Annotated in this window: 48 protein-coding genes and 1 pseudogene (2 of these 49 running past the window's edge); 11 read left to right on the forward strand and 38 right to left on the reverse strand. The window is 65.9% G+C overall.

The features are described from left to right. Positions 1-2003, reverse strand: partial view of a TonB-dependent receptor gene (locus QP457_RS18310; protein ID WP_089236872.1) — the 5' portion only. It extends 862 nt beyond the left edge of the window; only the first 2003 of its 2865 coding nucleotides appear in the window; it begins with the start codon at positions 2001-2003; its stop codon lies off the left edge, out of view. Between the two features lie 258 nt (positions 2004-2261). Then, a complete protein-coding gene (locus tag QP457_RS18315) occupies positions 2262-2669 on the reverse strand; it encodes a biopolymer transporter ExbD (protein WP_205406325.1) in 408 nt (135 codons plus the stop codon). Positions 2670-2820: 151 nt separating this feature from the next. Here QP457_RS18315 and QP457_RS18320 point away from each other — a divergent pair, with 151 nt between their 5' ends. Continuing rightward, entirely contained in the window at positions 2821-4806 is a 1986-nt protein-coding gene (locus QP457_RS18320; protein WP_100553550.1) for a transglycosylase SLT domain-containing protein, read from the forward strand. Between the two features lie 93 nt (positions 4807-4899). Then, the gene (locus QP457_RS18325) at positions 4900-6120 is read left to right on the forward strand and encodes a multifunctional CCA addition/repair protein (protein ID WP_205406326.1); all 1221 of its coding nucleotides are present in this window, start codon (positions 4900-4902) and stop codon (positions 6118-6120) included. Positions 6121-6264: 144 nt separating this feature from the next. Here the strand turns inward: QP457_RS18325 and QP457_RS18330 are convergent, their stop codons facing one another. The 7 genes from QP457_RS18330 to QP457_RS18360 form a co-directional block, all read right to left on the reverse strand. Then, on the reverse strand, positions 6265-6753 hold the full coding sequence (locus QP457_RS18330) for a hypothetical protein (RefSeq protein WP_286040830.1): 489 nt from the start codon (positions 6751-6753) through the stop codon (positions 6265-6267). A 320-nt stretch (positions 6754-7073) separates the two neighbouring features. Beyond that, on the reverse strand, positions 7074-8489 hold the full coding sequence (locus tag QP457_RS18335) for an AAA family ATPase (protein WP_205406328.1): 1416 nt from the start codon (positions 8487-8489) through the stop codon (positions 7074-7076). Positions 8490-8529: 40 nt separating this feature from the next. Beyond that, on the reverse strand, positions 8530-8964 hold the full coding sequence (locus tag QP457_RS18340; RefSeq protein WP_205406329.1) for an SseB family protein: 435 nt from the start codon (positions 8962-8964) through the stop codon (positions 8530-8532). Positions 8965-9051: 87 nt separating this feature from the next. Then, entirely contained in the window at positions 9052-9411 is a 360-nt protein-coding gene (locus QP457_RS18345) for a transcriptional regulator (protein WP_205406330.1), read from the reverse strand. After that, the gene (locus QP457_RS18350) at positions 9408-9710 is read right to left on the reverse strand and encodes a type II toxin-antitoxin system HigB family toxin (RefSeq protein WP_205406331.1); all 303 of its coding nucleotides are present in this window, start codon (positions 9708-9710) and stop codon (positions 9408-9410) included. The genes QP457_RS18345 and QP457_RS18350 overlap by 4 nt, the downstream gene beginning before the upstream one ends. 46 nt (positions 9711-9756) lie before the next feature. Further along, complete coding sequence (locus tag QP457_RS18355; protein ID WP_205406332.1) at positions 9757-10095, reverse strand: hypothetical protein; 339 nt, start codon at positions 10093-10095, stop codon at positions 9757-9759. A 3-nt stretch (positions 10096-10098) separates the two neighbouring features. Then, positions 10099-11139: a S41 family peptidase gene (locus QP457_RS18360; RefSeq protein WP_205406333.1), complete on the reverse strand. Its 1041-nt coding sequence runs from the start codon at positions 11137-11139 to the stop codon at positions 10099-10101. 372 nt (positions 11140-11511) lie between these two features. Between QP457_RS18360 and QP457_RS18365 the strand changes: the two genes are divergently transcribed. Then, on the forward strand, positions 11512-11934 hold the full coding sequence (locus QP457_RS18365) for a hypothetical protein (RefSeq protein ID WP_205406334.1): 423 nt from the start codon (positions 11512-11514) through the stop codon (positions 11932-11934). A gap of 137 nt (positions 11935-12071) precedes the next feature. On the opposite strand, the gene QP457_RS18370 is transcribed toward QP457_RS18365, so the two are convergent. The 6 genes from QP457_RS18370 to QP457_RS18395 form a co-directional block, all read right to left on the reverse strand. Beyond that, positions 12072-15206: an autotransporter outer membrane beta-barrel domain-containing protein gene (locus QP457_RS18370; RefSeq protein ID WP_205406335.1), complete on the reverse strand. Its 3135-nt coding sequence runs from the start codon at positions 15204-15206 to the stop codon at positions 12072-12074. 331 nt (positions 15207-15537) lie between these two features. Then, positions 15538-16605: a DUF5009 domain-containing protein gene (locus QP457_RS18375; protein WP_205406336.1), complete on the reverse strand. Its 1068-nt coding sequence runs from the start codon at positions 16603-16605 to the stop codon at positions 15538-15540. A 2-nt stretch (positions 16606-16607) separates the two neighbouring features. Further along, entirely contained in the window at positions 16608-17756 is a 1149-nt protein-coding gene (gene nagA / locus QP457_RS18380; protein WP_205406337.1) for an N-acetylglucosamine-6-phosphate deacetylase, read from the reverse strand. Continuing rightward, positions 17756-18784 (reverse strand): SIS domain-containing protein, encoded by a 1029-nt coding sequence (locus QP457_RS18385; RefSeq protein WP_180166025.1) that lies wholly within the window; start codon positions 18782-18784, stop codon positions 17756-17758. Before QP457_RS18385 ends, nagA begins: the two co-directional genes overlap by 1 nt. 7 nt (positions 18785-18791) lie before the next feature. Continuing rightward, on the reverse strand, positions 18792-19859 hold the full coding sequence (locus tag QP457_RS18390; protein WP_099821016.1) for a LacI family DNA-binding transcriptional regulator: 1068 nt from the start codon (positions 19857-19859) through the stop codon (positions 18792-18794). Between the two features lie 39 nt (positions 19860-19898). Then, a complete protein-coding gene (locus tag QP457_RS18395; RefSeq protein ID WP_205406338.1) occupies positions 19899-21191 on the reverse strand; it encodes a sugar MFS transporter in 1293 nt (430 codons plus the stop codon). Between the two features lie 385 nt (positions 21192-21576). Here QP457_RS18395 and QP457_RS18400 point away from each other — a divergent pair, with 385 nt between their 5' ends. The 3 genes from QP457_RS18400 to QP457_RS18410 all read left to right on the forward strand — a co-directional run bounded on the left by QP457_RS18400 (position 21577) and on the right by QP457_RS18410 (position 27867). Then, positions 21577-22593 carry a glucokinase family protein gene (locus tag QP457_RS18400; RefSeq protein WP_205406339.1) on the forward strand — a complete coding sequence of 339 codons (1017 nt, stop codon included), beginning with the start codon at positions 21577-21579 and terminating at the stop codon, positions 22591-22593. Positions 22594-22736: 143 nt separating this feature from the next. Then, positions 22737-25400, forward strand: coding sequence for a TonB-dependent receptor (locus QP457_RS18405; RefSeq protein ID WP_205406340.1), 2664 nt, complete (start codon positions 22737-22739; stop codon positions 25398-25400). Between the two features lie 112 nt (positions 25401-25512). Then, positions 25513-27867: a family 20 glycosylhydrolase gene (locus QP457_RS18410; RefSeq protein WP_205406341.1), complete on the forward strand. Its 2355-nt coding sequence runs from the start codon at positions 25513-25515 to the stop codon at positions 27865-27867. Positions 27868-28010: 143 nt separating this feature from the next. Here QP457_RS18410 and QP457_RS18415 read toward each other — a convergent pair whose 3' ends face one another. Together QP457_RS18415 and QP457_RS18420 are read right to left on the reverse strand one after the other, a co-directional pair. Beyond that, a complete protein-coding gene (locus QP457_RS18415) occupies positions 28011-28403 on the reverse strand; it encodes a VanZ family protein (RefSeq protein WP_205406342.1) in 393 nt (130 codons plus the stop codon). Beyond that, positions 28400-29584, reverse strand: a complete 1185-nt coding sequence (locus QP457_RS18420) for an SAM-dependent methyltransferase (RefSeq protein ID WP_205406343.1) — start codon at positions 29582-29584, stop codon at positions 28400-28402. The genes QP457_RS18415 and QP457_RS18420 overlap by 4 nt, the downstream gene beginning before the upstream one ends. A 59-nt stretch (positions 29585-29643) precedes the next feature. Between QP457_RS18420 and QP457_RS18425 the strand changes: the two genes are divergently transcribed. Then, positions 29644-30381 (forward strand): pteridine reductase, encoded by a 738-nt coding sequence (locus tag QP457_RS18425; RefSeq protein WP_099820925.1) that lies wholly within the window; start codon positions 29644-29646, stop codon positions 30379-30381. Positions 30382-30414: 33 nt separating this feature from the next. On the opposite strand, the gene folK is transcribed toward QP457_RS18425, so the two are convergent. Continuing rightward, positions 30415-30915 (reverse strand): 2-amino-4-hydroxy-6-hydroxymethyldihydropteridine diphosphokinase, encoded by a 501-nt coding sequence (gene folK, locus QP457_RS18430; RefSeq protein WP_180166034.1) that lies wholly within the window; start codon positions 30913-30915, stop codon positions 30415-30417. Positions 30916-31008: 93 nt separating this feature from the next. Between folK and QP457_RS18435 the strand changes: the two genes are divergently transcribed. Next, positions 31009-31758: a 20S proteasome subunit A/B gene (locus QP457_RS18435; protein WP_205406344.1), complete on the forward strand. Its 750-nt coding sequence runs from the start codon at positions 31009-31011 to the stop codon at positions 31756-31758. Positions 31759-31862: 104 nt separating this feature from the next. Here the strand turns inward: QP457_RS18435 and QP457_RS18440 are convergent, their stop codons facing one another. The 4 genes from QP457_RS18440 to QP457_RS18455 all read right to left on the reverse strand — a co-directional run bounded on the left by QP457_RS18440 (position 31863) and on the right by QP457_RS18455 (position 36221). Continuing rightward, on the reverse strand, positions 31863-33374 hold the full coding sequence (locus QP457_RS18440; RefSeq protein WP_180166038.1) for a hybrid sensor histidine kinase/response regulator: 1512 nt from the start codon (positions 33372-33374) through the stop codon (positions 31863-31865). 4 nt (positions 33375-33378) lie between these two features. Further along, positions 33379-33819 (reverse strand): response regulator, encoded by a 441-nt coding sequence (locus QP457_RS18445; protein WP_025878695.1) that lies wholly within the window; start codon positions 33817-33819, stop codon positions 33379-33381. After that, positions 33816-35633, reverse strand: a complete 1818-nt coding sequence (locus QP457_RS18450) for an ATP-binding protein (RefSeq protein WP_180166040.1) — start codon at positions 35631-35633, stop codon at positions 33816-33818. The genes QP457_RS18445 and QP457_RS18450 overlap by 4 nt, the downstream gene beginning before the upstream one ends. A 201-nt stretch (positions 35634-35834) precedes the next feature. Next, positions 35835-36221 carry a BON domain-containing protein gene (locus QP457_RS18455; RefSeq protein ID WP_099820920.1) on the reverse strand — a complete coding sequence of 129 codons (387 nt, stop codon included), beginning with the start codon at positions 36219-36221 and terminating at the stop codon, positions 35835-35837. 188 nt (positions 36222-36409) lie between these two features. On the opposite strand from QP457_RS18455, the gene QP457_RS18460 reads away from it, so the two are divergent. Continuing rightward, positions 36410-37453: an oxidoreductase gene (locus QP457_RS18460; RefSeq protein WP_205406345.1), complete on the forward strand. Its 1044-nt coding sequence runs from the start codon at positions 36410-36412 to the stop codon at positions 37451-37453. A 303-nt stretch (positions 37454-37756) separates the two neighbouring features. On the opposite strand, the gene gnd is transcribed toward QP457_RS18460, so the two are convergent. From gnd to QP457_RS18495, 7 genes are all read right to left on the reverse strand, one after another. Beyond that, complete coding sequence (gnd, locus tag QP457_RS18465; RefSeq protein ID WP_205406346.1) at positions 37757-38662, reverse strand: phosphogluconate dehydrogenase (NAD(+)-dependent, decarboxylating); 906 nt, start codon at positions 38660-38662, stop codon at positions 37757-37759. A 10-nt stretch (positions 38663-38672) separates the two neighbouring features. After that, complete coding sequence (locus tag QP457_RS18470; protein ID WP_205406347.1) at positions 38673-39911, reverse strand: hypothetical protein; 1239 nt, start codon at positions 39909-39911, stop codon at positions 38673-38675. 17 nt (positions 39912-39928) lie between these two features. Next, the gene (locus QP457_RS18475) at positions 39929-40546 is read right to left on the reverse strand and encodes a DUF2242 domain-containing protein (RefSeq protein ID WP_205406348.1); all 618 of its coding nucleotides are present in this window, start codon (positions 40544-40546) and stop codon (positions 39929-39931) included. 175 nt (positions 40547-40721) lie between these two features. Continuing rightward, entirely contained in the window at positions 40722-42899 is a 2178-nt protein-coding gene (locus QP457_RS18480; protein WP_099820915.1) for a carboxy terminal-processing peptidase, read from the reverse strand. Positions 42900-43153: 254 nt separating this feature from the next. Then, the gene (gene lipA, locus QP457_RS18485) at positions 43154-44164 is read right to left on the reverse strand and encodes a lipoyl synthase (RefSeq protein ID WP_032975375.1); all 1011 of its coding nucleotides are present in this window, start codon (positions 44162-44164) and stop codon (positions 43154-43156) included. A 17-nt stretch (positions 44165-44181) separates the two neighbouring features. After that, a complete protein-coding gene (gene lipB / locus QP457_RS18490; RefSeq protein ID WP_236511563.1) occupies positions 44182-44826 on the reverse strand; it encodes a lipoyl(octanoyl) transferase LipB in 645 nt (214 codons plus the stop codon). Between the two features lie 56 nt (positions 44827-44882). Beyond that, entirely contained in the window at positions 44883-45161 is a 279-nt protein-coding gene (locus QP457_RS18495) for a YbeD family protein (protein WP_032975372.1), read from the reverse strand. Between the two features lie 281 nt (positions 45162-45442). On the opposite strand from QP457_RS18495, the gene QP457_RS18500 reads away from it, so the two are divergent. Continuing rightward, complete coding sequence (locus QP457_RS18500; RefSeq protein WP_205406349.1) at positions 45443-46516, forward strand: lipid A deacylase LpxR family protein; 1074 nt, start codon at positions 45443-45445, stop codon at positions 46514-46516. Between the two features lie 104 nt (positions 46517-46620). On the opposite strand, the gene QP457_RS18505 is transcribed toward QP457_RS18500, so the two are convergent. The 5 genes from QP457_RS18505 to rodA (QP457_RS18525) form a co-directional block, all read right to left on the reverse strand. After that, positions 46621-47838 (reverse strand): D-alanyl-D-alanine carboxypeptidase family protein, encoded by a 1218-nt coding sequence (locus QP457_RS18505; protein WP_180166051.1) that lies wholly within the window; start codon positions 47836-47838, stop codon positions 46621-46623. A 102-nt stretch (positions 47839-47940) separates the two neighbouring features. Continuing rightward, positions 47941-49176: a septal ring lytic transglycosylase RlpA family protein gene (locus QP457_RS18510; protein WP_180166053.1), complete on the reverse strand. Its 1236-nt coding sequence runs from the start codon at positions 49174-49176 to the stop codon at positions 47941-47943. Then, the gene (gene mltB / locus QP457_RS18515) at positions 49173-50318 is read right to left on the reverse strand and encodes a lytic murein transglycosylase B (protein WP_205406350.1); all 1146 of its coding nucleotides are present in this window, start codon (positions 50316-50318) and stop codon (positions 49173-49175) included. Before mltB ends, QP457_RS18510 begins: the two co-directional genes overlap by 4 nt. Before the next feature lie 272 nt (positions 50319-50590). Then, complete coding sequence (locus tag QP457_RS18520; protein WP_099820909.1) at positions 50591-50842, reverse strand: hypothetical protein; 252 nt, start codon at positions 50840-50842, stop codon at positions 50591-50593. 427 nt (positions 50843-51269) lie between these two features. After that, positions 51270-52346, reverse strand: coding sequence for a rod shape-determining protein RodA (gene rodA, locus QP457_RS18525; RefSeq protein WP_205405577.1), 1077 nt, complete (start codon positions 52344-52346; stop codon positions 51270-51272). 421 nt (positions 52347-52767) lie between these two features. On the opposite strand from rodA (QP457_RS18525), the pseudogene QP457_RS18530 reads away from it, so the two are divergent. Further along, positions 52768-53177 (forward strand): annotated as a pseudogene (locus QP457_RS18530) (hypothetical protein). 272 nt (positions 53178-53449) lie between these two features. Here QP457_RS18530 and rodA (QP457_RS18535) read toward each other — a convergent pair. The 4 genes in view from rodA (QP457_RS18535) to mreC are tightly spaced (at most 3 nt apart) and all read right to left on the reverse strand, a layout consistent with a single transcriptional unit that may run on beyond the window. After that, complete coding sequence (rodA, locus tag QP457_RS18535) at positions 53450-54562, reverse strand: rod shape-determining protein RodA (protein ID WP_205405496.1); 1113 nt, start codon at positions 54560-54562, stop codon at positions 53450-53452. Then, positions 54559-56637, reverse strand: a complete 2079-nt coding sequence (mrdA, locus tag QP457_RS18540) for a penicillin-binding protein 2 (RefSeq protein WP_205405497.1) — start codon at positions 56635-56637, stop codon at positions 54559-54561. The genes rodA (QP457_RS18535) and mrdA overlap by 4 nt, the downstream gene beginning before the upstream one ends. Before the next feature lie 3 nt (positions 56638-56640). Continuing rightward, complete coding sequence (gene mreD, locus QP457_RS18545; RefSeq protein ID WP_099820622.1) at positions 56641-57126, reverse strand: rod shape-determining protein MreD; 486 nt, start codon at positions 57124-57126, stop codon at positions 56641-56643. After that, positions 57123-57671, reverse strand: partial view of a rod shape-determining protein MreC gene (mreC, locus tag QP457_RS18550; protein WP_205405498.1) — the end only. The gene runs 606 nt beyond the window's last position; the window shows 549 of its 1155 coding nt (coding positions 607-1155); the start codon falls outside the window, past its right edge — the gene reads right to left on this strand; the stop codon is at positions 57123-57125. The genes mreD and mreC overlap by 4 nt, the downstream gene beginning before the upstream one ends.

The following is a 57671-nucleotide window of genomic DNA, read 5'->3' on the forward strand; positions in this document are numbered from 1 at the left end:
GCACAGTTGGCCGCACTGCCGCGCGGCGGTGTGCCACCCAGGCCCACCGAGCAGGGATCGAACAACTGCAGGTCAGCACGCGCAGCCGAACCGTACAGCTCACCGATCGACGGTGCGCGGAAGCCTTCGGCGTAGGTGGTGCGCAGCACGAAGTCATCGGTCACCTGCCAGCGCAGGCCGTACTTGGGCGTGAACTCACCGCCGAAGGTCGAGTAATCCGAGTAGCGGCCGGCCAGGCTCAGGTCCAGCTTCTTGCCCAGTGCCGAGTCGGCGAAGATCGGCACGCTCAGCTCCAGGTACGCTTCGTTGACGTCGTAGGAACCGGACGTCGGCTGCGACGGTACGCCGTTGTAGTGGCCGATCACCGTCAGCGGGTCAGGCTGGTACGAGCCTTTGTACTTGCGGTGTTCGAGGCCGGTGGCGAAGGACACCGGACCGGCCGGCAGGGTGAACAGATCGCTGGACAGATTGGCGGTGAACAGGCTCAGCTCGTTCTGGCTGCGGTCGCGCACCACCGGCTGGATCCAGCGCAGCATGTCCGGGGTGATCGAGCCTGCGCCACCGAAGATGTTCAGCGGCACGCAGCCCGGCGTGGCCGCGCACACCGCCGGATCGCCCAGCGCCATGTTGACGTTGTAGATGTTGTAGCTGCCGTAGTTGGTCTGCTCGGCCTTGTTCTTGCTGTACATGCCGTTGACGTCCCAGTACCAGCTGCGGTCAGCCGCCTGGAAGTTGCCGACCAGACCGGTGGCGAAGTACGTGGTATCCACCTGCTGCTCGAACACGCGCGCGCCGCCTTCCACCGGGCGGCGACCGATCAGGCTCATGTTGCCGGACGACACCAGGTCGAAGCCGAACGGGTTGTACGGGTTCAGTGCCGAGACCACGATGTTGTCGGCCAACGGATTGCCGGTGGCGCCATCGGGGCCGAAGAACAGCGGCTCCGGGCCGGCCTGGTTGGTCGACTCGCGGCGGTTGCCCAGTGCCTTGACGTACCACTGCACGTTGTCGGTGATGTCGAAACGGAACTGGCCGAACAGGCCCTTACGCTCCGACGGCGTCAGCACCATGTTGTATTCGGCGAAGTTGAAGCGGTCGGCGCTGGTGAAACAGTGGTAGTCGTCGGTGCGGTTGCAGCCGGCGCTGCCGTCGTAACGCGGGCTGCTCACGCCGGTGTTGGGCACGATGTCCTGTTCGGCACCGGTATTGGGATCGACGAAGGCAAAGCGCCCCTGCGGAATGCCGCCGCTGCCGAAGGCCAGGCCGGTACCGGGAATCGGGAAGCGCGACTGCTCGCGGTCTTTCGCATACACCGGGTCCTGCTTGGTCCAGCTTGCCCCCAGGAACAGGCTGTAACGGTCGCCACTCTTACCCCAGGCCAGGTCCACGCCCTTCTGCGTGCCATCGCCCTTGCCGTACTGGCCATAGTTCAACGTCACCTGGCCGCCATCGAAGTCGCGGCGGGTGATGATGTTGACCACACCGGCGATGGCATCGGAGCCGTACAGCGACGACGCGCCGTCTTCCAGCACTTCGATGCGTTCAACGATGGCCAGCGGAATGGTGTTGAGGTCGGTGGCCGAACCCACGCCCGAGGCCGAGGATTCGTTGACCCAGCGGATGCCATCGACCAGCACCAGTACACGCTTGGCACCCAGATGACGCAGGTCCACCTGCGCCGAACCCGCGCCGACGCCACTGCCGTCGGGCGGGAAACCGAAGTTGCCCGACGAATTGAATTTGGCATTGAGCGCCGAGCCGGAACCGGTGAGCTGTTGCAGCACTTCACCGATCGAGGTCAGGCCGGTGCGTTCGATATCGGCGCGATTGAGGGTCTGGACCGGCACCTGGCCTTCCACTTCAGCGCGCTTGATGCGGGTGCCGGTGACTTCGATCGCATCCAGATTGGTGGTGGTCGATTGGGCGGCAGCACCCATCGGTGCCAGGGCGGTCACGCACAGCGCGACGGCAACCGCCAAGGGGCGGTGGTGCAGGTAATTCATTCGCTCTCTCTCCAAAGGAATGTCGGGACATGGACTGCCGCGCTCCCCCCTGCATGGCGGCAGCGTCTCCTTTGTAAACAAGCGGTAAAGATCGCGACGTGATGCCCGACACTCTTTCACGTAGATTTGACGATTCTGAGAGCAGATAACGTCATTTGGCTACGTATTCACCGAAGGCGGTGATCTACATCGGCTCGCTTCCGAGAGCCTGCTGCCCTAGTGCGGCCCTCCCTAGGGAAGGCCGCACCGGTCAAGCCATCACTGCACGAACGCGATGCGTTGCATGCCGGTGGCCTCGGCGGCGGCCAGGATCTTGGCCATGCCGTCGTACTCGGCCGACGGATCGGTGCTGATGCGCAGCTCCGGCAGGTTGCCGGCATGCTGGCTGGCCTGCGCCTGCAGGCGCGACTGCAGATCGCCGATGGCCATCGGCTGCCCGTCCCAGCTCAACTGGCTGGACGCATCCAGGCGCAGCTCGATCGGCGGCGGTGGCTCGGGGCGATCAACCACGCGATCGGTGGCCTGCGGCAACTGCACGTTGATCGGCCGCGACAACATCGGCGCGGTCACGATGAAGATGATCAACAACACCAGCATCACATCCACCAGTGGCGTGACGTTGATGTCCGCCAGCGGGCCGCTTCTTCCTGCGCTACTGAATGCCATGTGCCGCTCCCTGCAGCAGGGCCGGTCGCCCCAGCCCAAACCTACGCCGGGCAGCTGCCCTCGCGGCAGTGCGGATCACCTCATCATTCAGCTGTCGTTGCCCTCTGCTGCCGTGTACGCAATGAGAAACTGAATTCAGCCACTGCCCGCTATGCTGGTCGCCATGACCCGACGATCTTCGACCGCCCTGTCCCTGCTCCCGCTGGCCACCACGCTGCTGATCGGCTGCGCGAGTGCCCAGTCCCTCGATGCCCAGAACGCCCAGTTGAAGGCCGCCATCGCGGCCGCCGAACGTGGCCAGTTCGATCCCGGCCAGGCCGCTGCGCTCAGCCGCCATCCAGCGTATGGCTGGCTGGAATTCGCCAATCTGCGGCGCAACATCGACACCGTGGATACGGCGCAGGCACAGGCCTTCCTCAAGCGCTACCAGGGCCAGGCCGTGGCCAACAGCTTCCGCAGCGCCTGGCTGCCCTCTGTGGCGCGCCGGCAGGACTGGCCGACGCTGCTGGCCAACTGGGTGCCGACCGACAACCTCGGCCTGCGTTGTGCGCAGCTGACGGCGCGCCAAGCCACCGGCAAGGTGGACCCGCAGTGGATCGGTGAAGCCCAGGATCTGTGGCGCAAGAACGGCAAGTCGCTGCCCGATGCCTGCGACGCCGTGTTTGCCGTGCTGCAGGCGCAGGGTGGCATGAGCGATGCGCTGCGCTGGGAGCGTATCGATGCCGCTGCCGATGCCCAGCAGCCGGCGGTAATGCGTTCGGCCGCCCGCGGCCTGCAGGCGGGCGATCTGGCGCTGGCCAACACCTACGCCGCCTTCGTCGACAAGCCCAATGCCAGTGCCCTGAACTGGCCGCGCAACGAGCGCAGCCGACGCATCGCCACCGATGGCCTGGCCAAGCTGGCCAAGGCCGACCCGGACGCCACCGAACAGCAGCTGCCGCAGTACGCGCAGGCGTTGGGCCTGAGCGCCGAACAGCAGGGTCAGGTGCGTTACCAGATCGCCCTGTGGACGGTGGCGTCCTACCTGCCCGACTCTGCCCGCCGCTTGAATGCCGTACCCGATGCGGCCTACGACGAACGCCTGCACGAATGGCGCGCACGCGAAGCGATGTCGCGCGGCGATTGGCCGGCGACGTTGGCAGCGATCCGCAAGATGGGCCCGACCCAGCGCAACGATTCGCGCTGGCGCTATTTCGAAGGCCGCATGCTGGAAAAGACCGGCCAGGCACAGCAGGCGCAGCCGCTGTTCCGCGAAGCCGCACGCGCGCCTACCTTCCATGGCTTCCTGGCGGCGGACAAGCTGCAGCAGCCCTACACCCTGTGCCCGTGGAAGCCCAACGACAGCGCGCAGGCGCAGGCCGTGGTGGCCCGCGATCCGGCCATCCAGCGCGCGATGGCGCTTTACCAGATCGACCGCGCCGGCTGGGCGGTGGCCGAATGGAACAACGCACTGTCGCGCTTCGATGACACCCAGCGTCGCCTCGCGGTGCGCGTGGCGCAGGACAACGGCTGGTTCGACCGCGCGGTGTTCTCGCTCGGCAAGCAGAAGCAGGAGCAGCGCCTGTACGACCTGCGCTTCCCGCTGCACCACGACGCCACGATCCGTCGCGAGTCGGCGCGCAATGCGCTGGACCCGGCCTGGGTGGCCGCTGAGATCCGTGCGGAAAGCGTGTTCAGCCCGCGCGCGCGTTCGCCTGCCAACGCCATGGGCCTGATGCAGGTGCTGCCGGCGACCGGTGCTGGTGTTGCCAGGTCCATCGGCCTGACCGGCTACGGCGGCGCTGACAGCCTGTACGACCCGGACACCAACATCGCCATCGGTACCGCGTACCTGCGGCAGTTGATGAACAAGTACGAGGGCCTGCCCTACGTGACCATCGCCGCGTACAACGCGGGCCCGACGCCGACCGCGCGATGGCAGACCCAGCGCCCGGGCTTCGATCCGGACCTGTGGATCGAGACCATCAGCTACAAGGAAACGCGCGAGTACGTTGCCCGCGTGCTGGCCTTCAGCGTGATCTACGACTGGCGACTCAATGGCGACGCACTGCCGCTGAGCGACCGCCTGATGGGCCGCCTGGTGGACAAGCGCAAGAGCTTCACCTGCGCCGCCGACGCCGACCAGGGCGGCGATTGATCGCCCGATGACGGTAGCGCCGGGCCATGCCCGGCGGACGCCGCGATGTATCCCGCCGGGCATGGCCCGGCGCTACCGTGCCATCATCCCCCCATGAAGATCTATCTTGTCGGCGGCGCCGTGCGCGACCGCCTGTTGCAGCGCCCTGCCGGCGACCGTGACTGGGTCGTCGTCGGCGCCACGCCCGCGCAGATGGAAGCGCAGGGCTTTACGGCCGTGGGCCGCGATTTCCCCGTCTTCCTGCACCCGAAGACCGGTGAGGAATACGCGCTGGCGCGCACCGAACGCAAATCCGGCCGTGGCTACCGCGGCTTCGTGGTCGATGCCGATCCGGCGGTGACGCTGGAAGAAGACCTGCAGCGCCGCGACTTCACCATCAACGCCATCGCCTGCGATGAAGACAGCGGCGCGCTGGTCGACCCCTATGGCGGCGCGCGTGACATCGAGCAGCGCGTGCTGCGCCATGTCGGTCCCGCCTTCGTAGAAGACCCGCTGCGCGTGCTGCGCGCGGCGCGCTTCATGGCCCGCTTCGCCTCGCTCGGCTTCACCGTCGCGCCGGAAACCATGGAACTGATGCGCGAGATTGCCGCCAGCGGCGAGCTCGACGCACTGGTGCCGGAACGTGTGTGGCAGGAGCTGCGCAAGGCACTGGTGTGCGAACGCCCGTCCGCGTTCCTGCGCACCCTGCACGACGCGCACGCGCTGGGCCCGATATTGCCGGAGCTGGAAGCGTTGTACGGCGTGCCGCAGCGCGCGGAATTCCATCCCGAAGTCGATACCGGCATCCACCAGGAAATGGTCAGCGACATGGCCGCGAAGCTGGCCCCCGGCGATGACCTGGTCGGCTTCGCCGCACTGACCCACGACCTCGGCAAGGGCCTGACCCCGCCCGAGGAATGGCCGCGCCACATCATGCACGAACAGCGCGGCATCAACCCGCTGAAAGCACTGTGCGCGCGCCTGAAGATTCCGACCGAGCACCAGCAGTTGGCCGAGGCCGTCTGTCGCGAGCATCTGAACGTGCATCGCATCGACGAGCTGCGCGATGCCACCGTGCTGGAACTGCTGGGCCGCTGCGATGCACTGCGTCGACCGGAACGGGTGGCCCGCATCGCGTTGTGCTGCGAGGCCGACAAGCGCGGCCGGCTGGGTTACGAGGACAGCGACTACCCGCAGGGCGAAACGCTGAAGCGCCTGCACCGGGCGGCGTTGTCCGTGCAGGCGCGTGACCTGGACACCACGCACCTGAAGGGGCCGGCCATTGGCGAGGCGCTGGCCAAGGCGCGTGTACGAGCGATCGCTGCGGCGCGTTGAGCCCGGTCAGTGCGCCATGCCGCGTGTGATCGCCGCGGCGCGCTCACAGACGGGGCCACCAATAAATGGGGAAGAAAAGACATTATCATCCCATTATTAACCAAGCCCAATTGGTAACCGAGCAAATCAAAAATTGAGCATAACTCAGGCACGCCCGTCAACGACCGCGCACGCCACAGCGAGCTTCTCAAGCGCGGACGCGCTTGTCACTGCCGAAATTGACAACTGAAACAGCTCGGCCGCCTTCTTGACGCTCAATCCATAATTACTTGAAATAACAGATATCGCGTGCTTTTTTCCAAACGCCTTAGTTTGATAACCAGTGCGCAACACATCAATCGCCATCCTTAGAGAATCCGCGTGCGAAGCTCTGACCTTAGCGCGGCCGAGGAATTTTATCTCCAGCACCTCCACCCTATCAAGCCTACAAACTCGGATCACAGTAGCGCCTGACGGCGTCAGTCCGGAAAATATGAAATCATCAGACACTTGAATGTGACTTTCGTATTTTGCCAACTGGGGGTGATACCACAGCAGATCTGCAATCTTTGGATAAGATTTTGGCTTTGGCACACTGCGAACCAAGAGTGGATCAAAAGTGCCTTTAAACGTATTGCACTGCTTGCATGCCACCGCTAGATTACGGTAGCTGTACCTAAATTTAGAGTAACCCTTTGTTATCCATCGATCCTCATAAATTCCACTTTTTGAGCGATCATTATCCTTAGACTTGCTTGGACTCTTCGGAAGAATGTGATCTAGCTCCCTGTATCCATTCTCATCCACCTCCAAGGGCATCTGACAATAAGAACACCTATTCTTCTGCTTGGAAAGAAGCACTTTCCTGAACTTCTTTATGGTGTCCGAGTTGGTCGACCATCGACCAGTGCATGAGTCCACATCGCGCAACAGAGCCCGATCAGCCTGACCCCATTTAACAGTAGAGAAGAAGCTCATTTTTTACGCCCCAACTCTTCAACCCGCTTAATGGAACCAATCAAAATATTCTTCATGGGATCAAAATCGGGAAGACTATTAGAGAGAGAACGCAATTTCTTCCGAAGATCACCCATTGCAACCTTGGATATCGGATCATGAGCTGCAATCACCGCGAGAACAGCATTAATCTCCTTCAAAAAGTCTGGCGAACGGCTGGAATCAAGGCCGAAAATTTCGTCATAAACATCCGACGAATTCCAGCCAAAAACATTCAACAAAGGCTGACTCTTGACGACCGAATTCGATCTATCACCACGGGACAAAGTCCTCACCTGCCCCCAATCCGGCGATATCCCCGATGCAATCAATGGCGAATGCGTCGCCGCAACTACCTGCCCCCCGGCATATCCTGAAACTATCTCCCTTAACTCCGGGATGAAACTTCTTTGCCATTTTGGGTGAAGACTATTCTCCGGTTCGTCAACCAAGATGAGGGTCTCCTCTCGAATCTCGAGAGCAAGCCCGCCAAATGTACCGAGCCAGCTCCATTGACCAGAACTAAGATGGTCACCCGATATCCTTACCCCATCGGATTTGCGATTAAACTCGGTGCGGGAAATCTCCAACGCGCCCGACCTCATCAAGAGCTCGAGTAACGCAATAGAAAGACCTCGATCAACCGAAAGAGAACCATCAGAGAAAATAATCTGAGCCGCGCCGCGCTCGATCGACGCCCTCAATTTCGATGCAACTATGGAGAGAGCCCCCGCAGACCCGAATCGACTAAGCGCGCGCCTCAACTCGACCACTTCGGAATTCCGACCCAATCCAGCAGCGCTAAGCTCTTCAATATACTGATGGAGTCCATCCACGAACGACTCTGAATCGATCCTCTGCGCAATTTCAAGATAAATTGCCACCGACGGAACGAGGCCTACAAATGAAAACGCCCGATTCAGATTCTCCGATCGGCCCATCAAATCTGCGCGATTCGCAATCAGCGAGCCAACAAAGCTTCTTTCACTTTGCCCAATCCCGGCCATGCCGTTGCTAGCCCGAGGCCCGATGTAAACAAAAGAATTTGCCGCAGAGATCCGTTTCCGCCGGGACTTGAGATCGGTTGTTCCGACACGAGGGAATCTATCCAGTGGAGTTCCAGAAAGAGCAATCACTCTATGAGGGCGCCGGACAGCGGGCTCAATCCTCCCGACCAGGCCCGATTCGCGAGTTCGCCGTCCCATCGCATGCTCAGCGAGGCACCGAAGCAAAAGACTCTTCTTGCATCCATTCTCCGCAATAAATACGGTAATCCAACCATCCCGGTAGTCACGACGAGAGACAACTTGAAGTCTCCGCTGGAAACCAAAACCTTCCGTGGTTAAAGCAATTATCATTAAAATAAATTCCGACGTTGGGATTCTGATCTCCACCTGTAGAGATCAATGCATTTCTACTTTTTCATCGGTTCAATCAGTGCGCCTTCCCGCGGGTAATGGCCGCAGCACGTTCCTTCAGCTGCGCCACCGCGTCGGGGATCATCTCCATGCCCACGTCCAGGCCTGGGTTCAGCACCAGGCCGACGCCCTCGCCGATGCCCGACAGCAGTGCATGCACCGCGATGGGCATGGCATGGGCGAACTGCGGCAGCTGCTCGTGCCAGATTTCCGCGCGCTCGGGCGCAGTGAACACCGCGAACATCGGCTCGCCGCCTTCGCTGGTCAGCACCAGCGGCGAAATGCTCTCGTCCCAGGCGCCATCTTCACCGATGGCCTTGTCCAGCAGCACGAACACCGGCGCGGTCAGCAGGCCGTCGAGGAACTGCGAGGCCGTGAGGGTTCCGTCCTGAGCCTGCAACAAGCGCACTTCCAGGTCGTTGGCGGGTTCGAACGGCGTTTCGTGGTCCATGGCGGGTTCCGGTACGTGATTGCTGGCTGCAACTTTAGCAGGCCCTGCACAAGGCTACGTACACCCCATCCCGCACCAGGATGAACCTCAGCGGCCGATCAGGCTTTCCGCTGGAATGCCCAGGTTGCGGTGCAGGTTGCGGATCATCTCCAGGGTCAATCCACGCTTGCGATTCAACACCTCATACACGCGGTTGAGCTGGCCAATGGAGGGCACCAGGTCCTTGACGGTCAGACCGCCCTGCTCCATGCGGAAGCGGATTGCCTCGATGGGATCCGGCAGCTCGATTGGGTAATGCTTCGCTTCGTAAGCCTCCACCAAGGTGGCGAGAATCTCGAAGCGGTCGCCTTCTTCACTGTCCAGGGCGGGTTCGTTCTCGAAATAGGCCTCCAGCTCGCGCAACGCGTTCTGGTAGTCATCTTCTGTGCGAATGGGACGAATGTTCATTTTTCCTCCACGGTCGCTACGTCAATCCGGTCGTATTCGGCATGGGTACCGATGAACTTGATGTAGATCATCTGACGCTGATAGGTAACGTCGACAATCAACCTGTGGCTGTTGCCTTTGATGTTGAAAACCACGCGACTGCTACCGATGAAACTCGCACTCGCATAGCAACTGCGGATGTCATGCGGACTCGCCCAGGCGGCGCGCCTCGCTTCGTCGTGCCAAGCCTTCAGCGGCTGCTCGCACTCTGGAAACCTCTCCCAGTAGCGCCTGAGCGTAGACAGCGCGAAGACTCTCACGGCCGCATCCTAGTCCCAATATGGGACATATGCAAATCATGACCCATCAGATGCCTCCGTGTCCCATCCGCCACATCCACCCCGCCACTGCCACTCCGGCCACCACCACCAGCATCACCGGCAGGCCGAAGCGATGCCGCCACGGGATCGGCACCCCGCCCAGCTGCTGGTCCATGCTTTCGGTATCCAGCACCCAGCCGTGCTCGCAGCCGGTGCAGGCCAGCTCGTAGCGGCGCTGGTAGACGAAGCCGAACAGCAGGTCGATGCGCGTCATCTTGTAGCGCAGCTGCGGGGCGAATTCGGTTTCAGTCTGGCAGCGCAGGCAGTGGTGTACTTCGGTGGGGCCGACAATCAGCACCCGTTCCTGTTGGCCGATCAGGATCATGGATCAGCGGCCCTGGCAGGCAGGCTGGGCCAGCAGCCAGGCTTCGGCCGCAGCCACCGTGGCGGCATCGCCGACGGTGGCCTGGTCCGGCGCGATCTTCCGCCCGTCGCCATGTCCATTGCGATCGCGCATGACGCTGGTGGTCAGCACCAGCGCGCTGCCGTCCACCAGCCGGCGCACCACGTTGGCAGTCGATACGCCCGCCGTGGGCTGGCCGAAACTGCGGGTCTGCGCGCGGCCGCGGAACGCCAGAACGGTCGCCTCACCGGAACTTGCGGTGCGCGGGCCGGTCAAGACTGCCACCGGTGCGCCAACAAGGCTGGGTAGATAGCCGGGCTGGCCGAAATCCAGACCCGTCGCCTGCCCCGTGCGCACGCCACTGGCGGTGGTCTGCCACCGTACCGGACCGTCGGCGGTCTCGAATGAGCCCACGTCCTCGACGCCCATTGCCGAGGTGCGCAACAGTGGCGCAACGCCCAGCAGCATGGGCCACATGTTGCCGCCGGTATTGTCGCGCAGGTCGACAATCCAGCCACAGCGCGGCGTGCTGTCCTTTTCACGGATGATGTTCTGCCACCGCACCGCACGCTGGATGTTCTGCTGCTGCAGCTGCGGCGGCGGCGCACTGGGGTCGGCCGCATAGCCCTCGATCAGCACCTGGCCGATACGCGGGTCACGCGCGTGCGTGGCGTCGCTTTCGCTGCGGGCAACGGCGCTGGCATTTTCCCGGGCGAAGCGCTGCACACGCTGCTGCTGTCGTTGCGGGGTCATCCAAGTGCCGTGACCGCCTGAACTGCGGCCGATGGCTTCGGCCAGCACGGTCCGAACCCTGGCGGAATCGCCCTGCGCGTCCTTCAGCCGCGTGCGCGTGGCTGGCCAGTCGACTCTGCTTCGGTACAGCGCCTCGCGCTCAAGCATGTCCAGCAGCTGTGCCTGTGCGGCGGGTGATGGGATCTCGATGGTGTCGGCCGCAGTGGCAGCGGTTGCAGCCAGCAGCGTGGCGATCAAGGCGGCTCGTGCCGGCAGTCCCTTGCTGTTTCGCATCGACATCTCCCTGTCGTTGAATGAAGGCGAAGCATAACGCCTCGGCCGTCGCGCGGCGTGTCGCATCAGGCACATCAGGATCGGACTGCGATTTACAACTTTGCCCATGTCGGCGCGGCGGCAAACGCGCGAAGGTCGCTGTGCCAGCGCCACCTGCGCTGGCCGGGATTGGCGTCCCGAATCAATGAGCAAAGATGACCGATTGCCTCGCTGCAGGCACTCGCGACAATGCAGCACCTGCCGGTCCATGGCGGGCGGTGCGTGGGGACCCTTGGGTCCGTCGGCTTCTTCTTTGCTCTTGACCGGCACGCCAACCCGCACCGCCCGCCACCTTGCATCCCGCAGGTGGCCCAGCCCTGTGAGGTTGTTGCCATGACCGAGCTCTACCCCACCTATCCGCGCCTGCACACACTGCTGGGTGATGCCCTGCCCGACCTGGAGCTGCCCAACGCCACTGCCGAGGCACTGGAAGACGCGCTGACCGAAGCCGATGAAGCCGCTCCCACACCCGCCTTCTTCAAGCGGCTACGCGACGTCACGCGCTGCCACGCCGCCGACGGCGAGCCGTGGACGGAACTGCGCATCACGCCGGCGCGGGCGCGCGATCTGGCCTGCACCTCGCGCTGTCTGCTGGCGTTGTCGGCGCTGGGTGGTGTGTTGCTGGCCACGCAGGCCGCGCGTGAACTGGACGACGCGGAAGCGCAATGCCCGCCGCTGACGGAGGAAGGGTTGCTGCATGCGGTGCAGCTGCTGGCCGATCACGCAGGTACGTTGCTGGGTCGATCGCCGTTGTGATGCAGGTGTGTGGGAATTGATTGAATGCTGCCAAGGCGTGTCGACCAAGGTCGACACCTACCAGAGCGGTGCATGGCGCCCGTTGGATTCGTGCCGACCTGGGTCGGCACCCACCAAAGCCGCCAACGCGGCGGGCGTCACCAATCCGCACGCAGGCCGATGTTGCCTTCGATGATGCGGCGCTTGCCGTTGTCGCTGCCACCGACCTCGCGGGTGTAGTCGGCAACGGCATATGCGCTGATTGTGCGGTTGAAGCGCCCGACCACGCCGACACCCGCTTCCATTGCCCGCGAGCGCTGCGAATTGATGATCGCATCGCTGTCGAACAGGATGCGGTCCTCGCCCGAGCGGCCATGCCAGTAATTCAACTTGAAGTACGGCTGCCAGCCGTTGTCAGCCAGTTGGTAATCACCCGCCAAGCGCAGGCCGACGCGGCCGGTCCAGGCGTTGTCGTTGTCGAAGGAAATGGTGGACACCAGATCGCGCTGGTCATCCAGCGAGGTGCGCTGCCAGATCACCTGCAGTTGCGGCTCCAGCCACCACGATGACTGCCCGAACTGCAGCAGTGGCTTGCCCGCTTCCAGCGACAGCGTGGTGCCGTCGCCCTTGAGGTCGATGCCCAGCCCGCGCGACGAACGCGTGCGGCCGTCGTAACGGCTCTGCATCGCCACTGCGTCGATGTAGCCGCCACTGTTGTCAGTCAACGTCCAGTACAGGCCCACGTGCTTGTCGTCCAACCGGCTCTGGCCGACCAGCACGTTGTCCCAGCCCACGGCCAGGCCGGTGATCCTGCCATCGGCGCGGGTGCGGCCGACGAACACGCCGATCTGGTTGCGATGGTTATCGGCGGCAGCGGCCCAGACGTCCAGGCCCGCCTGCACGCCCATCACGTCGCCATCGAAGCCGGGCCGTGCATCGCCCTTCCAGTGGATCTCGCTGCTCTGCCCCACCAGCCGCCCCCATGCGGTGCGGAACGCGCCCTGGCTGTACAGCAGGCGCTGTTCGCCCTGGCGCTCGTGGAAGGTACCCAGGCTGGCCAGCGAGGTCTCGCGCAGCAGCGGGGGCACAACGGCGTAGGCCGCGGTCTCCAGGCGGTACAGCGGCACCAGGCCGTTCTCGTCCGGCGCGGCGGGTGTTGCTCCCGCGCTGGGCGGCGGCGCACCGATGCCGGGCAGGCTGCCCCCGGCCACCGGCACGTCCGGCACCGGTGGGTCGCTGGGCGGTGCCACGGGCGGCGGTTCCGGCGGCGGCGGCGGTGGCGCGGTCTCACCCGCGGTCAGGTTCGGATCGATGGCACCTTCCGGTGGCGGTGGTGGTGCCGGGGGAATCGGCGGCGGCGGTGCGACCGGCGGTGTCGGCGGCGGCGGTGGAACCACTTCGCCGCCACCGTTCGGCGCGGGGGCCGGCCCGACCGCAAGCGTCGAACGCAGGTACCAGTTCTCGCCGGTGCCGGCGCTGACGCCGCCCTTGAACAGGAAATACTCGTAGGCGCCGGCCGAGACCGGTGCGAACAACGAGAACGCACCGGGCGCCGTGGTGGCACCGTTCAGCGCCTGCACCACCAGGATGCCGTCGACCAGCGTGGCCGCCCCGCTGCCGCCCGCGTTGAGGATGCCGATGCCGGTGCTGCCGGTGGCCGTGCCGCCATCGATCACCAGCCGGTCGCTGGTGGCGTTGTCCGCCGCCAGCACGGTACGCAGGTACAGCCCGCCGCCATCGCCACGGTAGTTGCCGCGCACGGTGAACACATCGCCCGGCGCGGAGCCGGTCAGATCGATGCGCCCGGCGTTGACCACATTGACCAACGCGCTGCCGCTGAATGGACGCACTGCATGCGTCCCGCTGCCTGCATAGATCGTGCTGGTGTCATCCAGGGTAAGTGAACCGGTGCCGCTGACACTGTCACCGAGCACCAGATCACCATCGAAGGTGAGCTCGGTGCTGCTGGCCAGGCTGATCGCTTCCCAGTTCTGGAAACGCGCGACGCCGCTGCCTTTGACGTTGCTGAAGCTGAGACGATCATTGCCGCTGCCGCCGTCGAACAGCGGTACCGCGCCGATGTTGCCCTGGTTGAGGTTGCTCAGCGTGGCCACGTCGTCATCGGGGCCTGCGTCGATGGCGCCGTACACGATGCCGCCGCCGTTCCAGTTGAACGTGTCGTTGCCGGTGCTCAACAGAACTTGGCCACGCACGGTGCCATCGGTGATGGTCACGCTGTCATTGCCGCCGCTGACGCTGATGTTGCCGCCGATATAGGCGGTGCCGGAGATGATGATGGTGTCGGTGTCGAAGCCGGTAACCACGTTGCCGTCGACGGTGCCGCCGGACATGTCCCACAGGTTCTTGTCCAGCTTCATGTTGACCCGGCCGATGCGGCCACCGGTCATCCACGCCTGATCGCCATCTTCGAACGCGCCGACGATGCGGCCACCGCTCATGCGGAAGGTATCGATGTTGTCCCCCTGCTGGAGGGCACCGATGGTGCCGCCGGTCATGACGAAATCATCGCGGCCACTGCCCTGCGTCACCAGTCCGGTGATGGTGCCGCCGTTGACGGTCAGCTGGTCATCGCCATTGCCCTGGTCGAGGCTGTCGAGGGTGCCGCCGTTGAGCAGCAGCACGTCGTTGCCATCGCCCTGCTGCACGGCGCCGCTGATGCTGCCGGCCAGCATCTGCAGGCGATCGTTGCCGGCGCCGAACTGCACGCCGCCGGTGCCGCCGCTGATGCTGCCGCGGTTGACCACGCTGCTGTCGCCTGCACCTTTGAAGGCGATGCCCCAGCCAGCGGCCGCACCGATCTGGCCGTCGTTGACCACGCCGCTGCCCCCCTGCAGATACAGCGCGTACCCCTGTGCCGAGGAAATGCTGCCACTGGCGGCATTGTTGACCGTCACCACGGCATCGGCATTGATGCCTCCGGCGGTGCCGCTGCCGACGGTACCGCTGGCCGCGATGCTGCCCTGGTTGTTGATGGTGCCGCCGGCCGTAGGGGCGACGTAGAGGGCGTTGGCGTTGCTGGTACTCAACTGCGCACCGCTCTGCACGTTCACGGTAACGCCGCTGGCTCCGGCACCCAGGGTGACCGGCGTTGCATCGGGGTTGGGCGCGGCCGCACTGCAGGTGACGGTCTGCCCGGCGACGGGGGCGGATGCATCACACCCCGCCCAAGCTGCCGGGGCGGACAACGCGAGCAACGACGGCGCCGCCAGGATCTGGACCAGGGAAACGGTCAAACGACGCCGGCGGAACCCGGGCGGGACGACAGGGGACATACGGCACTCCTGGGTCGAGGATCAGGAACTGCGGATGCTATGTACGGCGCTGCTGACGCAGTCTGCCACTGCCATGAATGATTTCGATAGGTGAAATTGCAGGCAACCGGTCACGTTTTCGATGTGAAGCCGCGAAGTGCTCACGCGGCCCGCATGTCGATGAATAAGTTCACCATCATTGGCCCGCCAAGAGCATCCACGCATGGCGTGGATAACCCACAAGCCCCAGCCCAGTAGATCCACGCCATGCGTGGATGAGCCCGCAACCCCACCAGCACAGTAGATCCACGCCATGCGTGGATGAGCCGTTCGCTACTACGTTTGCCCGTGCTCAGATCTTCAGATAAATGCGACGTCGGTCCAGCCACCACGCCACACCCCACCACAGCGCGACGAACGCCAACGCCTGCAGCATCGATGCCAGCTCCAGCGCCTGCGGCATCGCCACGGCCAGTTGCTGCCAGACCCATCCCCAGGCGCCGGTCGCCAGCAGGATCACCGACATCACCGAAGCCCCCAGATAGGCAGTGATTGCATTGACGCCGAAGCGCCGGCCCAGCGCCGGCCATCCCTTGCGGTCGATCAGCACGTGACCCAGCCACAACGCCAGCGCGGCCAGGCCCCCGGTCCACAGCACGTAGCTGGGCGTCCACAGCTGCTTGTTGAGCGGCAACACCGTCGTCAGCAGCATGCCGAGCACGGTGGTGATCGCACCCAGCGCCGCCAATGCACCGGCGCGGCCACTGCGCAGCAGGCCGCCGGCCAGCAGGCCCAGCACCGTGCTGGCCAACGCGCCGAGGCTGCTCAGCAATCCTTCCGGGTCATGGCCCAGACCGGTATCGGCCTGCCATTGGTAGATCCATGGCGCGAACAAGGTGGTGTCGAGACGGCTGGCCGGGTTGGTCCAGGGCGCAAGGTCACCCACGCCCAGCAGCAGCGCTGCATACCCCACCAGCAACGCCACTAGCACGGCCGCCTGCACGCGCGGACGCGCATACACCGCCAGCACGCCCACCACTGCCGCGCACAGCGCGATGCGCTGCAGCACACCCCATATGCGGAAGTGGTGCGTATGCAGTGCCCACCACACCAGCAGGTGCAGCAGCACACCGGCTACGGCGATGCGCAGTGCGCGTTCCAGCACGCCACGTGCAAGTGCCAGCCGTGCAGCGGGATCCAGCGCGCGCGGTGCGACGCTGAAGGCCATCGACACGCCCACCAGGAACAGGAAGAACGGGAACACCAGGTCGGTCGGTGTGCAGCCGTGCCATTCGGAATGGCGCAGCGGTGCAAACACCGCACTCCAGTCACCGGGGTTGTTGACCAGCAGCATCGCCGCCACGGTCATGCCGCGCAGGGCGTCGATCGAGCCCAACCGGCGTGGCGGCGTGCTGCTCATCGTCAAGCCGCCTCGTACTGGCCGGCGATCCACGTACCACGCACCTGCAGCGCGTCGTCCAGCAGCACCAGGTCGGCCTGGTAGCCCTCGGCGATGTGACCCAGGCGGTCATCAACATTGAGGAACTGCGCCGGATAGGTCGAGGCCATGCGCGCGGCCTCGGCCAGCGGCTGCCGCAGCAGCTGCACGGTGTTGCGCACGGCGGTGGCCATGTCCAGCGCCGAACCGGCCAGCGAGCCGGCGGCGTTGCGCACTACGCCATCGATGGCAGTGATGGTTTCGCCATACAGCACGTAGCTGGGATCGTCGGCACCGACCGGCGGCATCGCATCGGTCACCAGCAGCAGGCGGCCGCGCGGCTTGGCCGCCAGCGCCACGCGCAGGCTGGCCGGATGCACGTGCACGCCATCGACGATGATGCCGATCCAGCTGTCGCGATCTTCCAGCGCCGCGCCGACTGCGCCGGGCTCGCGCCCCTGCAACGGCGACATCGCGTTGTAAAGATGGGTGAAGCCACGCACGCCAGCATCGAGGCCGGCACGGATCTCTTCATAGGTGCCGGCGGTGTGACCGGCGGCGACGATCACCCCGCGTTCCACCAGCGCGCGGATGGTCTCCAGCGGCACGCGCTCGGGCGCCAGGGTCAGCAGGGTCACGCCGTTGTCCAGCGACGACGCCAGTTCGATCTCTTCCGCGTCCGGCACGCGGAACTTGCTGGCATCGTGCGTGCCTTTACGCGCCGGTGCGATGTACGGTCCTTCCAGGTGGATGCCGATCACGCCCGGCACGCCCTGTGCAATGGCCTCGCGCATCGCACCGATCGCCTCGCGCATCACACCGAGGTCATCGCTGATCAGGGTCGGCAGCATCGCAGTGGTGCCGAAGCGGCGATGCGCACGCGCAATCGTACGCAACGCCTCTACGTCGGGCGTGTTGTTGAACAGCGCGCCGCCACCGCCATTGACCTGCACATCGATGAAGCCGGGCAGCAGCCAGCCGCCCCCCAGGTCCACCTGCTCGTCGGCCGTGCCCAGCTGCGGCGCAGCGTCGGGCAGCAGCGCGCTGATGTGGCCGTCTTCGATGACCACCGCAAGATCATCGCGGAACTCATCGCCGGCAAGCATGCGGGCATTGCGCAGCACGGTTGCCATCACACCGTCTCCGTAACCTTGTTCAGATGCGGCGGCAGGTCCGGGTTGAAGCCGCGGCGCAGCGCCAGTGCATTGATCGCGCGGTAGAAGCTCTGCACGGTCAGCAGCGGCGCGCACAACGGATGCGGCGCAGCGGCGACGGGCAGGTTGCCGCCGGCACCAGCCAGCCACACCTGGGCGCCACGCGCGGTGAATTCTTCAGCCACGGCGCGGGTGCCGGCACCGGTTTCATCAGGCTGGGCGAAGGCCAGCACCGGGAAGCCGCGATCGACCAGCGCCATCGGCCCATGCTTGACCTCGGCCGAGCTGTAGGCCTCGGCGTGCAGGCTGCAGGTTTCCTTGAACTTCAGCGCGGCCTCCTGCGCTGCGCCGAGGCCCAGGCCACGGCCGAGCACGAACAGGTTGTTGGCCTCCACCAGGCCCTCGGTCACTGCGCTCCAGTCGCACTGCCAGGCCTCGCGCATCGCATCGGGCAGCAGGTCCAGGGCATTGCGCAATGCGCTGTCCTGCTTCCAGTACGCCGCCAGCTGCAGCAGCGCGGACAACGAGGCGAGGTAACTCTTGGTCGCCGCCACGCTTTTTTCCACGCCGGCATGCAGCGGGATGACCGTGTCGGCAAGCTGTGCCAGCGGCGAATCCTCGACGTTGACCAGCGCCACCACGCGCGCGCCAGCGGCCTTGGCCGCCTCGGCATTGCGCAGCAGGTCCGGGCTCTTGCCGGACTGCGAGATGACGATGAACAACGCACCGCGCAGCTGCAACGGTGCGGCGTAGACCGAACCCACCGACGGCGAGGCCGAGGCAACGACCAGGCCCAGCTGGGTTTCCAGCAGGTACTTGCCGTAGGTCGCGGCATGGTCGGAGCTGCCACGTGCGCAGGTCACCACGAACGGCGGCGGCGCAGCGCGCAGGCTGGCTGCCAGCGTTTCCATCACGGCATGGTTGCGGGCGAACTGACGGGCAACGACGTCAGCCGCTTCGGCGGCCTCGGCGAACATCAGGGTGGCGGTGGGGTCGGACAGCGACATGGCAGGCTCAGGAAGGATCGGAAGGAAGGGGACGGGCGGCGGCAGGCCGCATCGGTGCGGTCGAGCCGCGCACCACCAGCTGCGGCACGAAGCCCTGGTTGTGCAGCGGCGCCGGCGCATCGTCGTAGGCATCACTGCGCAGCTGCGCGATCAGCAGGCGCGCGGCATGGCGGGCGATGTCTTCGGTGGCCTGCTTGGCGGTGGTCAGCGGCGGCCACGACTGGCGCGAGAACGGGCTGTCCTCGAAGCCGGCGATGGACAGGTCGTAGGGCACGTTCATGCCGGCCGACTTCGCTGCCGCCAGCACGCCGGCGGCGATTTCATCGTTGGAACCGAAGATGGCGGTGGGCGGTTCGCGCAGTGCCAGCAGGCGCCGTGCACCGCGGAAGCCGTCATCGAAGGTGTAGTCGCCCTGCACCACCAGATGCTTGTCCACGGTCATGCCGTAGTCTTTCAGCGCGGCCTCGTAACCGGCGTAGCGCTCGCCCGACGACCGGTGCGAGGTGCCACCCCAGAGGAAGCCGATGCGCTGGTGGCCCAGCTGGATCAGGTGTTCGGTGATTTCGTAGGCGGCTTCGCGGTCGTCGACGAACACGCAGGCGCCATCGGCCGGATCTTCAGTGGCCGCGATGATCCGCACCAGCTTGATGCCCCGCGCAGTGAGCGCCTGGATCAGATCGCGACGTTCGGACATCGGTGCGGTCAGCACCAGCCCGGCCAGGCGCGAGCGCTGCACCCAGTCGGCCAGTTCATCGGCCAGCAGCGGCGAACTGGAATCGCACGGATGGATCTGCAGGCCGAAGCCGGTTTCGCGGCAGGCGGCGAGCACGCCGTTCTGCACGCCGATGATGTGGTACGGGTTCGGGTTGTCGTACACCAGCCCGATCACGAAGGTGGTGCCGCTGCGCAGGTTGCGCGCGGAGGGATCGGGTTCGTAGTCGAGCTCGGCGATGGCACGCAGCACCCGCGCACGGGTGGCCTGCATCACCGAGGGCTCGTTGTTGATCACCCGCGACACCGTCTTCAGCGAGACCTTGGCCTTTTCGGCAACGTCCTTGATGGTCGCTCTGCGCATCGGCTTTTCCTGGGGTTGGCTGCCGTCCATCATCGCCGATCAGCCCTTGTCCTGCGGCAGGCCGACGCGATGGCCGACCACCGAGTAGAACAGGATGTACAAGTAGCACGGCACCATCAGCAGCAGGAACACCAGCTGGAAATCGATGTGCTGCTTGAGCACGGCGAACAGCTGCGGAATGATCGCGCCGCCGGCGATGCCCATCACCAGCAGCGCCGAACCGGTTTCGGTGAAGCGGCCCAGGCCACGGATCGCCAGCGGGAAGATCGCCGGCCACATCATCGCGTTGGCAAAGCCCAGCAGCGCCACGAAGGCGACCGACACATAGCCGTGGGTGAAGAAGGCGCCCAGGCAGAACACCACGCCCAGTACCGCCGAGACGGTCAGGTAGCGCGACTGCGAGACCACCTTCGGGATCAGCAGCAGGCCCACCACGTAGCCCACCAGCATCGCGCCCAGGGTGAGCGAGGTGAACATCTTGGTCTGGTCCAGCGGCAGGTCGAAGCCATGACCGTAGGTACCGATGGCATCACCGGCCATCACTTCCACGCCGACATAGACGAACAGGCACAGCACGCCCAGCCACAGGTGCGGGAACTGGAAGATGCTGCTGCGCTCGGCCTTGCCCGGTGCGCCGGCCGGGGTGGCATTGGCCTCGGAGGCCTTGATTTCAGGCAGCGGCGAGAACAATACCGCGACCGCCAGCACCACCAGCAAGCCGGCCATGGCCAGGTATGGCGCGTGGATCTTGGCCGCGAACTGGTTGAGCAGCGTGGCCTTGGTGGCCGCATCGGCGGCCTGCACCTGAGCGTCGAGGTCACCTATGCCATGCAGCACCAGGGTGCCGATCAATATCGGCGCCAGGATGCCGGCGATCTTGTTGCAGATGCCCATCATCGCGATGCGCCGTGCGGCGGTTTCGATCGGGCCGAGGATGGAGATGTACGGGTTGATCGCGGTCTGCAGCAGTGCCAGTCCACTACCGATCACGAACAGGCCGCCGAGCGCGCCGGGATACCAGCGCTGGGTGGCGAACTCACCGAACAACGCCGCGCCACCGGCCATCACCAGCAGGCTCAGGCTCAGGCCCTTCTTCATGCCCGTGCGGCGCAGGATCCACGATGCCGGCAGGGCCAGGAAGAAGTAGGACAGGTAGAACACCATCAGCACCAGGAAGGCGCCGACCTCGCTGAGCTCGAAGGCGAGTTTGACGAAGGTGATCAACGGGCCGTTGAGCCAGGTGAAGAAGCCGATCAGGAAAAACAGCACGCCGACGATGGCGATGGACGAGGCCACGTTCGGGCGTGCGCTTGCAGCGGGGACGGCTGACATCAGGAAGGCTCCTGCGGCGACGGCCGCAGAACACGGCGTCGGAGAGTGGCTGGGAACAACGTTGTCACATTCTTTCGGTGGACGACGACCGTTTGTCAACTTCCATGCACGGGCCACCACATCGGATGCTGCACTGCGCAAGCCCGCTGCACGGCCATCCGCTGAATGCGCTTCGCCCTTGAAGCCCCTTGCTGCAACGGTTCTGCCATGGTCGCCGCACTCACGCCATGTAAACGTTTACGGCGATCTGCATTCGCTGCGGCGCAGCAACGAAAGTGTCACGAACTCGTTGACATCGTTGTCAACGCGGTTACAGACTCCGCCCCAATCGCCGGCTTCATCGTTGCCCTTCCCGGGGCCGGCCCCACCTGCTGCAGGAGCCCGCGTGACCGCCAGCCATCCCGCCCCGGCCCATGTCCTGTCCCGCGTCGCGCCCTCGTTCCTGGCTGCCGACGTTGGCGGCACCCATGTGCGTGTCGCCCGAGTCCAGGCCAGCGGCGACGATGCCCATCCGGTGCAGGTGCTCGATTACCGCAAGTACCGCAACGCCGACCACGCCGGGCTCAGCGCGATCCTCGCCGACTTCCTGGCCGAAGGCCCGCGCCCGTCGCACTGCGTGGTCGCCACCGCCGGCTATGCCCGCGAAGACGGCACGGTGATCACCGCCAACGTGCCCTGGCCGTTGTCGGCGCGGCAGATCGAGGTCGACGTCGGCCTGCAGCGGGTGCACATCGTCAACGACTTCGAAGCCGTGGCCTATGCCGCCGCACAGGTCGATGCCAGTGGCGTGCTGCACCTGTGTGGCCCGGACAGTGCAGCGCGCGGCCCGACCCTGGTGGTCGGCCCCGGCACCGGCTTGGGCGCAGCGCTGTGGATTCCCACGGCCAACGGCCCGGTGGTGCTGGCTACCGAAGCCGGCCAGCCGACCCTGGCCGCCAGCACCGAACTGGAAATGGCGATCGTCCGCCACATGCAGCGCGACCGCGCGCATGTATCGATCGAACATGCGATCTCCGGCCCCGGCCTGATGAACCTGTACCGCGCGATCTGCGCGCTGCAGGACCAGGCACCGGCGCTGGCCAGCCCCGATGCGGTCACCGCTGCGGCAATGGCCGGTAGCGATCCGCTGGCTCGGCAGGCGCTGGATGTGTTCTGCGGCCTGCTCGGCAGCACCATCGGCGACATGGCCCTGTTCTATGGCGCCCACGGCGGGGTCTACCTGGCCGGTGGAATCCTGCCGCAGATCCGCGAGTACCTGCGTACCAGCACCTTCGTCGAACGCTACCTGCAGAAGGGGCCGATGGGCGAGGCGCTGGCACGCATCCCGGTGAAGGTGGTCGAACACGGACAGCTGGGCGTGATCGGCGCTGCCAGCTGGTACCTGCTCCACGCCGACGCCTGAACCTGCAAACGGCTTCAACGCAATCGCAGCACGCAGTACGTGGCACGCCAATGCCCGGGACATCGCCGCCGCCCCGCGCACGTCATCGCAACCGCAATCCCATATCGCCGCCGGCATCCAATCGAGTGATGAGGAGAGACATCATGAATACCCGCAAGACCTTGCTTTCGGCCGCCATCGTCAGCTGCATCGCCTTCAGTGCGCACGCGCAGCAGGCCGCCCCGACCGCCACCGATCTGGACACCGTCACCGTTACCGGTATCCGCGGTTCGATGGAAAAGTCGCTGGACACCAAGCGCGAAGCCAATGCGCGCGTGGAAGTGGTCACCGCCGAAGACGTGGGCAAGCTGCCGGCGCACAACGTTGCCGACACCCTGCAGCGCCTGCCGGGCGTCAACATCAGCTCGTCCAGCGCCGATGAAGGCGGCTTCGACGAAGCCGACCGTGTCAGCCTGCGCGGCACCAGCCCCAGCCTCACCCAGACCCTGATCAACGGCCACACCGTCGGTTCGGCCGACTGGTTCGTGCTCAGCCAGGGCAACAACGTCGGTCGCAGCGTCAGCTACTCGCTGCTGCCGTCGGAACTGGTCAGCTCGGTGGAAGTGAACAAGTCCTCGCAGGCCAAGCTGCAGGACGGTGGTACCACCGGTACCGTCAACATCATCACCCGCAAGCCGCTGGAATTCTCCAAGCAGTTCACTGCGGAAGGCTCGATCGGCATGGTGCGTTCGGACCAGGCCAAGTCGAACGACCCGCAGTACTCCGCATTGTTCAACTACAAGAACGACGAAGGTACCTTCGGCGTGATGGTGCAGGGCTTCAGCCAGAAGCGCGAACTGCGCCGTGAAGCGCAGGAAATTCCGGGTGGCTTCTTCAAGATCGGCGCCGACGATCCCGTCGCCAAGACCAACCCGGACCTGATCGGCGTCAACGTTCCCGGCCTGCTGGGTTCGACCCTGTTCGAACAGACCCGTGAACGCAAGGGTGGCCTGGTCTCGCTGCAGTTCAAGCCGACCGACACCCTCACCCTGGGCCTGAATGGTTTCAGCTCCAAGCTGGAAGCCAACAACTACAACCGCAACTTCATGATGTTCGGCAACAGCTTCGCCAAGTCGCAGGCGCCGAATCCGGGCTATGTGGTCAAGGACGGCGTGCTGACCAACGCCACCTACGCGGGCGTGCCGGACACCAATTACGCGGTGTACGACATGATCTACCGCGAGTCGACGGCCAAGTCGAGCTACGTCACCTTCGATGCCGACTGGCAGATCAGCGACAGCCTGACCGCCAAGTTCCAGGCCGGCAGCACCAAGGGCACCGGCGAAACCCCGCGCCAGTACATCGCCGAGGTCACCGTGGGCAGCGGCGGTGGCGCCAGTTGGGCCACGCACGGCAGCGGCTCGCCGATCGACTGGAACGTCGGCGGCGACCTCTCGCCCAATGGCGTCACCAGCTTCGGCACCTGGGGCAACCAGCAGGTCACCGCCGAAGACAAGGAGAAGTGGGCCACGCTCGACTTCAACCAGTACTTCAACGACGGCGGCGTGCTGAGCTCCATCGACTTCGGTCTGCGCTTCGCCGACCACAAGCGCGAAGCGCTGTCGCCGGAGGGTGCAACCCCGGGTGACATCTGGAGCGCGCTGAAGAACGGTGCCACCTCCAACTATCCGAACGGTTTCGCTGGCGATATCGGCGGCACCTTCCCGCGCAACATCTGGTACTTCACCCCGGGTGCGCTGAAGGATGCGGTGACCAACAACTCCACCTGGCTGGCGGGCAACGACGGCCCGACCGGTCGCCACAACTACGGTGCCGAGTGGCAGGTGAAGGAAAAGAACTTCGCCGGCTACGTGCAGGCCAACTTCCGCGGTGACTGGTGGAGCGGCAACGTCGGCCTGCGCTACGTCAACATCAAGCAGGACATCAACACCTACAACGCCGTAAGCAAGGCCGCCGACGCAGATGTCAGCAGCCTGTTCGGCATGTGGGAGAGCGTGGCCTTCCAGAACAAGCGCAACCGCGTGCTGCCCAGCGCCAACATCAAGTTCGACCTGGACGACAACCTCGTGCTGCGCGTGGCTGCTTCGCAGACCCAGACCCTGCCGGACTACTCGGCGCTGGGCGCATCGTCCTACGGTTCGGACCTGAACCGGACCGGCGGTGGCGGCAATCCGAACCTCAAGCCGACCCTGTCCACCAACCTGGATGCGAACCTGGAGTGGTACTTCATGCCGCGCGGCCTGCTGTCGGTCGGCGCTTACCACATGGACCTGAAGGACTACATCGCCTTCGACGTGGTCTCGCGCCAGCTGTACAGCGAACTGACCAACCAGCTTGAGACCTACCAGATCTCCACCCCGATCAATGCCGACGGCAAGGTCACCGGCGTGGAAGTGGCCTACGAGCAGCCGATCGGCGAGTACTTCGGCGTCAACGCCAACTACACCTACGCCAACGGCACGACCGCGCACACCTGGTCCGATGGTTCGCACAACCTGCTGGGCACCTCGAAGAACACCTACAACGTGGGCGCATACTTCGAGAACGAGCGCTTCGGTGCACGGGTCAGCTACACCCACCGTTCGTCGTTCCTGATCAGCCTGTCGGGCACCAACCCGTACTACCAGGATGACTTCGGCACGCTGTCGGCGTCGCTGAGCTTCAAGGCCACCGACTGGCTGAGCATCAGCCTGGATGGCCTGAACCTCAACAACCCGACCTACAAGTACTACCAGACCGCGGCCATTCCGACCTCGTTCTACAGCAACGGTCGCCAGTACTACCTGAACTTCCGCTTCAAGTACTGATCCAGCGGCAGCTTCATCGCCGAGTCGTGCACGCACGCCGGGCCTGGGTCATTCCGGGCCCGGCGTTTTTCATGTATAGCGAACATCGCACCCGATCCAAGGAGTCCTTCCGATGACGAAGCCCACCCGCGCCAGCATGCGCAGCCTTCTGCTGCTGGGCAGCCTGCTGGCCGCCCTGCCCGTGCTGCCGGCACTGGCCGCCGATGCCCCGGCACTCGATACCGGCCCCGGCCCGCAGCTGCGCGCCGGCAGCCTGATGCTGATTCCCGCACCGGCCAACGTGCAGCGCGGCAACGGTGCGGGCATCACCGTCGGCGCGGGCACCGTGCTGCATGCCGATGGCGAAGCCGCACAGCGCGTCGCTGCACAGTTCGCCGACCTGCTGGCACGCAGTGGTGGGCCGCGCCTGGTAGTGGCCAACGGCAAGGCCGCCGCCAAGGCGGGCAGCATCCGCTTCCAGATCGTGCCGACCTTCCGCGACAGTGGCGAGGGCTACACGCTGGAAAGCACCGCGGAGGGTGTGGTGGTGCAGGCCGGCAACGAGACCGGCCTGTTCTACGGCGCCACCACCCTGGCCCAGCTCGCCACCGGCGGCAGCAACGGCGTGCTGCCGGCTGTGCAGATCCAGGATGCGCCGCGTTTCAGCTGGCGTGGCTTCATGCTCGACTCGGCGCGGCACTTCCAGAGCCTGGACGAGATCAAGCGCGTGCTCGATGCGATGGCCGCGCACAAGCTCAACACGTTCCATTGGCACCTGACCGACGACCAGGGCTGGCGCATGGAGATCAAGCGCTACCCGAAGCTGACCGGCGTCGGCAGCTGCCGCCTGCCGGCCGGTGACGGCGGCATCGATCCGGTCAGCGGCAAGGAGCATCCGTACTGCGGCTTCTACACGCAGGATCAGATCCGCGAAGTGATCGCCTACGCCGCCAAGCTGCACATCCAGGTGATTCCGGAGATCGATGTCCCCGGCCACGCCACGGCGGCGATCGCCGCTTATCCGGAACTGGGCACGATCGACGCGCCACTGAAGCCGTTGAGCGAATGGGGCGTGTTCCCGAACCTGTTCAACGTCGAGGACGGCACCGTCACCTTCCTGGAAAACGTGCTGGAAGAAGTCATCGCCCTGTTCCCTGCCAAGTACGTGCACGTAGGTGGCGACGAGGCAGTGAAGGACCAGTGGGAGGCCTCAAAGCAGGTGCAGCAGCGTATGCGCGCGCTCGGCATCAAGGATGAGATGGCCATGCAGAGCCACATCATCAAGCGCCTGGAAACCTTCCTGGAAGAACACGACCGTCGCCTCATCGGCTGGGACGAAATCCTTGAAGGCGGCCTGCCGCCGCAGGCCACGGTGATGTCCTGGCGCGGTACCGAGGGTGGGCTGGCCGCGGCCAGCGCGGGCCACGATGTGGTGATGTCGCCTGTCAGCCACCTGTACCTGGATTACCTGCAGACCGCCTCGCCGAACGAGCCGCCGGGCCGGCCGACGCAGGTGAACCTGGCCAAGCTCTACAACTACGAACCGGTGCCGGCCGAACTGGCAGCCGACAAGCGCGGTCACATCCTCGGCCTGCAGGCGAACATGTTCACCGAGCACACGCGCACCTACGCGCGTCTGCAGCACAACCTGTTCCCGCGACTGGCCGCCGTGGCCGAGACTGGCTGGAGCACGCCGGAGCATCGTGATTTCCGCGACTTCCTGGCCCGTCTGCCCTCGCAGCTGCAGCGCTATCGGGCCTGGGGACTGGCGTATGCACAGACGCCGTTTGAAGTGGGCGTGGCCTACACCGATGACCGCGCGGCGAACACGGTGACCGTGTCGCTGGCCAATCCGCTGGGCTATGAAGTGCGCTACAGCAAAGACGGAAAGCCGGTGACCGCGCAGTCGCCGCTGTACCAGCAGCCGCTGACGTCCTCGCTGCCGGCGACGGTGCAGGCGGCTGCGTTCTACCAGGGCCAGCCGCTGGCCGCTACGCCGACGGTGACGTCGTACACCGCGCAGTCGCTGCTGTCGCGGCACAGCGAAGAACTGCGCAGCTGCGTGGGCGAGAAGGGTCTGGTACTGCGCCTGGAAGATGATGGTCCGCGCGAAGGTGCGCGTGCGGTGTTCACCGTCGACATCTTCCAGCCGTGCTGGCGTTGGCCGCAGGCACAGCTCGATGGCATCGGCAGCGTGGAAGTGCGTGCGGGCCGCATTCCGTACTACTTCCAGCTGGCCCACGACGAGCCGAAGCGTCGCTTCGAAAAGGCCCGGAGCGCGCACGGCGAAATGCTGATCCGCCGCGGTGACTGCACGGGCAAGGTGCTGGCACAGGTGCCGCTGCCGGCGCAGACCGATGCCGATGGCTTCGTCAGCCTGCGCGCAGCGCTGCCGAAGGGCACCTCGGGCACGGGCGATCTGTGCATCAACTTCACCGGCGACACGCGCCCGGCGATGTGGGTGCTGGATGAGGTGACGCTCCGGTAGCTGCCAACCTTGGTTGGCGCTTTGCGGCCGGATCCACGCATGGCGTGGATCTACTGGTGGCTGCCAACCCTGGTTGGCGCCGGGAAGATTCATCCACGCGTGGCGTGGATCTACTGGTAGGTGCCAACCTTGGTTGGCACGCCTTACCCCCGCCAGCGCAGCAGGATGTCGCGCAGCGGGGTCAATGCGGTGGCCATCCCCACCAACACGCCTATGGTGTTGGCCACCGCATCCATCGGATCGGCCATGCGATTGCTGGTCAACGCGCCCTGCGCAAATTCGATGCCGATGCCCATCAGCACCAGGCCAGCCCCCACCCACAGCAGTGGGCGGCCACGCCGGAACAACTGCACCGCGCTGCCGGCCAGGATGAAATAGGCCAGGAAATGCTCGCCCTTGTCGCTGTTTTCCGGCAGCGGAATCGGCGGCGGCGGAATCAGGCAGACCACGATCACCGTCAGCACCGCCAACACCCACAGCGCGCTCCACAGGCGTGGCCGCCGCAGCGGCTTGATCACCGGCAACGCTGCACTCACAGGCGCCAGCTCAGGTCGCCCAGTTCGAAGGCCGGTTCGAAATCAACGTCGCGCTGCAGGCCAATGGCCTGGAACCGCTCGCCCATCTCGGTCGGCAGGGTCAGCTTCTTCACCTGGTCGCGCAGCTGGATGCGGCCCACTTCATCGGTGCGCTCCTCGGCCAGGGTCAGTACCTGGTCCAGGCCGTTGCCGAGCAGGAAACTGGCCTGGCTGCAGTAGCCGGCCAGGTCGAAACCGCCGTGCAGGCCGGCCTCGGCCATGGCAGTGAAATCGACCGATGCGGTGATGTCCTGCAGGCCCGGCCAACGATGGATCTCGTTGTGCACGTGGTGGCGGTAGAACGCGCGTACGGTGCCATCATCGCGCTCTTCCTGGTAGAACTCGCCCCGGTTGTAGCCGTAATCCACGAACAGCATCGCGCCACGGCGCAGGCCGCCGGCCACTGCCTGCAACCAATACGGCAGCTGCGGCAGCACCTCGGAACGGTAGCCGTCGGCAAAGGGCTTTTCCAGGTAGCGTTCGAGGTGGCGCACCGCGCCGTTGAGCAGCAGGTCGGCCGGCTGCGCGCCACGGATGAAGTTGCCCTGCCCGTCCAGTTCGACGGTTTCCTCGTACACCTCGCCGTCCTTGATGAGGAAGCGCGGTGTCGGCAGCGCATCGATCACCTCGTTGGCGAACACCACGCCGTCCCAGTCGTCCTCGAACGGGCGATCAAGCCACTCCACCCGGCTGGCCAGCTCAGGCGGCAGGTTCTGCTGCAGGCGCTCCTGCTGGCGCTGGCGCAGGTCCGCACTGGGTTCAAGGATCGCGTAGCGGGCCGGCAGCGCGTCCAGCTCGGCCAGGCGCAGCAGCACCGCCTCGGCGAAGGCACCGGTGCCGCCGCCCAGTTCCAGCATCCGTGCCTGCGCATCGAGCTGGCCGAACACCGGCGCCAGCGCATTGGCTACGCTGCCGGCGAACAGGCTGCCCAGCTCGGGTGCGGTGGTGAAATCGCCGCTGCCGCCGAATTTGCTGGCGCCGGCGCTGTAGTAACCCCAGCCCGGCGTGTACAGGCACAGCTCCATGAAGCGGGAGAACGGCATCGCCCCGCCCTGTGCGAGGATCTCGGCGCGCAGTGCGGCGGCCAGTTGATCGCTGTGGGCCAGGGCATCGGCTTCGGGCAGGGGGAAGGTAGGCTGCATGGCGTCTTCGAATGCGGTGACAATGGTGCACAGGATAGCCGAGCCTTGGAGGACCCTCGATGAGTGACACCGCCCCCGTGGCCCTGATCACCGGCAGCGCGCGCCGGATCGGCGCGGCCATCGCCCGCCAGTTCCACGCCTGTGGCTGGTCGGTGGTGCTGCACGCCCATACCTCCAGCGCCGAACTGCAGCAGGCCGCCTTCAACCTGGACAACGAGCGCCCCGGCAGCGTGCTGGCGTTGCAGGCCGACCTGCGCGACGCCGACGCCCTGGCCGATCTGGTCGAGCAGGCGGTGACCCACTTCGGCCGCCTCGATGCGCTGGTCAACAACGCCTCCAACTTTTTCCCTACCCCGCTCGGTCAGGTCACCGCCGAGGCGATGGACGAGCTGTACGCGGTCAACGCGCGCGCGCCGCTGCTGCTGGCCCAGGCCGCCGCGCCGTACCTGCGCCGCCAGCACGGCTGCATCGTCAACCTGACCGACCTGCACGGCACCGACCCGATGCCCAACCACATCGCCTACACGATGGCCAAGGCCGCGCTGGAGATGGCGACCCGCTCGCTGGCGCTGGAACTGGCGCCGAAGGTGCGGGTGAATGCAGTGGCGCCCGGTGCGATCCTGTGGCCGGAACAGGGCAAGGACGATTTCGCCCGCGAGGCGCTGCTGGCACGCACGCCGCTGGCGCGGATCGGCACGGTCGAGGAAATCGCCGAAGCGGTGTACTGGCTGGCGGCCGAGGCCAGCTTCGTCACCGGTCACACCCTGCGTGTGGATGGTGGGCGTACGGTGAGTTGATCGTTCAGCCACCCATGGGGTGGCTGCGTCGGGTCAATCCAGCGCGTCGGGGTCCAGCTCGACCGTCTCGAACGCTTCGCCATACTGCTTGTGTGCGCGCCACAACGTGGCCAAGTCCAGGCCGCTGACCGGATCGATGAAATCCGGGGCGATATCAGCCAGCGGCTTCAGCACGAAGGCATGTTTCAGTTCCGGGCGCGGAATGCGCAGATGGCCGGGGCCTTCCACCACCAGGTCGCCATAGAACACCACGTCGACATCCAGGGTCCGGTCGGAGAAACGCGGACCGCTGCGATCACGACCGTGCGCATCTTCCAGCGCATGCAGCCAGTCATCCAGTTCCTGCAGCGGCAGCTCGGTCTCGATGGCAACGCCATTGTTGAGGAAGGCCGGACCCTCGAAACCGACGGCGGCGGTACGGTAGGCGGCAGACACCTGCAGCGCACCAAAGCGCTCGCGCAGGGCCGCCACCGCAGCGTGGAGGTAGCGGCGGGGGTGGACGTTGCTGCCCAGGCTCAGGAGCACGGTGGTCATGCGGTTCCGGTGACGGCAATCAGGTGGAGCGCGGGCATGCCATCGTCACAACGGCCTGCCTACAATCCGGGACGCATATGATAGGGCACCGACATGACCTATTGCGTTGGAATCGAGGTGGACGAGGGCCTGGTCTTCGCCGCCGACACCCGCACCAATGCCGCGTTGGACGATGTCCGCGTGCACCGCAAACTGCACGTGTTCGAATACCCCGGCCAGGCCGCCTACGTGGTGATGGCGGCCGGCAACCTGGCCACGACGCAGTTGCTGGTGTCACGGCTGAAGCGCGATGCCGACGAGCGGCGCACACCGAACCTGCGCGACATGGCCCATCTGTTCGAGGCTGCGGCCTACGTCGGCTCCCTGCTGGTGGACAGCCAGGTGCAGAACCAGCACACCGAACACGGCCATGACGGGGTGAACACCCAGGCGACGCTGATCTTCGGCGGGCAGATTGCCGGCGAACAGCCTGGCCTGTACATGGTCTACCCGCTGGGCAACGCCATCGCTGCCTCGCCGGAAACGCCCTATCTGCAGATCGGTGAATCCAAGTACGGCAAGCCGATCCTGGACCGCATCCTGACCCCATCCACGCATCTGGAAGACGCCGCACGCACGGCAATCGTTTCGCTCGATTCGACCATCCGGTCCAACCTGTCGGTGGGCCTGCCGGTGGATATGGCGCTGCTGCGGGCCGGCGAACTGCGGATCAGCCAGCAGCTGCGGCTGGGCGCCGATTCAGCGCTATACGCCGACATCCATCAGAACTGGTCGCGGCGGCTGGAACAGGCGGTGGAAAGCCTGCCACGGTTTCCGTGGGAAACGACGGATCGCCCGGGCTGAAACGCCGCCGCTGCACACCTGTAGAGCCGAGCCCATGCTCGGCTGAGGCAGCCGATGCAGACAGCAGCCGAGCATGGGCTCGGCTCTACGGCGTTCCCTCGACGTCAGCCCAGCGCGTCGGCCACCGCGCGGAACACCTGCTGCATCTGCAGCGGCTTGCGCAGCAGGTGCACCTCGATGCCTGCAGGGAACACATCTGCCGGCATTTCCCCGGCAGCATCTTCCAGCACAAGCGCCGGGCCGCGGTAGCCGAGCGTGGCCATCTCACCCAGCAGCTGGCTGGCCGACAACAGCTTGGAGCCGGCATCGGCAATCACCAGCGCCGGCATCGCCTCCTGCTGCATCCAGCGCAGCGCCGCCGGGCCATCGGAGGCCAGCTGCAGCTGATAGCCCTGGCTGGACAGCGCATTGCCCAGCAGCGACAGGCGCGTGGCTTCACCATCGACCACCAGGATCGACTGGCCACTGCCCAGCGCCACCAGTTGTTCGATCGGTTCGCCGCCCTCGGCGCTGGCATGCATCGGCAGGCGCAGCTCGAAGCAGGTGCCCTGCCCCAGCTGGCTGTTGACGTGGATGCTGCCACCGGCGCCTTCAACGATGCGCTTGCAGGAAATCAGGCCCAGCCCGGTGCCATCGGCCTTGGTGGTGAAGAACGGATTGAACAGATGCGACAGCGTGTCCGCATCCATGCCGGTGCCTTCATCGACCACCGCGATGCGCAGCCAGTCCTCGCCATCGCGCTGGCCGCCATGGCTGGCGGTCAGGCTCAGGTTGCCGCCATCAGGCATCGCCTGGATCGCGTTGAGCGCCAGGTTCAACAACACCTGCTGCAGCTCGGTGTAGTTGGCATCGACCACCAGCCCCTCATCCTCGACCACAAGGTCCAGGCGGACCCCATCGGGCACGTTGCTGCGCAACAGCAGCGCCACGGCCTGGAACAGGTCATCGATGTGGATGCGCTCGCTGGCCTTGCGCGACCCGCGCACGAACGACAGCATCGATTCGGCCATCTCATGGCCACGGCGACCGCACTCGGCGATCACATCGGCCAGGTGGTGCAGTTGCGGATCCTGGGTACGCGCCTTCAGCAGGTCCGGCATGATCAGCAGCGGCTGCAGGATGTTGCGCAGATCGTGGCTCAGGCCTGCGGCCAGCAACGACAGGCTTTCCAGCCGCTGCGCGCGCATCAGCTCGGTTTCCACCCGCGAGCGCTCGATGGCACTGCGTGCCTCACGCACCGCGCGCGCCACGGCCGACGGCAGGCGTGCCGGCTGGTGCTTGATGATGTAATCGTTGGCGCCCTTCTGCAGGGCGGCCACCGCGTTCTCCTCACCCATGGTGCCGGAGACGAAGATGAAGGGCACCTCCGGCAACGCGTCGCGCACGATGCGCAGCGCGTCGTCGCCGGAGAAGCCAGGCATGCTCAGGTCGGACAGCACGATGTCCGGCTGGAAGCGCGCCAGCGCATGGCGCAGGTCGTCCGCACTCTCGACACGCTCGAACGTGGCCTCAAGGCCTGCATCGAGCATCTGTTCGGACATCAGCTCGGCATCCTCGGGGGAATCTTCCACCAGCAGGATGCGCAATGCGCCGAGTGCGGGACCGGTCAGGGGCATGGGCCTACTCGATCTCCGGAGCCTGGTTGATCAGTGCCCAGAACTTGCCCAGGGTCTGTACTGCGCCGAAGAACTGGTCCACGTCCACCGGCTTGACCACGTATGCGTTCACGCCCATGTCCCAGCTGCGGGCCAGGTCGCTTTCCTCGCGTGAGGAAGACAGGATCACCACCGGCAACCGCTTCAGCTCGTCGTGTTCGCGGATCTGCCGCAGCACTTCCAGGCCATCCATGCGCGGCATCTTGATGTCCAGCAGCAGGACCGCTGGCAGGCCTTCTTCGCGGCTGGCGAAGGCGCCACGGCGCAGCAGGTAATCCATCACTTCCACGCCGTCTTCGACGTGCACGATGGGATTGGCCAGCCGCGCTTCCTGCAGCGCATCGATCGCCATTTCGGCGTCGGCCGGGCTGTCTTCGGCAAGGAGGATGGTGCGCAGCGTCGTCATGCGATGGGGCCCTGTTTGTCCGCGTCGAGCACGGGGGGAAGATAGAAGTGGAAGGTGGCGCCGGCATCCGGTGCGGCTTCGGCCCAGATGCGGCCGCCGTGGCGGGTCAGCACCCTGCGTACGCTGGCCAGGCCGATACCGGTGCCCGGATAGTCGCTGGCCTTGTGCAGGCGCTGGAATACGCCGAACAACTTGCCGGCGTAGGCCATGTCAAAGCCTGCACCATTGTCGCTGACCGTGAACTGATGACCGCCATCAGGCTGCTGCTGGTAGTCCACGCGGACCTTCGCCGGCTCGCGGTTGGCCGAGTATTTCACCGCGTTGCCCAGCAGGTTCAGCCAGACCTGGCGCAGCATGTTCTCGTCGCCCACCACGATCGGCAGCGGCGCGATGCTCCACTCCACCTGATGCGCATGACCGCTGCTCTCGGCTTCGCTCTGCACGTTCGCGTCGAGCATCGCGCGCGTATCGGCCACCAGCGACTGCATGTCCACGGTCTGTTGGCGCATCGCTGCGCGGCCCAGGCGCGAATAGACCAGCAGGTCGTCGATCAACGTGGCCATGCGCCGCGCTGAACCGGAGATCACCCCCAGGTAGTGCTGGCTCTTCTCGTCGGCGGCCTCGCCCAGATGGCGCGACAGCTTGTCCGAGAAACCGGCAACATGGCGCAGCGGCGCGCGCAGGTCGTGCGACACCGAGTAGCTGAACGCTTCCAGCTCGCGGTTGACCTCCGAGACCTGGGCAACCTTGCCTTCCAGCTGCCGGTTCAATTCTTCAACACGTGTCTGCACCGCACGCTGCACGGTCACGTCGCTGACGGTCAGCAGCACCACTTCATCGTCGGTGTCAGGCAGCGGCATGCGCCGCGCGTTGAGCAGCATGTAGCGGGACATGCCGTCGACGGTGCGTTGTTCGTGTTCGAAATCCCACAGTTCACGGCCGCGCAGCAATACGTCGGCCAGACGCTGGCGAACCACCGGGTCACGCCATGCGCCCTCGCCTACGTTTTCCAGCAGCAGGCCGTCGGCGCGCTCATCCTGCAGCCCGTACAACTCGGAGAACGCGGGATTGTGCAGCTGCACGCGCAGCTCGCGATCCAACAGCACGATCGGTTCGCGCACGGTCTGCAGCACCGACGCAGCGCGCGCAGCCGCACGCTGCGACTGTCGTTCAGCCTGCAGGCGGCGGCCAATCTGTCGTTGCAGCAGCCACAGCACCAGGCCGAGCAGCGCCAGCTGTACCAGCAGCGAGCTCCACGAGACGAAGTTGGTCTGCCGCTTCTGTCGCTCCGCCTGGGCGGCGCGCTGGGCCAGCAGCGCTTCCTCGCTGGCCTGCAGTTCTTCCACCAGGCCGCGGATCGGATAGCGCGTGCTCAGGTCCTGCACCAGCTCGCGCTGGTCACTGTTGGGCTCGGACTTCGCCAGCTCACGCGCAACCCCCATACGGCCTTCCAGCATCGACTGGATGCGGCCGATGCGGATCAGCTGCTCGGGATTGTCGCGGGTCATCCGGCCCAGTTCGGCCAGGCGCTCGGGGATGTCGTTGGCCTTGGCCATGCGCTCGCGCAGGCCTGGCGCATCCACGCCCTTGGACAGCGTCAACGCAGCCGATTCGATGTCACGCACGTCGGTCTGCAGCTGCTGCAGGGCCACAGTCACCTGCTGGGTATGGGTCACCCAGCCCATGGCCAGCTCGTTGTCCTGCTGCAGTTTGCGCAGGGTCAACCACGGGACCACGATGATGGCTGCCGCTGCCAGCGCCAAAGCAGGCAGTCGCCAGCGATCCCAGATGTCATCACTGAAAACCAGCGCCATAGTTCCTCGTCAGCTCAGCCGGGGAGAGCGATCCGGGCAGGATCAGCCACGGCGGAACCGGCAATATAGCGCAGCCGGTCACATCTCTGGGGTAATGGGTCGTTCGGCGGGGCGCCCATCAGCAGGCATCGCGCAGGCCCGACGTTACAAAAACAGGGGCGCCCCCGTGGGAGCGCCCCTGCTGGCAACCTGCGGTGTCGATCAGCGCTTCTTGGCGGCACTGACCTTCAGTGCGGCGGCATCAACGCGGGTCACGCCCTTGATGCCCTTGGCGGTGGCGATGGCCTTGTCATGCTCGGCCTTGGTGGCAACGGTGCCACTCAGGCTGACCACGCCATTGACCGTCTCCACCTTCACTTCGGTACCCGGCACATTGCTGCTGGCGAGCAGATCGGCCTTGACCTTGGTGGTGATCCAGCTGTCGGTGACCGGCTCGTTGGAATCATGGCGGTCGGCATGGGTCATCGCCGAATGATCGGTTTTCGGCGGGCTCTTCGCTGCGGCGTCCTGGGCGAAAGCGGCCGAGGAGGACAGCGCCAGGCCCAGGGTGAGGGCGGAAGCCAACAGCGTACGGGTCGTGGTGCTCATCGTGTGGTTCTCCTACTGGTTGGTGGGCCCAGTGTCGCCAACTGCTTGTAGTGCAGGCGTGGCGCTGCGGTCATGCTCACGTGAATGGGCACACCTGCAGCGGGAATCGTTCAGCTTTCGGGCGCGTAGTCATCTCGTTTACCCTGAGGTTCCTGTCCTGCACTTTCCGATCCGCGCGGAGTCTTCCCATGCGCCCCGAGCTGCAACTGGCCCTGATCGGCTACGGCCTGGCCGGCCGCGTCTTCCACGCCCCGCTGATCCAGCACACGCCGGGGTTGGCCCTGCACAGCGTCGTCAGTTCGCAGCGCGATACGCTGCTGCGCACCTTCAGCGACGTCCACATACGCGCTACCGCGCAGGAGGTCTTCGATGACCCTGCGGTGGATGCGGTGGTCATCGCCACGCCGAACGAACAGCACGCGCCGTTGGCCATCGCCGCGCTGGCCGCCGGCAAGCATGTGCTGGTGGATAAACCATTCGCGGTGACCGTGGACGAAGCCGAGCAGGTGCTGGCTGCAGCGCGCAGTGCCGGACGCATTGCCACCGTGTTCCAGAACCGGCGCTTCGATGCGGATTTCCTGACCCTGCAGGCACTGCTTGCCGAGGGCACGCTGGGTGACATCGCCGAATGCCACGCCCATTTCGACCGCTACCGCCCGCAGGTGCGCGAACGCTGGCGCGAGCAGGATGGGCCGGGCAGCGGCCTGTGGTACGACCTGGGGCCGCACCTGCTGGACCAGATGCTGGTGCTGTTCGGCTGTCCGCAGGCGATCGATGCGGACCTTGCCGTGCAGCGCGAAGGCGGCAGCGGCGTCGACTATTTCCACGCGGTACTGCATTACCCGCGCCATCGCGCGATCGTGCATGCCGGTTCACTGGTCGCGGCGCCTGCCCCTCGTTTCGCCGTGCATGGCACGCGGGCCAGCTGGATCAAGCATGGCCTGGACGTGCAGGAGGCGCAGCTGCGTCGTGGCGTTGCGCCAGGCGCGCCAGGATGGGGCATCGATCCGCACCACGGCGAACTGCTGCACTGCGATGCGGAGGACAACGTGCAGCGCAGCACCGTGGACAACCTGCCCGGTGATTACCGGCGCCTGTATGCCGACTTCGCAGCGGCGATGCAGGACGAGGGTGAGCCGACGGTCAGCGCGCAGCAGGCGCTGCAGGTGATGCGGTTGCTGCAGGCGGGGATGGACAGTGCGCGCCAGGGACGACGGGTGCAGGTGGGGTGATCGGCAGGGCTGAGCCCTGCACCCGCCGAATCGACGGCAACGGCAACAGCAACAGCAACGGCAACGGCAAAAGCGGGCATTCCGCGGGATGGCGGGGTGGGTCCGGTTGCGGGGGACGCTGCAAGTACGTCCATGTAAGCTCGGTCGCGCCATCCATGGCGCTCACGCCCCCGCAACCGGACCCACCCCGCCTTCGACAGATCTCCGCGATCTGTCTGAATGGCATTGCCTGCTCTTGGTGGATGTCGACCTTGGTCGACACAGTAGATCCACGCCATGCGTGGATCTACGTCAAACCGGTGCTTACGACTTCTTGATGGCGTGGCCGCCGAATTCGTTGCGCATCGCTGACAGCAGGCGGTCGGTGAACGAGTTCGATTCACGCGAACGCAGGCGTTCGAGCAGCGACAGGGTAATCACCGGTGCCGGCACGTCCAGTGCAATCGCTTCGGCGACGGTCCAGCGGCCTTCGCCGGAATCCTCCACGTACGGTGCGATGCCATCCAGCGAGGGGTTGCGCTTGAGGGCTTCGGTGCTCAGGTCCAGCAGCCACGAACGCACCACGCTGCCGTGGCGCCACACCTCGGCCACCTGCGCCAGGTCCAGTTCCATCTCCTGCTTGCGCTCCATCAACGCGAAGCCTTCGGCGTAGGCCTGCATCATTCCGTACTCGATGCCGTTGTGGACCATCTTGGTGAAGTGGCCTGCGCCGGACGGGCCGACGCGCGCCCAGCCGCGGTCCTCGGCCGGTGCCAGCGTGCGCAGCAGCGGTGCGATCTGTTCGACCACCGCGGCATCGCCACCCACCATCAGGCTGTAGCCTTCCTGCAGGCCCCACACGCCGCCACTGGTGCCACAGTCCACGTAGCCCAGGTCATCTTCGGCCAGCGCCTTGGCGCGACGGATCGAGTCCTGGTAGTTGGAGTTGCCACCGTCGATGACGACGTCTCCTTCGGCCAGGTGCGGGGTCAACTGGCCCAGCGTCTGGTCCACGGTCTCGCCGGCCGGCACCATCAGCCACACCACGCGCGGCACCGGCAGCGCGGACACTGCGGCGGCCAGCGAATCCACCACCTCCAGGCCGGCCTCGGCGGCGCGCTGGCGGGCGCCCTCGCCCGGGTCGTAGCCGACCACGCGGTGGCCACCGCGGTGCAGGCGCTGGGCCATGTTGGCGCCCATGCGGCCGAGGCCGATCATTGCAATATCCATTGTTTCACCTTCAGTTGTTGTCGGAAGTCAGGCTGCCTGGCCGGCCGGTCGTCGCGCAGTGGCGCAGCTGCGCCTCGCGCCAACGCCGGTAGAGCGTGGTATGCAGATTGTGCAACGCCAGGTCGATGGAAAACGGCGTGCGCGGATTGCGGTCGAGCAGGCGGATGATGTGATAGCCGACAGGACGTATACCGCGTGGGTGCACGTAGATCACGAACTGCTGGTAGAACGCATCGTCCAGCAACTGGTCCATCTGCTGCACGACGTCGCGATAGCGCGGGGCCAGCTGCGCACGCAGGACCGGATCGCGCTCGTACAGCAGCCGCTCGAAATAGCGTTGGCCGACACGCGGAATGCCCTGCGCCAACTGCCACAGGGCACGATTGCGCTGGTCGTACCAGGCCAGGCCGCCGTGTTCTGCCAGGGCCCGCGCGGCCCCCTCGCCCACCTCCACCACGACGAAGTTTTCCGCCTGGTTGCTGAGGTCGTCCAGCGTGCCTTTGTCGAATACGTGTTCGATGAAGCCCGGCAGCCCGACGAATGCCTGCCGCCCCATCGCCGAGGTGCGCACGGCCTTGCCGTCGGCCAGGAACTGGCCGGCCTGCGCGCCAAGCAGGATGCTGTCGGTGTCGTGCAGGCCGAGGAAGGTGCCGATGGACAGTTCGTCCGCAGTGAACTCCGCATCGAAGGCCGCATCGCCATACAGCTCGCGCTGCGTAGCCAGCTGCGCGACCTGACGGCCGACACCGCACTCGGCACGCACCCGGCCGGTGTAGAACGCATCCAGTGCGCGGCTGTTGCTGGCGGCCGGTACATAGCCGCGGCCGAAGCTGCGCACCCGCTGCCAACCCTGTGCCGGGGCGCCGCGTGCGCCAAAGCCGATCCAGCCCAGCTGCACACCCGTGAAGCGGAAGCTCTCATTGTCCTGCAGTGCCTGCGTGGCACGCTGCACGGCCGCGCCCAGTTCAAAGGCGTAGGCGCAGACCGTGGCCGGGTCATCCAACAACTGCTGCAACAGAGCCTGCCGGTCGGCCTCGGCCAGCGTTCCCGGCCAACGCACGCTCAGATCACCGGCTGCCTGCGCCTCGGCCAGCGAGGCACGCGTACAGACCGGCCCACCGTGTACCTGCGGTGCGGTGACCGCGGTGGTGTCGAAGCGCCACCCCAGCCGCTGCAGCAGACCCTGGGTGCACTCGGCCGTAGCGGCCAGCGCGCTCAGGGGCCAACCCAGCAGCAGGGCCCATGCCATCACCCTGCCGCGCACGTTCAGCCCTGGTCCGTTGCTGCCGGCACTGGTTCGGGCTCGGGCCCGGCCGCAGGCTGCGGCGACGCGGCCGGTTGCGGTTGCGGCTCTGCTTTCGTTGCCGCTGGCAGGTACTGCTGCAGGCGCTGGAAGAAGCGCCGATAGAACTCGGCATCGGTGATCGTGCTGCTGGCCACTTTCACCAGCGAGTCGTCATTGCTGCCGAATGGCAACGACACCGAGCCCAATGCGCCCACGCCGACACTGGCCGAGGTCGGGCTCTTCTTCAGCGCATAGCGATCCTGCACGGCGCTGACGAACACCAGCGCCTGGCTGCCACGCGGCGCGCACGAGATACGCAGCACCAGTTGTTCGTGGTCATCCTCGCGCGGCTGGAAATTCTTGTTGCCTTCCACCTGTGCGTCGTCCGACCGTGCGATGGCATAGCCCTGGCTGAGCAGCGTGCGTCGTGCCGCCTCGCAGGCTTCGGCCGGACGGCCATCGACGGTGCGCGAGAACGTATCCCCCGAATCGAAAGACTCACGCAGCACTGTGCTGTCGGCGGCACGACCACCACAGGCGGTCAATGCCAGGGCACTGGTGGCGGCCAGCAGGGAAGCAGAAAGAAGGGAGGCCCGCATGGGTACTCCTGCGAAGACGGTAACCCCGAGGGTAGCCCCCTGCCCGTGTGCACCGGGTCGAAAACACCGGCCCCCTCCCCCACCGTTGTTCCCGGTTCATGCAAAAAGGGGACGGAGGGGATTAAGTCGTTTGTGCCACCAACGACTTCATCCGCTCCGCCCCCTCCTCAGTCAATCAGTCGGCCCAGCGGCCTGCGGCGGTGGACTGCGGCAGCACCTGCGCGGACAGCGGACGGTCGGCCTCCAGCAGGTTCACCGCGTCGGCCAGGATCGAGGCCGATTCACGCAGCAGCGGGTCCGGGCGCTTCTCGGCGGCCTTCTCGCGGGCGGCATCCTTGACGATGTCGCGCTCGTTGCCGGTCAGGCCGTCATCGCTGCTGTCATCGGCCAGCGGGTCCAGGGCCAGGCCCAGTTCCTTGCGCACGATCTGGCGCTGCTTGCGCTGGGTGTCCTGGCGCTCGCGCTCGGCACGACGGGTTGCTTCATTCAGCGAGACGTACTTCTTGGCTGCTTCGGTACGGAACTGCTCCACGTCCTCGTTCCACCACTGGAACTCCTTGTCGGTGGCGATACGCGAGTCGTGGCGCGTTTCCAGCTTCGGCAGCAGCGGCGCGAAGTTGCCGTATTGGGTGTGCGGCACCGCGGCGATGCGGGTCCACGGCAGTGCGTTGTCGTAGGTGCTTTCGCCGAACTCGGTGGCATCGACGCTGGCCGGGAACGCCAGGTCCGGCACCACACCCTTGTGCTGGGTGCTGCTGCCGCTGATGCGGAAGAACTGGGCGATGGTCAGCTTCACCTGGCCAAAGCGCTGGGCTTCGCCACTCGGCCAACGGTCCAGGTCGACGATGTTCTGCACGGTGCCCTTGCCGAAGCTGGTTTCACCGATGACCAGGCCGCGGCCGTAGTCCTGGATGGCACCGGCGAAGATCTCCGACGCCGACGCCGAACCACGGTTGATCAGCACGGCCAGCGGGCCGTCCCATGCCACGCCCTGGTTGCGGTCGCTGTTGACGGTGACACGGCCACCGGATTCGCGCACCTGCACCACCGGACCCTGTTCGATGAACAGACCGGTCAGCTCGATCGCTTCATCCAGCGAACCACCACCGTTGTTGCGCAGGTCCAGCACCACGCCGTCCAGCTTGTCGGTCTTGAAACCAGCCAGCAGCTTGGCCACGTCGCGGGTGGCCGACGCATAGTCGGCGGCGTTGCGACGACGGCCTTCGAAGTCCTGGTAGAAGGTCGGCAGCTTGATCACGCCGACCTTGCGCGCCGGCTCGCCATTGGCGGCCGGGATGGTCATGGTCTCGCCCTTGGCCGCCTGTTCGGCCAGGCGCACCTTCTGCCGGGTCAGCACCAGGGTGTGGTGCTTGCCGTCGACGCCGGCTTCGGCAGGAATGAATTCCAGCTTGACGTCGGTGTCCTTGGCGCCACGGATCTTGGCCACCACATCATCGATGCGCCAGCCGATCACATCTTCCACCAGCCCGGACTTGCCCTGGCCGACACCGACGATGCGGTCACCCGGCTTCAGCGTGCCGTCCACAGCCGCCGGGCCACCGGCGATGATCTCGCGGATCACCACCACATCGTCCTGGCGCTGCAGCTGCGCACCGATGCCTTCCAGCGACAGCGACATCGCCTGGTTGAAGTTCTCGGCGGTACGCGGGGTGAAGTAATCGGTGTGCGGATCAACCGCGCTGGTGTAGGCGTTCATGAAGAACTGGAAGGTGTCTTCGCCCTTCAGTTCGTTGACCGACTTTTCCAGGGTGGCGTAGCGCTTGTCCAGCGTCTTGCGGATGTCATCGGACTTCTTGCCGGCCAGCTTCAGGCGCAGCCAGTCGTTTTTCACCGACTTGCGCCACAGCTCGTCGAGTTCGGCATTGGAAGCGGCCCACGGCACCTCCTTGCGGTCGTACTCGAAGCGCTCATCGGTGGTGAAATCCGGTTCCTGCTTGAGCAGCTTGCGCGCATAGGCCACACGCTCGCCGACGCGCTGCTTGTAGACCGCGAACACCTGGAACGCCGGCTCCAGTTCGCCGCCGCGGATGGCATTGGCAATGCCGGCCTGGAACGGTGCGAAGCGGGTGATGTCGGCCTGGGTGAAGTACTGCTTGCCGCCGTCCAGCGTCTCCAGGTAGCGCTTGAACACATCCTTGGAGGTGGCTTCATCAAGCGCACGCGGGCGGTACGCGTAGCGGCTGTCGGACAACAGGCCGTACACCAGCTTGGAGGTGGTCACCTGATCGGCGGTGGCGGCAGCCGGCAACGCCGGCGAATCGGCCTTGGCCGCCAGCGCCAGCGGCGCGACCAGCGCCAGGGCCATCAGGAATGCGGGGGCTTTGAATTTCATTGACGTGCTCGAAGGCGCCTTGCCAAGGGGGAGACTGCAGGGTGTTCAGACACCGCGACAGTGCCGAAAGTTGCCGGGTTTGTCACCCGCCCACGTTCGGTGGAAAACCAGCCTAGCGGGGCCGGTGTAGCAAATTGTGAATGCAGGCAAAGGCGTGCGGACCAACGGTCCGCACCCACCACGGTGGCGGCGACACCCACCATGGTGGTGGTGACACCCATCGGTAGCGCCGGGCCATGCCCGGCGGCAACCGTTTACTGGACGCCGGCGCCCTTGGCCTGCACGTCGGCGTGGTACGACGAGCGCACCATCGGGCCGGAGGCCACGTGGCTGAAGCCCAGCTCGTAACCGTAGACTTCCAGCGCCTTGTAATCGTCCGGCGTCCAGTACTTCAGCACAGGATGGTGATGCGCGGTCGGCTGCAGGTACTGGCCGATGGTGATCATGTCCACGTTGTGCGCACGCAGGTCGCGCATGGTGGCCTTGATCTGTTCGAAGTCTTCGCCCAGGCCCAGCATGATGCCCGACTTGGTCGGCACCTCCGGGTGCTGCGCCTTGAAGTTCTTCAGCAGGTTCAACGACCACTGGTAGTCGGCGCCCGGGCGCACGTTGCGATACAGGTCCGGGACGGTTTCGATGTTGTGGTTGAACACGTCCGGCGGGTTCTGCGCCAGGATCTCCAGCGCGCGCTCCATGCGGCCCTTGCCGCGGAAGTCCGGGGTCAGCACTTCGATGCGGGTGCCCGGCGACTTCTCGCGGATGGCGGTGATGCAGTCGACGAAGTGCTGGGCACCACCATCGCGCAGGTCATCACGGTCGACGCTGGTCACCACCACGTACTTCAGGCCCATGTCGGCCACGGTCTGGCCGAGGCTGGCCGGTTCGTTGGCATCGGGCGGCTTCGGCCGGCCGTGGGCCACGTCGCAGAACGAGCAGCGACGGGTGCAGACCTCGCCCAGGATCATGAAGGTGGCGGTGCCGTGGCCGAAGCATTCGTGGATGTTCGGGCAGCTGGCTTCTTCGCACACGGTCACCAGACGGTTCTCGCGCAGCTTGGCTTTCAGGTTCTGCACGGCATTGCCCGAAGGAATGCGCACGCGGATCCAGGAGGGCTTGCGCAGCACCGGCACGTCGGCGAACTGCACCGGCGAGCGGTTGATCTTGTCCCCACCCATCTGCTTGACCCCGGCCTGCAACGGCGCGGTGGACGGAAGCTCGGCCTGCACGATCTGCAGGGGAATGGTGCGGGCAGTGGTTTCAGTCATGGCGTTTCCGGGGGCGGTCAGGCGGCCGCAGAGAGATCAGGCAGTTCAGGCACGGGCTGCAGCAGCAGGCCGAACTGGCGGGCCAGGTGGTCCAGCAGCACCGGCTTGACGGCGTCCATCCCGGACGGTCCGCCCAAGTCTAGCACCGTGGTCACCTGCAACCCCTCGTAACCACAGGGGTTGATGCGGTGGAAAGGATCCAGGTCCATGGCCACGTTGAAGGCCAGGCCATGGAAGGTGCAGCCGCGGCGCACGCGGATGCCGAGCGCGGCGATCTTGGCGCCGCCGACATAGACGCCCGGGGCGCCGTCGAGCCGTTCGGCACCGATGTTCCACTCGGCCAGCGTGTCGATGATGGCCTGTTCGATGCGGCACACGTAGTCGCGCACGCCGATGCCCAGCCGCGGCAGGCGCAGCAGCGGGTAGATCACGATCTGGCCGGGGCCGTGGTAGGTCACCTGGCCGCCGCGATCGACGTGGACAACCGGGATCTCGCCCGGCGCCAGCACGTGTTCGACCTTGCCGGCCTGGCCCAGGGTGAACACCGGATCGTGCTCGACCACCCACAGCTCGTCGAGCGTGTCGTCGTCGCGCTGGTCGGTGAAACGCTGCATGGCGTGCCAGACCGGTTCGTAGGGCTGGCGCCCCAGGTCACGGACCACCGCCGGGCGCGGCGGACGCGCCTCGGGGGCCGCCGCTTCGGCAGGGCAGCTGACGGCTACACCGTCCACTTCACTTCCGGGTGGTCGCGCAGGGCCTGGTGGGCCACGTCGTACTGTTCACGGTTCTCGGCCCGGAAGACCAGGCGCACCGAGACGTACTTGCCGTTGGACGAATGCTTCCAGCTGATGCGCTCGTTCACCACGTCAACGCCAGCAGCCAGCAGCAGGCGGGGGAGTTCATGCTCCAGGCCGCGGTTGGCCGGGCCCATCGCGCTGAGCTCGAACTGACCGGGGAACTGGAAGCCGTGTTCGGGATTGTCGGACTTGATTTCCATGCGCCCATTATCGGGCCGCAGGGCAACAAACCCAAGAGTATTCATAAAGCCCGGCGGCACCGCAGGCGGGCCGCTGCGTTGCAGCTGAACATCCATTCAGGCCCGGACCCGGGTCTCAGGGCCCCCGCGCCCATCCGCGCAGCTGCCCCTGCGGTAACCAATTGTGTCGATCAGACAATGTTGTTTTCGGAACAGACAAGTGATCCCAGCGCGCTCGTTCCATCACATCGCCGGGAGTACCGTGTCGTTGCATAAAACGACAGACAAAAGCCCCCTTCCCCATGATCATCCCATCCATGCGCTACCTCGCATCCTTTGGATTGTCCGGCCTGCTGGCCACCGCCCTCCCCCTTTCCGCCTCCGCAGCCGAGCAATGCGGCCCGGACGCGATGCGCGAGCATCCGCCGCAGGTCAATTTCCGCGTCGACAACGACCTGTTCGGCGGCCGCCACCAGGACCAGGGCTATACCAATGGCGCCCAGCTGACCCTGGTCTCGCCCAACCTGGTCGACTACACCGATGACCCCTGCCTGCCGCGCCTGGCGCGCTGGGTGAACAGCCACCTGGAAGCACTGCACCCGGGCAAGTTCGAACAGCAGAACATGATCTTCAGCCTGGCCCAGGGCATCTTCACCCCCACCGACCCGACCCGCAGCGACCTGATCAAGGATGACCGGCCGTATGCCGGCGTGCTGCTGGTCAGCTTCGGCTTCAACGCGCGCAGCGGCGATCGCCTGCAGACCACCCAGCTGTCGCTGGGCGTGGTCGGGCCGTGGGCGCAGGGCAAGCAGGTGCAGGACGCCGTGCACAGCGTGCTGGGCGATGAGAAGTTCAAGGGCTGGGACAACCAGCTGCACAACGAACCGGTGTTCATGCTGACCCACGAGCGCATGCGCCGCTGGCCGGGCGATGCCAGCCTCAATGCCGACGGCTGGGGCTGGGATGCGATCAGCCACTACGGCGGTTCGATCGGCAACCTGGAAACCAAGGCGAACCTCGGCGGCGAAGTGCGTTTCGGCTGGAAGCTGCCGGACGATTTCGGCAGCACGCCACTGCGCCCGGCGGGTGAGAACACCGCACCGACCCGCGGCGGCAAGCCGTCCGGCTGGTCATGGCACCTGTTTGCGACCACCGATGCGGCGTGGGTGATCCGCGACATCACCCTGGACGGCAATACGTTCCGCAACAGCCACAGCGTGGACAAGCGTCATGTGGTCGCCCAAGGCGGTTATGGCATCGCGGTGATGCGCGGCCGCTGGAAGTTCGCGATGGCGCGCTACCACAGCACCCGCGAATTCGATGGCCAGCGCCAGTCACCGGTGTTCGGCAGTTTCACCGTCAGCCGCTCGCTGTAAGCGATCGGGCTGGTAGTGCCGGCGGGATTCATGCGGAGCCGGCTCCCGAAACAGAAAAGGCCGGCATTCGCCGGCCTTTTCCGTTCACCGCAGCACGCTGCGGATCATTCCGATTCCCACCACATCCAGAAGCTGTCCCACAGGCGCTTGAAGAAGCCAGCCTGCTCGACCGCAGCCACCGCCACCAGCGGCGCTTCGGCCACCAGCTTGCCATCCAGGGTGACCTTGACGGTGCCGATCTGCTGGCCAGCGGTGAACGGCGCTTCCAGGGTCTTGGGCACGTCGATGCTCGGCTTCAGGTCGTTGTAGCGACCGCGCGGCACGCTGACCAGCATCGGCTGGGCCACGCCCAGCTGCACCTTGTCGGTGGTGCCCTTCCAGACCTTGTGCTCGGCCACGGCCTTGCCCGGCTCGTACAGGCGGTGGGTTTCGAAGAAGCGGAAGCCCCAGTTCAACAGGGCAAGGCTGTCATCGGCGCGCTGCTTTTCCGACGCGCCGCCCAGCACCACGGCGACCAGACGCTGGTCACCGCGCTGGGCCGAACTCATCAGGCAGTAGCCGGCTTCGGAGGTGTGGCCGGTCTTGATGCCGTCCACGCTGCCATCGCGCCACAACAGCAGGTTGCGGTTCGGCTGCTTGATGGTGCCGACCTGGAATTCCTTGATCTTGTTGTACGCGTAGGTTTCCGGGTAATCGCGCACCATCGCGCGGCCCAGCAGGGCCAGGTCGTAGGCGCTGCTGTGATGGCCCGGGGCGGTCAGGCCGTGGGCGTTCACGAAGTGCGAGTTCTTCATGCCGATCTTGGCGGCGTAGCTGTTCATCAGCGAAGCGAAGGCTTCTTCGCTGCCGGCCACGTGCTCGGCCAGGGCGATCGCGGCGTCATTGCCGGACTGGATCGCCATGCCCTTTTCCATGTCTTCCAGGCGTGCGGTCTGGTTGACCGGGAAGCCGCTGTAGCTGCCGTCGGTGCCGGCGCCACCTTCGCGCCAGGCGCGTTCGCTCATCATCACCTGGTCGTCCGGACGGACCTTGCCGTTCTTGACCTCGGCGGCGATCACGTAGGACGTCATCACCTTGGTGATGCTGGCCGGGGCCAGCTGTTCGTTGATGTTCTCGCCTGCCAGCACCTGGCCGGTGGCGTAGTCCATCAGCACCCAGGCCTTGGACACGCTGGGTGCCGGCGCCGGCGGCGTGGCCACGGTAGCGGGGGCAGCGGCGGCGGCAGGCGTCGGGGTGGCCGGGGTCGGCAGCGGCGTCTGGGCGGAGGCCAGACCGACCACCAGGGTGGCGGCCAGGGCAGTGGCGGCGGAACGGAAATTCATGGGACAGCAGGCTCCAGGGGACGGCCGGAAAATGAAGGATGGGACAAGGTGGCCATTGTAAGGCCGGGGTGGCAAGGGCCGGCAGCACCGGCCCGGGCGGAATCAGTCCTTGACGATCTGTGGCGAGCCAAGGCCCAGACCCGAGATGCGCCCGGCAAGTTCCGCCGCGCTGGCGTGGTCGCTGGCAGGTACCCGCAGGCGCCACAGGGTACGACCACCGGCAGCAATGTCGCTGATGGTGGCACCGACGATGCCGGCAGCGTTGAGCTGGCCCATCGCCCGGTTGGCGTTGTCGCGGCTGGAGAAACTGGCGACCTGCAGCATCACCGCGCCCACTACCTTCTGCGACAGGCTGGCCGGGGCCGGGCTGCGCGGCATGGCGGTGGCCACGACCGGCGCGGCGGGACGCGGTGCGGGTGCGCTGGGCGGCAGACTGCTGACCGCCACCTCCGGCATCGTGCTGACGGCGGCCTGGGTGGTGGCCGGCTGGCCACGCGCCGGCGCCCCATCGGCAGGCAGGCGGTTGACCAGGCGATCGATGTCGCTGTCGGCAACCGCGCGTGCGGCAGGTGCGGGGCGTGCGCTGGCGACAGCAGCAGTGGCCGCCGCCGCTTCAGCAGCACGGCGTTCGCGGCGCGACGGCTTCTGCGCCATCAGGTTGGTTTCACCCGGCTGCACCGCGCGCACTTCCACGTTGCCGGTACCGCGCTGGGTGATGCCCAGGCGCACAGCGGCGGCATAGCTGAGATCGACCACGCGGCCATCGTGGAACGGACCACGATCATTGACGCGCACGATCACCGATTCGCCATTGTCCAGGTTGGTCACGCGGGCGAAGCTGGGCAGCGGCAGCGTCTTGTGCGCGGCGGTGAACTGGTACATGTCGTAGACCTCGCGGTTGGAGGTCAGGCGGCCGTGGAACTTGGCGCCGTAGTACGAAGCGGTGCCGCGTTCAACGTAGTTGCGGGTGTCGTCGAGCACCTTGTACTGCTTGCCCAGCACCACGTAGGGCGATTTGTTGCCGATCGCCGAGCGGTCTTCATTGGTCACCAGCGGCTCGGGAATGCAGGCCACGTTGGGCACATAACTGGGTGTGGTGTCTTTCACGCCCGGCTTGTACAGGCCACCGGCGGTGTAGTTGCCACGGGTGGACAGGTCCTCGGTGGCGGCCGCGTACGGCGAGCCCTCCGGACAATGCGCCGGACGCCCGCCCTTGCCCTGCACCACCGTGCCGGACGGCTTGCCACCATGGCCGGCGGTCGCCGGCTTTTTCGGCGCGCTGCTGCAGGCGGCCAGCGCGAGGACGATCAATCCAGGGACCAGCCATCTGATGTTCATGCCGGGGGCAGCTCCTGTCCGGCAATGGCCTGCGACAACTGGAACACGGCCATCGCGTACATCTTCGAGAGGTTGTAACGGGTGATTGCGTAATAGTTCTGGAAGCCCAGCCAGTACTGCTTGCCGGTGCTGCCTTCAAGCGTGATGGGGGTGGCGGTGGCGCCCGGCTGCACTGGCGCGCTTGGCTGGTAGCCACGCTGGGCCAGATCGGACAGCGTCCAGGTGGGCATCCACTCGGTCGGGTTGAACTCTTCGCGGCCGGCAGCGAGCGTGGCCGGCACAGCAACCTGGCCGCCGCGCACCCAACCGCCCTTCTTCACGAAGTAGTTGGCGATGGACGAGAACACGTCGTCGTAGCTGGTGAACAGGTCGCGGCGACCATCGCCGTTGCCGTCCACCGCGTAATCCAGATAGCTGGAGGGCATGAACTGGCCCATGCCCATCGCGCCGGCATAGCTGCCCTTGAGCGTGGTGATGTCCAGCTTTTCCTCGCGGCCGAGCTCGAACAGCTTGGCCAGCTCATCGCGGAAGAACAGCTCGCGGCGAACTTCGCGCTCCAGCTTGGCCGGGTCGCCACTGCGCGGGTAGTAGAAGGCCAGCGTGTACAGCGCGTCGAGCACGCGATGGCTGCCGGCATTCTTGCCGTAGCTGGTTTCCACGCCGATGATCGCCACGATCACTTCAGCCGGCACACCGGTGCGCTGCTGCACACGGTCCAGTTCAGCGCGATGCTGGGCAAGGAACGCCTTGCCGCCATCGATGCGCGCCTTGCTGATGAACATCGGCCGGTATTCGTTCCACGGCTTGACCCGTTCGGCCGGGCGCGACATGGCGGCGATGATCGGCTGGCGCACCTGCGCCTGGTCGAGCACGTTGCGGATCTCGTCGGGCTTCAGGCCGTAGCGCTTGGCGGTGTCGGCAATGAACCTGGCGCGCGCGGTTTCGAACGGCACCGGGGTGAGATCGACCGGCGCAGCCGTAGCGGCTGCCGCTTCCGGCGCGGCTTCGGCCGGGCCCTGAGGCTTGGCCGCCGGGTGGCGCGGCGTACTGCTGGCCTGGGGCGAAGTCGGAGGGGACGTCGGCTGGGTCGCACAGGCGACCAGGCCGAGGGTGAGCATGCAGGCCAGAGAACGTCGAATCATCACCGCAGGTTAGCAGGTCATGGATGAATTAAAACCCCTAAGACCATGAATCACAACGATTTGCTCGCGTTCAGCGAGAAATGTGAAGACGTCGTGATTGACCTACCCCATTCAGGCAGAGGTTGCCGGTTGCGTCCCCATCCCCGCAGACGCAACCGGCCGCCGGACCCGGTCGGTACCTGCGCGGCTGCCGCTCCCCAGTGGCAGTGCTCCGCGCTCCTTGTACCTGTTGGATCAGTACTGCTTTCCCATCCGACGCCCCTCGCGCTGCATCAAAGACGGCGCGCCATGCCGAACGGGCCGCCATTGTGCAGGCCGATTGCGACAAGTCCATTGATCAGGATCAACGCGGCGTCAAAATGTGAATTGGCGCCCACTTTTAATGGAACTTCGTCAGCGGCGATGCTGCTGTGCGGCGTTGTGGGAACGATTACAGAAATGCGCTTGCGCAGATTCATGCGTGCATCGGCGGCGAAGGTCGGCGAACGGCGCAGCCCCTCGTGGGTGGCCGCAAAGCGATTCATGGGGGGCCGGGTAGATGGACTGCGCAGGGGCCGCTGCAAGTACGTCCCTGTAAGCTCGGTCGCCGCATCCATGCGGCTCACGCCCCTGCGCAGCCCATCTACCCGGCCACGGACACGTTCCTGTGGCGTCCACCCACGCAAAGAGAAAAGAAGAGCAAAGAGCAACAGCGGGTCGCTTCGCTCTGAGCCGGGCCGGCCACGCTGCTTTTGCTTTTGATCTTCTTTTTCTTTTCCGTGGGCTGGACGTACTCGGGAACTGTCAGGGGCCGGGCGGGTGGGCTGCGCAGCGGTGTCTGCGGCATGGATGCCGCGGACAAGCCCCCATGGATGGGTTTACGGCGTCCCCTGCACAGCTCACCCGCCCGGCCCAATCGATGAATCGCATTGAGCGGCCCACCCACGAGGGGCTGCGCCGTTGGCTGGAAACCTACGCGTGTACCGGCCGGTGCCCGCGCACCGCCATCACCAGACCGATGCCGGCCAGCAACGACACCGCCGAGGTGCCGCCGTAGCTGATCAGCGGCATCGGAATGCCCACCACCGGCAGCAAGCCGGAAATCATCCCGCCGTTGACCAGCACGTACACGAAGAACGCCAGGCCCAGGCTGCCGGCCAACAGCCGCGCGTGCGTGTCGCGTGCCTGCACCGCGATCGACAGGCAGCGCCAGACCACGAACAGATACAGTGCGAACACCGTCACCACGCCGATCCAGCCGAATTCCTCGGCCAACACCGAGAACGCGAAATCGGTGGTGTACTCCGGCAGAAAATCCAATGTCGCCTGCGTACCGTGGCCCCAGCCACGCCCCTGCAGGCCACCCGAGCCGATGGCGATGCGCGACTGCAGGATGTTCCAACCGGTGCCCAAGGGATCGGCGGCCGGATCCAGGAAGGTCAGCACACGGTTCTTCTGGTACTGCCGCAGCAGCCCGAACCACGCCAGCGGCGCAGCCACCGACACCGCACTCAGGCCGACCACCACCCAGCGCCACTGCAGGCCAGCCAGCAGCAACGCAAACACGCCACTGGCCGTCACCAGGGTGGCGGTACCGAGATTGGGCTGCATCAGGATCAGCACCGCTGGCACCCCGATCAATACTGCTGCCGTCAGCACCGTGCGCGGTGACGGCGGCAGCGGCTGACGGTGCAGATACCAGGCCATCATCAACGGCAGGCTGAGTTTGAGCAGCTCCGAGGGCTGCAGGTAGAACACGCCGAGGTTGAGCCAGCGTTGCCCGTATTTACCGGTACCGATCACATACACCGCCATCAACGGAAGCATCGACAGCGCATAGATGGCAGGTGTCCACGCGCGCAGGCGCAGCAGCGAGACCCGCGACAGCAGCCACATCGCTAGCAGACCCATCGCAAAGCGCATCGCCTGCCCTGCCACCGGTCCGTTCACGCTGTGCAGCACCGCAAGGCCCGCACCCATCAGGATCAACAACGCCACCAGCAACGGCAGATCGATCGTGCGCACTGCCTCACAGCAGCCGCCAAGCATTCGTTTCCATTTCACCCGTGGCACGGTAGCAACCGGCGCTTTCGTGAAGCTGTCAGCGCTGTTTGTCGCTATCGGCACCGCGCGTGGCGGATGCCTTTGGCCTGCGGATTTTCCGGGTTTCAAACAATTCTGATTGGAGCCGCAAGGGCCCCGTGCACATCATGTAGTGCCACCGACAATGGGTGGCACGGGACTCCAATCCCGTTGACCCAAGTGTTGTTTACGCTTGCCAGCCGGCGTCGCTTTCTCCTTGTTGAGCGGCGTCGGCTGGCAATCCGTCCGTGCGTCTTTGGCGGACGGTGCGTGGAGGGCCTTGTGCCCGCCGGCGCTTTCACACTTGGTCACCGGTATTGGAGCCACGCATCGTCCGCCACCCTCGCATGCACGGGGTGGCCCTTGCCTACCGCACAAGGATGCCGCCATGTCCGCTTCCACCTACCCGTACCTGTTCGCCACGCTGGGCGAGGCCGCCCACCAGCTGCCGGACGACATCGCCCGCGCACTGGAAACCACGCTCACCGCCACGCAGGCCGCCAACAGTCCAGGCGCCCTACCCTGCTGGACTGCCTGCAGCGCATCCGTCAGGTTGAAGCGGCGGATGGTCAGCCGTGGCCACACAAGGGGCGAACACAGGCGCAGTGCATGGCGATGGCACGCATCGACCGCGCCAATGCCGGGCTGACCTTCCTGCTGGAACTGCTGCACGCCAGCGAACGCGTGCGCGTGGACGGCGACGACACGCAGCAACTGGGCGACGACGCCCGCGAAGGGCTGCTGCTGGCCTGCAGAGGCCTGTCGGAATATGTCGATGTGCAGCTGCAGGCGGCGTGATGCGTGCATTCCTGAGCCGAGCATGGCTCGGCACTACAAAGAGCGAAGCGACCCGCTTCTGCTCTGCTTTATTTCTCTTTGCGTGGGTGGCCACCGCAGGAAACTGTCAAAGGCCGGGCGGGGTGGGTTCGCGGGGGTGTCCGCGGCATGGATGCCGCGGCCAAGCCCCCAGGGATGGGTTCACGGCGTCCCCCGCGAATCCACCCCGCCCGGCCAACCACGGCTGTTCCTTTCAGCAACCACCCACGAGGGGCTGCGCCGATGGCTGGAAACTACCCATACCCGCCATGCACCGGATTGTGACGACGCACCGCCATCACCAACCCGAACCCCGCCAGCAGCGACACCGCCGACGTACCGCCGTAACTGATCAACGGCATCGGCACACCCACCACCGGCAGCAGGCCCGAGATCATCCCGCCGTTTACCAGCACGTAGACGAAGAACGCCAGGCCCGTTGCGCCAGCCAGCAACCGCGAGTACGAGTCGCGCGACTGGCTGGCGATCCACAGGCAGCGCCCGATCACCACCAGATACAGCGTCAGCACCAGCGCCACGCCGATCCAGCCGAACTCCTCGCTCAGCACCGAGAACGCGAAGTCCGTGGTCTGCTCGGGAATGAAATTCAGGTGCGACTGCGAGCCTTCGCCCCAGCCCTTGCCATCGAAACCGCCGGAACCAATGGCGATCTTCGACTGGATGATGTTCCAGCCCGCGCCCAGCGCATCCATTTCCGGGTCCAGGAACATCATGATGCGGTCCTTCTGGTACGGCCGCAGCAGCCAGAACCAGGCAACGGGCGCCACTGCCGCCACGCCGCCCACGCCCAGCCCCACCCACCACCACGGCAGGCCGGCCAGCAGCAGCACGAACACACCACTGGCGGCGATCAGCACGCCGGTACCGAAGTCCGGCTGCAGCATCACCAGCCCGGTCGGCACGCCGATGATCACCATCGCCACCAGCACCGTGTTGAAGCGCGGCGGCAGCGGCATCTTGTGCAGGTACCAGGCCACCATCATCGGCAGGCTGACCTTCAGCAGTTCGGCCGGCTGCAGGTAGAAGAACTTCAGGTCCAGCCACTGCCGGCCGTACTTGCCCGTGCCCAGCGCGAACACCGCCAGCAACGGAATCATCGAAATGGCGTAGATCAGCGGCGTGGCCGAGCGGATGCGCAGGATCGACACCCGCGAGATGCCCCACATCGCCGCCAGGCCCACCGCAAAACGCACGCCCTGTGCCATCACCAGGCCATCGCCGCCAGCGCTCTTCAACGTTGCCAGGCCGATCACCATCAGCGCGCCCAGGGCGAGGCACAGCAGCCAGTCGAGGCTGCTGAAGAACCGCTGCAGCATTTCGCCGGCCCAGCGCAGGAACTCCTTCATCGCGCAGCCTCCGCAGCAGGGGTCGGGCGCGTGCCGGCCGGCACGGTTGCCGCAGAAGGCGCACCGGGCGCAGGTGCCGGCACAGGCTCCGGCGCAGGAACACCGATCAGCACCGGATGCTCGGCCAACTGCGCGGCGGCGATATCGCCGGCCTGGCGTGCGCCCACGTCTTCATTGTCGAAGGCAGTCGCACCGATAGCAGTAGTGCCGCGCTCGCTGTCCAGCGGCTGCATGCCCTCAGGCATCTTGCCCAGCAGCCAGGCATCGAAGATCTTGCGCGCGATCGGTGCGGCCGCCGCGCCGCCATAACCGCCGCCTTCCACGGCGATGGCCAGCGCGATCACCGGCTGCTCGGCCGGCGCGAAGCCGACGAACAGCGCACGGTGGCGCAGGTGCATCGGCAGGCTTCTGGGATTGACCGCGGCGGTGCCCTTGCGGCTGACGACCTGCGCGGTACCGGTCTTGCCCGCCATCGTGTACGGCGCGCCGGCCGCCATGCGTGCGGCGCTGCCGCCGGGAAGCATGGTGGCCATCATGCCTTCGCGCACGGCCTGAAGATTGTTCGGGTTGGGGCTGACCGGCTTGCTCGGGCCAGGCTCTGTCGCCACCCAGTCGCTGTCGAAACCAGCACGCTGCTGCATCACCAGATGCGGCGTGCGCAGCTGGCCATTGGCCAGGCCGCTGACACCACGGGCCAGCTGCAGCGGGGTGACCTTCCAGTCGCCCTGGCCGATGCTGATGTTCACCGTATCGCCGGGATACCAGGCTTCCTTGCGGCTCTTCCGCTTGTAGGCCGGCGACGGCAGGATGCCGGAGATCTCGCCGGTCAGATCGATGCCGGTCGGCTGGCCGAAGCCGTAGTACTCCATGTAGTGGTCGAACCGCTCGATGCCCAGGTCCAACGCCAGCCGGTAGTAATACGTATTGACCGACTGCGCGATGGACTTGCGCAGATCGGTCCAGCCGTGACCGCCACGGTGCGAGTCACCCCAGCCACGCGAGGTGCCGGGCAGGTAGAACATGCCGGTCGACAGCACCTTGTCCTCCGGGCGGCGAACGCCCGAATCGAGGCCGGCCAGGCCGATCAACGGCTTCAGGGTGGAACCGGGAGCGACGCCGCCGAGTACCAGTCGATTGAACTGCGGGCGCGACGGGTTGTCGTTCAGCGCCTTGAAATCAGCATGCGAGATGCCGTTGACGAACAGGTTCGGGTCGTAGGACGGCAGGCTGACCATTGCCAGCACTTCACCGGTTCGCGGGTCCATCGCCACGGCCGAGCCTTCCTGATCGCCGAAGGCGGCCACCATCGCCCGCTGCAGGTCGGCGTCGATCGACAGACGCAGGTCGGCGCCGGACTGCGCGGCGACGCGGCCGATGGTGCGGATCGCACGGCCCTGCACGTTGGTCTCGACCTGCTCGTAGCCGACCTTGCCGCGCAGTTCCTGCTCGTAATAGCGCTCCAGGCCAGACTTGCCGATATGGGTCAGCGCAGCATTGCCTTCGCCGAGGATCTCCAGATCCCTGTCGTCCACGCGGCCGACGTAGCCGATGATGTGCGCGAACAGGTCGCCATAGGGATAGCGACGGGTCAGGTACGGTTCCAGCTCGACGCCGGGAAAGCGCCAGCGGTCTACCGCAAAGCGCGCCATTTCCTCATCGCTCATGCGCAGCTTCAGCGTGACCGGCAGGAACTTGCGGCGCGCCTTGCGCGACTTGTTGAACGCTTCCAGTTCTTCCGGGCTGATCTGGATGATCTTCCCCAGCCCTTCCAGGGTGGCATCCATGTCCTTGACCTTGTCCGGGGTCACATCCAAGCGGAACGCCGGCACGTTCTCGGCCAGCAGCCGGCCGTTGCGGTCATAGATCATGCCGCGCCCGGGCACCACCGGCCGCGGCTTGATGCGGTTGGCTTCGGAGCGGGTGGCGTAGATGTCGTGGTCCAGCACCTGCAGCTTGAAGTACCAGCCGCCCAGGCCCAGCAGGCAGACCAGCACGCCGAAGAAACCCAGCGCCGCGCGGCGCCGGAACTGTTCGGCTTCGGCGTGCGGATTCTTGACCTGGCGGCGCGGCAGCATGGCTCAGCGCCCGCGCTTGCCGAAGCGCACCGCATCCAGCAGCACGAACACCAGCGGCCACAGGCCCATGCCGAGCAGCGGTGCCCACCAGTACGACCACGGCAGGGTGGGCTCGCCCACCATGATGTGGACCAGCGCGCTGACGATGCGGTCGTTGAACAGCAGGCCGCCGATGGCCAGCATCTGCTGCGACATCGGGAAGAAGCGGATGCGCGCGCGGAAGCGCTGCAGGATGAAGGCCAGCATCACCAGCCGCAGCGCCTGTTCGCCCAGCACCCCGCCATACAGCAGGTCGGCGACGACGCCGCTGGCGAAGGCGATGCCGAGGCCGACGCGTTCGGGCGCTTCGATCACCCAGTAGGCCAGCACCAATGCCAGCCAATACGGACGCAGCGGCTGCAGCAGCGCCGGCAACGGCAGCAGGCCCAGCAGCAGGGCCACCACCACGCTGGCCGGCAGCACCCAGCGGTTGTCGCGAAGGCGGCTCATCGTTGCGCCTCCGGTGTGGTCGGCTGAGGTTGAGTTTGCTGCGGTTGCCGGCCAGCGGCCGGCACTACCGTGGAGCCGGCTTGGGGAGAGCCCCCCTCTTGTTGAGGGACGCGCGCCGAAGGCGCGGGGGTGAGGTGGGATGCGGGGGCAGCCGGCCTCGTCGCAGACGAGGACGGTTGCTGGCCAGCGGCCGGCACTACCGGGGTGGGCTGCGTACCTGCAGGCGTGGTGCCGCTCGGCAGCGCGGTGGCATCGGCAGGGCCACCGGGAGCACCCTGTTCCATCTGCAGGCGCAGGTTCGGCGGAATGCGGATCGCAGCGCCGGGGCGTAACAGCAGGACATCGCGGCCACGATCAAGCTGCGCGGCCGGTTTCAGTTCACCCACCAGGAAGGCATGGGTGTCGTCCGGGCGCAGCCCGGTGATGGTGCCGACCGGGAATCCGGCCGGGAAGCGACCGCCAAGACCGGACGTAACGATCTCGTCGCCCACTTCCACACCAGCGCTGAGCGGGATGTCGCGCAGTTCCAGCTTGTCGCCGCGGCC

This window comes from Stenotrophomonas sp. As-7, assembly GCF_030291015.1.
Taxonomy (GTDB): Bacteria; Pseudomonadota; Gammaproteobacteria; order Xanthomonadales; family Xanthomonadaceae; genus Stenotrophomonas; species Stenotrophomonas lactitubi.

Coding starts and splice junctions, on each gene's coding strand:
- QP457_RS18410 (WP_205406341.1), top strand. CDS start 25,513: ATGACGAAGCCCACCCGCGCCAGCATGCGCAGCCTTCTGCTGCTGGGC.
- gnd (WP_205406346.1), bottom strand. CDS start 38,662: ATGGATATTGCAATGATCGGCCTCGGCCGCATGGGCGCCAACATGGCC.
- QP457_RS18475 (WP_205406348.1), bottom strand. CDS start 40,546: ATGCGGGCCTCCCTTCTTTCTGCTTCCCTGCTGGCCGCCACCAGTGCC.
- QP457_RS18315 (WP_205406325.1), bottom strand. CDS start 2,669: ATGGCATTCAGTAGCGCAGGAAGAAGCGGCCCGCTGGCGGACATCAAC.
- QP457_RS18370 (WP_205406335.1), bottom strand. CDS start 15,206: ATGTCCCCTGTCGTCCCGCCCGGGTTCCGCCGGCGTCGTTTGACCGTT.
- mltB (WP_205406350.1), bottom strand. CDS start 50,318: ATGATTCGACGTTCTCTGGCCTGCATGCTCACCCTCGGCCTGGTCGCC.
- QP457_RS18510 (WP_180166053.1), bottom strand. CDS start 49,176: ATGAACATCAGATGGCTGGTCCCTGGATTGATCGTCCTCGCGCTGGCC.
- QP457_RS18450 (WP_180166040.1), bottom strand. CDS start 35,633: ATGGCGCTGGTTTTCAGTGATGACATCTGGGATCGCTGGCGACTGCCT.
- lipA (WP_032975375.1), bottom strand. CDS start 44,164: ATGACTGAAACCACTGCCCGCACCATTCCCCTGCAGATCGTGCAGGCC.
- QP457_RS18320 (WP_100553550.1), top strand. CDS start 2,821: ATGCTGGTCGCCATGACCCGACGATCTTCGACCGCCCTGTCCCTGCTC.
- QP457_RS18445 (WP_025878695.1), bottom strand. CDS start 33,819: ATGACGACGCTGCGCACCATCCTCCTTGCCGAAGACAGCCCGGCCGAC.
- QP457_RS18375 (WP_205406336.1), bottom strand. CDS start 16,605: ATGAGCAGCACGCCGCCACGCCGGTTGGGCTCGATCGACGCCCTGCGC.
- QP457_RS18505 (WP_180166051.1), bottom strand. CDS start 47,838: ATGAATTTCCGTTCCGCCGCCACTGCCCTGGCCGCCACCCTGGTGGTC.
- QP457_RS18385 (WP_180166025.1), bottom strand. CDS start 18,784: ATGTCGCTGTCCGACCCCACCGCCACCCTGATGTTCGCCGAGGCCGCC.
- rodA (WP_205405577.1), bottom strand. CDS start 52,346: ATGCTTGGCGGCTGCTGTGAGGCAGTGCGCACGATCGATCTGCCGTTG.
- QP457_RS18405 (WP_205406340.1), top strand. CDS start 22,737: ATGAATACCCGCAAGACCTTGCTTTCGGCCGCCATCGTCAGCTGCATC.
- QP457_RS18495 (WP_032975372.1), bottom strand. CDS start 45,161: ATGGAAATCAAGTCCGACAATCCCGAACACGGCTTCCAGTTCCCCGGT.
- mrdA (WP_205405497.1), bottom strand. CDS start 56,637: ATGCTGCCGCGCCGCCAGGTCAAGAATCCGCACGCCGAAGCCGAACAG.
- QP457_RS18440 (WP_180166038.1), bottom strand. CDS start 33,374: ATGCCCCTGACCGGTCCCGCACTCGGCGCATTGCGCATCCTGCTGGTG.
- QP457_RS18325 (WP_205406326.1), top strand. CDS start 4,900: ATGAAGATCTATCTTGTCGGCGGCGCCGTGCGCGACCGCCTGTTGCAG.
- QP457_RS18470 (WP_205406347.1), bottom strand. CDS start 39,911: ATGGCATGGGCCCTGCTGCTGGGTTGGCCCCTGAGCGCGCTGGCCGCT.
- QP457_RS18420 (WP_205406343.1), bottom strand. CDS start 29,584: ATGCAGCCTACCTTCCCCCTGCCCGAAGCCGATGCCCTGGCCCACAGC.
- QP457_RS18435 (WP_205406344.1), top strand. CDS start 31,009: ATGACCTATTGCGTTGGAATCGAGGTGGACGAGGGCCTGGTCTTCGCC.
- rodA (WP_205405496.1), bottom strand. CDS start 54,562: ATGAAGGAGTTCCTGCGCTGGGCCGGCGAAATGCTGCAGCGGTTCTTC.
- folK (WP_180166034.1), bottom strand. CDS start 30,915: ATGACCACCGTGCTCCTGAGCCTGGGCAGCAACGTCCACCCCCGCCGC.
- QP457_RS18365 (WP_205406334.1), top strand. CDS start 11,512: ATGACCGAGCTCTACCCCACCTATCCGCGCCTGCACACACTGCTGGGT.
- nagA (WP_205406337.1), bottom strand. CDS start 17,756: ATGGCAACCGTGCTGCGCAATGCCCGCATGCTTGCCGGCGATGAGTTC.
- QP457_RS18390 (WP_099821016.1), bottom strand. CDS start 19,859: ATGCGCAGAGCGACCATCAAGGACGTTGCCGAAAAGGCCAAGGTCTCG.
- QP457_RS18460 (WP_205406345.1), top strand. CDS start 36,410: ATGCGCCCCGAGCTGCAACTGGCCCTGATCGGCTACGGCCTGGCCGGC.
- QP457_RS18360 (WP_205406333.1), bottom strand. CDS start 11,139: ATGCGAAACAGCAAGGGACTGCCGGCACGAGCCGCCTTGATCGCCACG.
- QP457_RS18345 (WP_205406330.1), bottom strand. CDS start 9,411: ATGAACATTCGTCCCATTCGCACAGAAGATGACTACCAGAACGCGTTG.
- QP457_RS18520 (WP_099820909.1), bottom strand. CDS start 50,842: ATGAATCGCTTTGCGGCCACCCACGAGGGGCTGCGCCGTTCGCCGACC.
- QP457_RS18480 (WP_099820915.1), bottom strand. CDS start 42,899: ATGAAATTCAAAGCCCCCGCATTCCTGATGGCCCTGGCGCTGGTCGCG.
- QP457_RS18425 (WP_099820925.1), top strand. CDS start 29,644: ATGAGTGACACCGCCCCCGTGGCCCTGATCACCGGCAGCGCGCGCCGG.
- QP457_RS18455 (WP_099820920.1), bottom strand. CDS start 36,221: ATGAGCACCACGACCCGTACGCTGTTGGCTTCCGCCCTCACCCTGGGC.
- mreD (WP_099820622.1), bottom strand. CDS start 57,126: ATGAGCCGCCTTCGCGACAACCGCTGGGTGCTGCCGGCCAGCGTGGTG.
- QP457_RS18395 (WP_205406338.1), bottom strand. CDS start 21,191: ATGTCAGCCGTCCCCGCTGCAAGCGCACGCCCGAACGTGGCCTCGTCC.
- QP457_RS18500 (WP_205406349.1), top strand. CDS start 45,443: ATGATCATCCCATCCATGCGCTACCTCGCATCCTTTGGATTGTCCGGC.
- QP457_RS18340 (WP_205406329.1), bottom strand. CDS start 8,964: ATGGACCACGAAACGCCGTTCGAACCCGCCAACGACCTGGAAGTGCGC.
- QP457_RS18355 (WP_205406332.1), bottom strand. CDS start 10,095: ATGATCCTGATCGGCCAACAGGAACGGGTGCTGATTGTCGGCCCCACC.